Annotated in this window: 62 protein-coding genes (1 of these 62 only partly in view); 39 read left to right on the top strand and 23 right to left on the bottom strand. The window is 46.5% G+C overall.

Annotation, left to right across the window (positions count from 1 at the left end; translation table 11 throughout):
- A protein-coding gene (locus LSG34_RS14945) for a cytochrome c oxidase assembly protein (RefSeq protein ID WP_233009895.1) crosses the window boundary here: on the top strand, positions 1-388 show its 3' portion. It extends 176 nt beyond the left edge of the window; the window shows 388 of its 564 coding nt (coding positions 177-564); its start codon lies off the left edge, out of view; it ends in the stop codon at positions 386-388.
- The gene (locus tag LSG34_RS14940; RefSeq protein WP_233009894.1) at positions 381-1,262 is read left to right on the top strand and encodes a cytochrome c oxidase subunit 3; all 882 of its coding nucleotides are present in this window, start codon (positions 381-383) and stop codon (positions 1,260-1,262) included. Before LSG34_RS14945 ends, LSG34_RS14940 begins: the two co-directional genes overlap by 8 nt.
- Before the next feature lie 34 nt (positions 1,263-1,296).
- On the opposite strand, the gene LSG34_RS14935 is transcribed toward LSG34_RS14940, so the two are convergent.
- Positions 1,297-1,506 carry a DUF2909 domain-containing protein gene (locus LSG34_RS14935; RefSeq protein ID WP_233009893.1) on the bottom strand — a complete coding sequence of 70 codons (210 nt, stop codon included), beginning with the start codon at positions 1,504-1,506 and terminating at the stop codon, positions 1,297-1,299.
- A 152-nt stretch (positions 1,507-1,658) separates the two neighbouring features.
- Here LSG34_RS14935 and LSG34_RS14930 point away from each other — a divergent pair, with 152 nt between their 5' ends.
- The 6 genes from LSG34_RS14930 to LSG34_RS14905 all read left to right on the top strand — a co-directional run bounded on the left by LSG34_RS14930 (position 1,659) and on the right by LSG34_RS14905 (position 6,542).
- Entirely contained in the window at positions 1,659-2,369 is a 711-nt protein-coding gene (locus tag LSG34_RS14930; RefSeq protein ID WP_233009892.1) for an SURF1 family protein, read from the top strand.
- Positions 2,370-2,867, top strand: coding sequence for a hypothetical protein (locus tag LSG34_RS14925; RefSeq protein WP_233009890.1), 498 nt, complete (start codon positions 2,370-2,372; stop codon positions 2,865-2,867).
- Entirely contained in the window at positions 2,867-3,847 is a 981-nt protein-coding gene (locus tag LSG34_RS14920; RefSeq protein ID WP_233009889.1) for a COX15/CtaA family protein, read from the top strand. The genes LSG34_RS14925 and LSG34_RS14920 overlap by 1 nt, the downstream gene beginning before the upstream one ends.
- Positions 3,840-4,745, top strand: coding sequence for a heme o synthase (gene cyoE, locus LSG34_RS14915; RefSeq protein WP_233009888.1), 906 nt, complete (start codon positions 3,840-3,842; stop codon positions 4,743-4,745). Before LSG34_RS14920 ends, cyoE begins: the two co-directional genes overlap by 8 nt.
- Positions 4,746-4,760: 15 nt before the next feature.
- Positions 4,761-5,399, top strand: a complete 639-nt coding sequence (locus LSG34_RS14910) for an SCO family protein (protein WP_233009887.1) — start codon at positions 4,761-4,763, stop codon at positions 5,397-5,399.
- Between the two features lie 126 nt (positions 5,400-5,525).
- A complete protein-coding gene (locus LSG34_RS14905) occupies positions 5,526-6,542 on the top strand; it encodes a 5'-methylthioadenosine/S-adenosylhomocysteine nucleosidase family protein (RefSeq protein ID WP_233009886.1) in 1,017 nt (338 codons plus the stop codon).
- 29 nt (positions 6,543-6,571) lie between these two features.
- Here LSG34_RS14905 and LSG34_RS14900 read toward each other — a convergent pair whose 3' ends face one another.
- Complete coding sequence (locus LSG34_RS14900; protein WP_233009885.1) at positions 6,572-7,591, bottom strand: polysaccharide deacetylase family protein; 1,020 nt, start codon at positions 7,589-7,591, stop codon at positions 6,572-6,574.
- Positions 7,592-7,664: 73 nt separating this feature from the next.
- Positions 7,665-8,243 carry a Fe-S biogenesis protein NfuA gene (nfuA, locus tag LSG34_RS14895; RefSeq protein WP_233009884.1) on the bottom strand — a complete coding sequence of 193 codons (579 nt, stop codon included), beginning with the start codon at positions 8,241-8,243 and terminating at the stop codon, positions 7,665-7,667.
- Positions 8,244-8,368: 125 nt separating this feature from the next.
- Between nfuA and LSG34_RS14890 the strand changes: the two genes are divergently transcribed.
- The gene (locus tag LSG34_RS14890; RefSeq protein ID WP_233009883.1) at positions 8,369-10,924 is read left to right on the top strand and encodes a M14 family zinc carboxypeptidase; all 2,556 of its coding nucleotides are present in this window, start codon (positions 8,369-8,371) and stop codon (positions 10,922-10,924) included.
- Here LSG34_RS14890 and LSG34_RS14885 read toward each other — a convergent pair.
- Positions 10,921-11,622, bottom strand: coding sequence for a ComF family protein (locus LSG34_RS14885; RefSeq protein ID WP_233009882.1), 702 nt, complete (start codon positions 11,620-11,622; stop codon positions 10,921-10,923). The genes LSG34_RS14890 and LSG34_RS14885 overlap by 4 nt on opposite strands.
- Before the next feature lie 54 nt (positions 11,623-11,676).
- Between LSG34_RS14885 and bioH the strand changes: the two genes are divergently transcribed.
- From bioH to LSG34_RS14870, 3 genes are all read left to right on the top strand, one after another.
- The gene (bioH, locus tag LSG34_RS14880; RefSeq protein WP_233009880.1) at positions 11,677-12,432 is read left to right on the top strand and encodes a pimeloyl-ACP methyl ester esterase BioH; all 756 of its coding nucleotides are present in this window, start codon (positions 11,677-11,679) and stop codon (positions 12,430-12,432) included.
- 127 nt (positions 12,433-12,559) lie between these two features.
- Positions 12,560-12,829, top strand: coding sequence for an excinuclease ATPase subunit (locus LSG34_RS14875; protein WP_233009879.1), 270 nt, complete (start codon positions 12,560-12,562; stop codon positions 12,827-12,829).
- 9 nt (positions 12,830-12,838) lie between these two features.
- Entirely contained in the window at positions 12,839-13,723 is an 885-nt protein-coding gene (locus LSG34_RS14870; protein ID WP_233009878.1) for a putative metalloprotease CJM1_0395 family protein, read from the top strand.
- A 60-nt stretch (positions 13,724-13,783) separates the two neighbouring features.
- Here the strand turns inward: LSG34_RS14870 and LSG34_RS14865 are convergent, their stop codons facing one another.
- The 3 genes from LSG34_RS14865 to greB all read right to left on the bottom strand — a co-directional run bounded on the left by LSG34_RS14865 (position 13,784) and on the right by greB (position 18,112).
- Complete coding sequence (locus LSG34_RS14865; RefSeq protein WP_233009877.1) at positions 13,784-16,111, bottom strand: Tex family protein; 2,328 nt, start codon at positions 16,109-16,111, stop codon at positions 13,784-13,786.
- Positions 16,112-16,253: 142 nt separating this feature from the next.
- The gene (locus LSG34_RS14860; protein ID WP_233009876.1) at positions 16,254-17,618 is read right to left on the bottom strand and encodes an aldehyde dehydrogenase family protein; all 1,365 of its coding nucleotides are present in this window, start codon (positions 17,616-17,618) and stop codon (positions 16,254-16,256) included.
- An 8-nt stretch (positions 17,619-17,626) separates the two neighbouring features.
- Positions 17,627-18,112: a transcription elongation factor GreB gene (gene greB / locus LSG34_RS14855; protein WP_233009874.1), complete on the bottom strand. Its 486-nt coding sequence runs from the start codon at positions 18,110-18,112 to the stop codon at positions 17,627-17,629.
- A 302-nt stretch (positions 18,113-18,414) separates the two neighbouring features.
- On the opposite strand from greB, the gene LSG34_RS14850 reads away from it, so the two are divergent.
- The 3 genes from LSG34_RS14850 (at position 18,415) to envZ (ending at position 20,763) form a co-directional block, all read left to right on the top strand.
- Positions 18,415-18,618: a hypothetical protein gene (locus tag LSG34_RS14850; protein ID WP_233009872.1), complete on the top strand. Its 204-nt coding sequence runs from the start codon at positions 18,415-18,417 to the stop codon at positions 18,616-18,618.
- A 108-nt stretch (positions 18,619-18,726) separates the two neighbouring features.
- Positions 18,727-19,452 carry an osmolarity response regulator transcription factor OmpR gene (gene ompR, locus LSG34_RS14845; protein WP_053423316.1) on the top strand — a complete coding sequence of 242 codons (726 nt, stop codon included), beginning with the start codon at positions 18,727-18,729 and terminating at the stop codon, positions 19,450-19,452.
- Positions 19,453-20,763, top strand: coding sequence for a two-component system sensor histidine kinase EnvZ (gene envZ, locus LSG34_RS14840; RefSeq protein ID WP_233009871.1), 1,311 nt, complete (start codon positions 19,453-19,455; stop codon positions 20,761-20,763). It abuts the gene before it with no gap.
- A gap of 51 nt (positions 20,764-20,814) precedes the next feature.
- On the opposite strand, the gene LSG34_RS14835 is transcribed toward envZ, so the two are convergent.
- From LSG34_RS14835 to hslR, 3 genes are all read right to left on the bottom strand, one after another.
- Positions 20,815-22,356 (bottom strand): phosphoenolpyruvate carboxykinase, encoded by a 1,542-nt coding sequence (locus tag LSG34_RS14835; RefSeq protein ID WP_233009870.1) that lies wholly within the window; start codon positions 22,354-22,356, stop codon positions 20,815-20,817.
- 214 nt (positions 22,357-22,570) lie between these two features.
- On the bottom strand, positions 22,571-23,419 hold the full coding sequence (gene hslO, locus LSG34_RS14830) for an Hsp33 family molecular chaperone HslO (RefSeq protein ID WP_233009869.1): 849 nt from the start codon (positions 23,417-23,419) through the stop codon (positions 22,571-22,573).
- 9 nt (positions 23,420-23,428) lie between these two features.
- Entirely contained in the window at positions 23,429-23,839 is a 411-nt protein-coding gene (gene hslR, locus LSG34_RS14825) for a ribosome-associated heat shock protein Hsp15 (protein ID WP_233009868.1), read from the bottom strand.
- Between the two features lie 144 nt (positions 23,840-23,983).
- Here hslR and gspC point away from each other — a divergent pair, with 144 nt between their 5' ends.
- From gspC to LSG34_RS14765, 12 genes are all read left to right on the top strand, one after another.
- Positions 23,984-24,892 (top strand): type II secretion system protein GspC, encoded by a 909-nt coding sequence (gene gspC / locus LSG34_RS14820; RefSeq protein WP_233009867.1) that lies wholly within the window; start codon positions 23,984-23,986, stop codon positions 24,890-24,892.
- Between the two features lie 26 nt (positions 24,893-24,918).
- Positions 24,919-27,012 (top strand): type II secretion system secretin GspD, encoded by a 2,094-nt coding sequence (gspD, locus tag LSG34_RS14815; protein ID WP_233009866.1) that lies wholly within the window; start codon positions 24,919-24,921, stop codon positions 27,010-27,012.
- Positions 27,012-28,520, top strand: coding sequence for a type II secretion system ATPase GspE (gene gspE, locus LSG34_RS14810; protein ID WP_233009865.1), 1,509 nt, complete (start codon positions 27,012-27,014; stop codon positions 28,518-28,520). The genes gspD and gspE overlap by 1 nt, the downstream gene beginning before the upstream one ends.
- Entirely contained in the window at positions 28,520-29,740 is a 1,221-nt protein-coding gene (gspF, locus tag LSG34_RS14805) for a type II secretion system inner membrane protein GspF (RefSeq protein ID WP_233009864.1), read from the top strand. Before gspE ends, gspF begins: the two co-directional genes overlap by 1 nt.
- A 3-nt stretch (positions 29,741-29,743) precedes the next feature.
- Positions 29,744-30,181 carry a type II secretion system major pseudopilin GspG gene (gene gspG / locus LSG34_RS14800; RefSeq protein WP_233009863.1) on the top strand — a complete coding sequence of 146 codons (438 nt, stop codon included), beginning with the start codon at positions 29,744-29,746 and terminating at the stop codon, positions 30,179-30,181.
- A gap of 3 nt (positions 30,182-30,184) precedes the next feature.
- Positions 30,185-30,823 (top strand): type II secretion system minor pseudopilin GspH, encoded by a 639-nt coding sequence (gene gspH, locus LSG34_RS14795; protein WP_233009862.1) that lies wholly within the window; start codon positions 30,185-30,187, stop codon positions 30,821-30,823.
- The gene (gspI, locus tag LSG34_RS14790) at positions 30,820-31,191 is read left to right on the top strand and encodes a type II secretion system minor pseudopilin GspI (protein WP_233009861.1); all 372 of its coding nucleotides are present in this window, start codon (positions 30,820-30,822) and stop codon (positions 31,189-31,191) included. The genes gspH and gspI overlap by 4 nt, the downstream gene beginning before the upstream one ends.
- The gene (gene gspJ, locus LSG34_RS14785) at positions 31,178-31,789 is read left to right on the top strand and encodes a type II secretion system minor pseudopilin GspJ (protein WP_233009860.1); all 612 of its coding nucleotides are present in this window, start codon (positions 31,178-31,180) and stop codon (positions 31,787-31,789) included. The genes gspI and gspJ overlap by 14 nt, the downstream gene beginning before the upstream one ends.
- On the top strand, positions 31,789-32,769 hold the full coding sequence (gene gspK, locus LSG34_RS14780) for a type II secretion system minor pseudopilin GspK (protein ID WP_233009859.1): 981 nt from the start codon (positions 31,789-31,791) through the stop codon (positions 32,767-32,769). Before gspJ ends, gspK begins: the two co-directional genes overlap by 1 nt.
- Positions 32,766-33,956, top strand: a complete 1,191-nt coding sequence (gspL, locus tag LSG34_RS14775) for a type II secretion system protein GspL (protein WP_233009858.1) — start codon at positions 32,766-32,768, stop codon at positions 33,954-33,956. The genes gspK and gspL overlap by 4 nt, the downstream gene beginning before the upstream one ends.
- Positions 33,957-34,026: 70 nt before the next feature.
- Positions 34,027-34,491 (top strand): type II secretion system protein GspM, encoded by a 465-nt coding sequence (gene gspM / locus LSG34_RS14770; protein ID WP_233009857.1) that lies wholly within the window; start codon positions 34,027-34,029, stop codon positions 34,489-34,491.
- Positions 34,492-35,250: a type II secretion system protein N gene (locus tag LSG34_RS14765; RefSeq protein ID WP_233009856.1), complete on the top strand. Its 759-nt coding sequence runs from the start codon at positions 34,492-34,494 to the stop codon at positions 35,248-35,250. It begins immediately after the preceding gene.
- Here the strand turns inward: LSG34_RS14765 and yrfG are convergent.
- Positions 35,225-35,914, bottom strand: coding sequence for a GMP/IMP nucleotidase (gene yrfG, locus LSG34_RS14760; RefSeq protein WP_233009855.1), 690 nt, complete (start codon positions 35,912-35,914; stop codon positions 35,225-35,227). The two genes, LSG34_RS14765 and yrfG, sit on opposite strands and share 26 nt — an antisense overlap.
- A 61-nt stretch (positions 35,915-35,975) precedes the next feature.
- On the opposite strand from yrfG, the gene nudE reads away from it, so the two are divergent.
- Together nudE and cysQ are read left to right on the top strand one after the other, a co-directional pair.
- Entirely contained in the window at positions 35,976-36,554 is a 579-nt protein-coding gene (gene nudE, locus LSG34_RS14755; protein ID WP_233009854.1) for an ADP compounds hydrolase NudE, read from the top strand.
- On the top strand, positions 36,541-37,368 hold the full coding sequence (gene cysQ, locus LSG34_RS14750; RefSeq protein WP_233009853.1) for a 3'(2'),5'-bisphosphate nucleotidase CysQ: 828 nt from the start codon (positions 36,541-36,543) through the stop codon (positions 37,366-37,368). Before nudE ends, cysQ begins: the two co-directional genes overlap by 14 nt.
- A 2-nt stretch (positions 37,369-37,370) precedes the next feature.
- Here cysQ and LSG34_RS14745 read toward each other — a convergent pair whose 3' ends face one another.
- Positions 37,371-37,628 carry a YheU family protein gene (locus tag LSG34_RS14745; RefSeq protein ID WP_233009852.1) on the bottom strand — a complete coding sequence of 86 codons (258 nt, stop codon included), beginning with the start codon at positions 37,626-37,628 and terminating at the stop codon, positions 37,371-37,373.
- Positions 37,628-38,635 carry a hydrolase gene (locus tag LSG34_RS14740; protein WP_233009851.1) on the bottom strand — a complete coding sequence of 336 codons (1,008 nt, stop codon included), beginning with the start codon at positions 38,633-38,635 and terminating at the stop codon, positions 37,628-37,630. The genes LSG34_RS14745 and LSG34_RS14740 overlap by 1 nt, the downstream gene beginning before the upstream one ends.
- 58 nt (positions 38,636-38,693) lie before the next feature.
- Between LSG34_RS14740 and LSG34_RS14735 the strand changes: the two genes are divergently transcribed.
- The 4 genes from LSG34_RS14735 (at position 38,694) to LSG34_RS14720 (ending at position 41,551) form a co-directional block, all read left to right on the top strand.
- Positions 38,694-39,191 (top strand): hypothetical protein, encoded by a 498-nt coding sequence (locus LSG34_RS14735; protein WP_233009850.1) that lies wholly within the window; start codon positions 38,694-38,696, stop codon positions 39,189-39,191.
- The gene (locus tag LSG34_RS14730) at positions 39,188-40,765 is read left to right on the top strand and encodes a GMC family oxidoreductase (protein WP_233009849.1); all 1,578 of its coding nucleotides are present in this window, start codon (positions 39,188-39,190) and stop codon (positions 40,763-40,765) included. The genes LSG34_RS14735 and LSG34_RS14730 overlap by 4 nt, the downstream gene beginning before the upstream one ends.
- Before the next feature lie 247 nt (positions 40,766-41,012).
- Positions 41,013-41,228, top strand: coding sequence for a hypothetical protein (locus LSG34_RS14725; RefSeq protein WP_233009848.1), 216 nt, complete (start codon positions 41,013-41,015; stop codon positions 41,226-41,228).
- 29 nt (positions 41,229-41,257) lie between these two features.
- A complete protein-coding gene (locus LSG34_RS14720; RefSeq protein WP_233009847.1) occupies positions 41,258-41,551 on the top strand; it encodes a hypothetical protein in 294 nt (97 codons plus the stop codon).
- 21 nt (positions 41,552-41,572) lie between these two features.
- Here LSG34_RS14720 and LSG34_RS14715 read toward each other — a convergent pair whose 3' ends face one another.
- The 3 genes from LSG34_RS14715 to LSG34_RS14705 all read right to left on the bottom strand — a co-directional run bounded on the left by LSG34_RS14715 (position 41,573) and on the right by LSG34_RS14705 (position 44,178).
- A complete protein-coding gene (locus tag LSG34_RS14715) occupies positions 41,573-41,701 on the bottom strand; it encodes a DUF3149 domain-containing protein (RefSeq protein WP_127019393.1) in 129 nt (42 codons plus the stop codon).
- Between the two features lie 82 nt (positions 41,702-41,783).
- A complete protein-coding gene (locus tag LSG34_RS14710) occupies positions 41,784-42,293 on the bottom strand; it encodes a TIGR02444 family protein (RefSeq protein WP_233009846.1) in 510 nt (169 codons plus the stop codon).
- Entirely contained in the window at positions 42,265-44,178 is a 1,914-nt protein-coding gene (locus tag LSG34_RS14705) for an ABC transporter ATP-binding protein (protein ID WP_233009845.1), read from the bottom strand. Before LSG34_RS14705 ends, LSG34_RS14710 begins: the two co-directional genes overlap by 29 nt.
- Before the next feature lie 110 nt (positions 44,179-44,288).
- Here LSG34_RS14705 and LSG34_RS14700 point away from each other — a divergent pair, with 110 nt between their 5' ends.
- Positions 44,289-44,495, top strand: a complete 207-nt coding sequence (locus LSG34_RS14700) for a YheV family putative zinc ribbon protein (RefSeq protein WP_233009844.1) — start codon at positions 44,289-44,291, stop codon at positions 44,493-44,495.
- Between the two features lie 9 nt (positions 44,496-44,504).
- Here the strand turns inward: LSG34_RS14700 and LSG34_RS14695 are convergent, their stop codons facing one another.
- Positions 44,505-44,729 (bottom strand): SlyX family protein, encoded by a 225-nt coding sequence (locus LSG34_RS14695; protein WP_233009843.1) that lies wholly within the window; start codon positions 44,727-44,729, stop codon positions 44,505-44,507.
- Complete coding sequence (locus LSG34_RS14690; RefSeq protein ID WP_233009842.1) at positions 44,726-45,709, bottom strand: WD40 repeat domain-containing protein; 984 nt, start codon at positions 45,707-45,709, stop codon at positions 44,726-44,728. The genes LSG34_RS14695 and LSG34_RS14690 overlap by 4 nt, the downstream gene beginning before the upstream one ends.
- Before the next feature lie 96 nt (positions 45,710-45,805).
- On the opposite strand from LSG34_RS14690, the gene LSG34_RS14685 reads away from it, so the two are divergent.
- A complete protein-coding gene (locus LSG34_RS14685) occupies positions 45,806-46,564 on the top strand; it encodes an FKBP-type peptidyl-prolyl cis-trans isomerase (RefSeq protein WP_233009841.1) in 759 nt (252 codons plus the stop codon).
- A 74-nt stretch (positions 46,565-46,638) separates the two neighbouring features.
- Here LSG34_RS14685 and rsd read toward each other — a convergent pair whose 3' ends face one another.
- Positions 46,639-47,124 (bottom strand): sigma D regulator, encoded by a 486-nt coding sequence (gene rsd, locus LSG34_RS14680; protein WP_233009840.1) that lies wholly within the window; start codon positions 47,122-47,124, stop codon positions 46,639-46,641.
- A 149-nt stretch (positions 47,125-47,273) separates the two neighbouring features.
- Between rsd and nudC the strand changes: the two genes are divergently transcribed.
- Positions 47,274-48,074, top strand: coding sequence for an NAD(+) diphosphatase (gene nudC / locus LSG34_RS14675; protein WP_233009839.1), 801 nt, complete (start codon positions 47,274-47,276; stop codon positions 48,072-48,074).
- Between the two features lie 627 nt (positions 48,075-48,701).
- Positions 48,702-49,787: a uroporphyrinogen decarboxylase gene (hemE, locus tag LSG34_RS14670; protein ID WP_269822917.1), complete on the top strand. Its 1,086-nt coding sequence runs from the start codon at positions 48,702-48,704 to the stop codon at positions 49,785-49,787.
- Between the two features lie 64 nt (positions 49,788-49,851).
- Here the strand turns inward: hemE and sthA are convergent, their stop codons facing one another.
- Together sthA and LSG34_RS14660 are read right to left on the bottom strand one after the other, a co-directional pair.
- Positions 49,852-51,267, bottom strand: coding sequence for a Si-specific NAD(P)(+) transhydrogenase (sthA, locus tag LSG34_RS14665; protein ID WP_233009837.1), 1,416 nt, complete (start codon positions 51,265-51,267; stop codon positions 49,852-49,854).
- A gap of 107 nt (positions 51,268-51,374) precedes the next feature.
- Positions 51,375-52,493 carry an acyl-CoA desaturase gene (locus LSG34_RS14660; protein WP_233009836.1) on the bottom strand — a complete coding sequence of 373 codons (1,119 nt, stop codon included), beginning with the start codon at positions 52,491-52,493 and terminating at the stop codon, positions 51,375-51,377.
- Positions 52,494-52,589: 96 nt separating this feature from the next.
- On the opposite strand from LSG34_RS14660, the gene fabR reads away from it, so the two are divergent.
- A complete protein-coding gene (fabR, locus tag LSG34_RS14655; RefSeq protein ID WP_233009835.1) occupies positions 52,590-53,207 on the top strand; it encodes an HTH-type transcriptional repressor FabR in 618 nt (205 codons plus the stop codon).
- Here the strand turns inward: fabR and trmA are convergent.
- Positions 53,204-54,298: a tRNA (uridine(54)-C5)-methyltransferase TrmA gene (trmA, locus tag LSG34_RS14650; RefSeq protein WP_233009834.1), complete on the bottom strand. Its 1,095-nt coding sequence runs from the start codon at positions 54,296-54,298 to the stop codon at positions 53,204-53,206. The genes fabR and trmA overlap by 4 nt on opposite strands.
- 168 nt (positions 54,299-54,466) lie before the next feature.
- Here trmA and murI point away from each other — a divergent pair, with 168 nt between their 5' ends.
- On the top strand, positions 54,467-55,255 hold the full coding sequence (gene murI / locus LSG34_RS14645; RefSeq protein WP_233009833.1) for a glutamate racemase: 789 nt from the start codon (positions 54,467-54,469) through the stop codon (positions 55,253-55,255).
- A gap of 1 nt (position 55,256) precedes the next feature.
- On the opposite strand, the gene LSG34_RS14640 is transcribed toward murI, so the two are convergent.
- Positions 55,257-55,748, bottom strand: a complete 492-nt coding sequence (locus tag LSG34_RS14640) for an RNA recognition motif domain-containing protein (RefSeq protein ID WP_233009832.1) — start codon at positions 55,746-55,748, stop codon at positions 55,257-55,259.
- Between the last annotated feature and the right edge of the window lie 256 nt (positions 55,749-56,004).

The raw sequence follows: 56,004 nt of genomic DNA, 5'->3' as shown, positions 1-56,004 counted from the left end.
CGAAGTGCTGGTGGAGTTTATCGCCCGTCCGAATAACAACATGCCCTGGGTATTTGAGCCTGTGGTCCACAAACTTCGGGTGCATCCGGGCGAAATCCACCGTATTGATTATCTGGCGCACAATGTGACAGGCCGTGCCATGACAGCTCAGGCTGTGCCTTCGGTGTCGCCAGGTCAGGCCGCTTTATATTTTAATAAAATGGAATGTTTCTGTTTTACCCAACAACATCTGACGGCAGGTCAGCAGTTATTAATGCCGTTGCAATTTTATGTCGATCCCGCACTACCGGAACAGTTCAGCACTATCACTTTGTCCTACACCTTGTACGAAGTAGACGCTGCCACCCCGGTCACTGCACAGACAGCAACAGGGGATAACAATGAGTGAAAAATACGAACATTATTACGTGCCGGACCAAAGCCCGTGGCCGATAGTAGGCGCAGTCGCGCTTTTTATGATGGCTTTTGGTGCCGGTCATTTTGTCAATGACGTCACCAAAGATCAGTCGGGTTATGGCGGTTATTTATTGCTGGCTGGTGTCGCCACTTTAATTTTTATGCTGGTAGGCTGGTTCAGAAATGTGATTGATGAGTCTATGCATGGCTTGTATAGCAAGCAACTGGACAGGTCTTACCGTCAGGGCATGAGTTGGTTTATTTTCTCCGAAGTGATGTTTTTTGCTGCGTTTTTTGGGGCTTTGTTTTATGCCCGCATCATCGCTATTCCATGGCTGGATGGCGCTAGTAATAATGCCAGTACAGCTGCTGTATTGTGGCCAGCCTTTGAAGCGGCCTGGCCTTTACTGAAAACTCCTGGTGGCACTGAAACTCAGGCTATGCCATGGCAAGGATTACCCCTTTATAACACTCTGATTTTATTAGCATCCTCTGTCACTTTGCAGTTTGCTCACATAGGTTTGGAGCAAAACAAAAGAGGTCAGCTTAAGCTGATGTTAGGACTTACTATCCTGTTGGGCGCATGTTTTCTTTACCTGCAAGGTGTCGAGTATGTCCATGCCTATCAGGATCTGGGTTTAAAACTGGACTCTGGCATTTATGGCAATACCTTCTTTTTACTAACGGGTTTCCATGGCCTGCATGTGACTTTAGGGGCTGTATTTTTACTTATTGTTTTCCTGAGGATTGTACTGAAAAACCACTTTACCGCTCATAAGCATTTTGCTTTTCAGGCCGCTGCCTGGTATTGGCATTTTGTCGATGTGGTTTGGTTGTGTTTATTTATTTTTGTCTACGTGCTGTAACGAAGAGGCGGGCTTGTTGGGCCCGCTTATCGGCTTAATAGGGTCTGTCGTGTGGGGTTATTAAACCAAACTGCAGGGCAAGGATTACAAACAATAAAACAATGGCCGACCACCAGACACGTCGGCCTAAGAACTTCGACATGCTGGGCTGATTATCATCGTTTTTCAGCATCAGAAATAAGGCACGAAACAAATTAAAAACAATAAAGAGCAGTAGTGCAATGAGTAAAAGTTTAATCCACATAAAACCTCGCAAAGCTCAATTATATAGCCAAAGTAATTGGGGTCGCAGCGCGGCGGCAAGTGCGCGAGACCCCAAGAGCATAGACAAACTATGTGATTGGGGCGAGAAAACGCAGCCAACAAAGCTGCCACTTCAAGTAGGAAGGCTATAGTATGCAAGCTCAGCCTTTTGCCCATCTATCCCGACACTGGCTGTTGGCTGTATTCACTCTGGCCGCTTTTGCGCTTTTGATCAAGTTGAGTTACTGGCAATGGCAACGTGCCGAGCAAAAGCAAACTCAATTGGATCAGTTGCAAACTGCAGAGCAACAAGGGCCAGTGCAGTGGAGAGATTTAGCTTCAGTGCCGGTAGAGCAACAAGATGGCCTGATGTTGCAAGGCAAAGCAGTCTGGCTAAAACCTGCGGTTTGGTTGCTGGACAATCAGCTTATTCAGGGCAAAGCAGGCTACGACGTGGTGATCCCTGTACTGGTATCGAATCAAGGCCCTGCAGTGTTAGTCAATTTAGGTTGGGTGCAAGCGCCGCCCAGCCGTGATCAACTGCCAGAACTTAGTATTCCTGAATCATTTGAATTAATGGCTTTATTACGCACTGAACTCAAAGGTTTTCGTCTTGGCCAGAATTTAGAAGACACAGGCCTGTGGCCACAACGTATGCAGCAAGTCGAACCTGCAGAGCTTTCGCAAGTCCTGGGGCAGGAACTATACCCTGGGCTTTTATACCAACAACAATCCCCTTATCTGTACCACTATAAAGCTGTGGTGATGCCGCCGGAGAAACACCGGGCTTATGCGCTGCAATGGTTATTACTAGCTGTTGCTGTGGTCGTCATCGGCTGGTTTATGTCAAAGAAGGAGCTTTAAATGGCGAAGAAGAAGTTTTTGCTGCTGTTTTTGTTGTGTTCTTTATTACCTTTAGCCTTTGCTCAGGCATTTTTATCTTTGGGCTGGTTTGGCGGAGCGACGACCAATAAAGGCCAGTGGCTGACAGAAGAAATTGTGCTGTTACCCAAAGCTGCTGGTGATGTGCACTGGCGATTGGTCTATGTCAGCGACAAAACAGACTGTGACGCTCTTTGTCAAAATGCTCATTATGGTATGCAGCAAGTGTATACAGCCTTGGGCCGCAAACAACAGCATTTAGAGTTATGGCAATCCGGTGGTGCTCAAGATCAAAGGTTGTTGTGGCAGGCTAACCCTGTGGGTGCTGATGCGTTACAGCAAAAGCTGGTGCTGGTGGATTTAAATGGTTTGGCGCTGATGACCTATCCGGTCAGCGACGATAAAACTCATATGGTGCAAACCGGCAAAGCCATTTTGACTGATTTAAACAAATTATTGAAATACGACAGGGGGCTGTAATGATGACCCTGAAACGCTTGGTCGGCAGCTCTATTGTATTAGCTATGCTGGTGATTTTATTAGGCGCTTATACCCGTCTGACCGATGCCGGTTTAGGTTGCCCTGACTGGCCTGGCTGTTACGGCTTTTTAAAGGTGCCAGAGCAGGCGCATCATATTGAGCAAGCCGAAGCTTTGTATCCGGAGCGACCGGTCGAAAGCCATAAAGCCTGGAATGAGATGATCCATCGCTATTTCGCCGGCACTTTAGGTTTACTCATTCTTGCCATTTTCTTGTTTAGCCTGAAACAAAAACGCTTGTTGTTACCTTCCTTGTTATTGGGGTTGGTGATTTTTCAGGCCGCTTTAGGTATGTGGACTGTGACTTTAGCTTTGCATCCAGTGGTGGTGATGGGGCATTTGCTGGGAGGCTTTACTTTGCTGTCGTTATTGGCACTGTATTGGTGGCAATTACAACCAGCGCCTTTAATTGCAGTAAAACAAAGCCTGAAGTTGCTGTTTTGGCCAGTGTTGCTAGTGCTGGCAGCACAGATTGCTTTGGGTGGCTGGACTGCAGCCAACTATGCCGCTTTAGCCTGTATTCAGTTGCCAGTCTGCGAAGCAGGCTGGGCGAGTCAGCTTAATTTTGACGAGGCGTTTTCCTTGCATCTGGGCTACGACAATTACGAATACGGTGTGATGAGTCAAAGCGCCCGGGCCACAGTGCATGTGATGCATCGCGTTGGGGCTGTGATTACTTTGCTGGTTGTTGCTGCTTATGCTATCGCCTTATGGCGCAATAGTTCGGGTCTGATTAAAAACCTGGCTGTCGCTGTGCTGGCGCTGTTATTACTGCAATTTAGTTTGGGGCTTGCCAATGTGGTGCTGCATTTGCCTTTGGCCAATGCGGTGGCACATAACTTTGTGGCAGCCAATTTAGTGATGTGTCTGGTGGTTATTGGTTATCAGCTGCACAGAAACAAGGAGTCTGCTTATGCTTAAAGTTCTGGCGTTACCCCACCACTATAGTCAGCAATGGCGCGACTATTACCAACTGACCAAACCTAAAGTTGTGGCGCTGTTGGTGCTGACGGCCTGGGTCGGCATGATGCTGGCGCAACCTGGTTTACCTAAATTTGGCCTGATGATAGCCGCCACTTTAGGTATAGGCTTATTGTCCGCCGCTGCTGCTGCGATGAACCATATAGTGGATCAGCGTATTGATGCGCAAATGGCCCGCACGTACAACAGGCCAGTGGCGCGTGGTCGTTTAACTACACAGCAGGCCGTGAAGTTTTCATTGCTGCTGGCAGGTTCTGGTTTTCTGTTGTTGTTTATAGCCGTCAATCCACTGACAGCCTGGCTGACCTTAGCTAGTTTGTTTGGTTATGCCGTGGTCTACACCATGTTTTTAAAAAGAGCGACACCGCAGAATATTGTTATAGGGGGCTTAGCCGGCGCTATGCCACCTTTGCTCGGCTGGACAGCCATGACAGCCGAAGTGCATGCCCATGCCTTGTTGCTGGTGATGATTATTTTTACCTGGACACCACCGCATTTCTGGGCTTTGGCGATTCATCGCCGTGATGATTATGCCAAAGTGAATATGCCGATGTTGCCTGTCACTCATGGCATTGAATTTACTAAAAGCGCCATTTTCCTTTACACCCTTGTGCTGTTTTTGGTGTGCTTGCTGCCTTATCTGGTCGGTATGACAGGAGCTGTTTATTTGCTCGGCAGCACAATACTGAACTTAGGTTTTATCTGGTATGCCTGGCAATTAAAGTTTAATGCCAAGCCAGAAACCGCCATGGCAACTTTTAAGTTTTCGATTTGGCATCTGATGGTATTATTCTTGGTGTTGTTGCTGGACCATTATTGGTTTATATCAGCGCTTTAACAGGAATATACTTTTATGCAGAAGTGGTTATGGGTTGTAGTGGCTGTTGTGGCTTTGGCTGCAGGTGTATGGTTGTCCGCCAGTTTTAAATCTGCTCCCGCCGAGCCTGCGGCCGCTTTGGTCTACCCAAGCCCAAGAGCTTTGACTGAATTTAATTTGCTGGATGAACAAAAGCAGCCAGTGGGATTAAAAGACTTGCAGGGGCATTGGACGCTGATTTTTGTCGGTTATACCCATTGCCCTGATATATGCCCTATGACGATGGCGAAATTAGCTGGCATGTATCAGGACTTAGTCAAACTGACGCCGGATCCGCTGGAAATTTGGTTTGTCTCGGTAGACCCAAAACGCGATACTCCAGAACAATTAGCCCAGTACATCACCTACTTTAAACAAGCCCCTATCAAAGCCAGAACAGCCGATCATAAAGACTTATTCCCTTTTATCCGTCAACTGGGCCTGATGTATGCGATTAATGATGGTGCAGAGGAACGTTACACTGTCGATCACAGCGCCAGCATAGCGCTGTTAAACCCTCAGGGCGCAGTAGTGGCTATGTTTAAACCTGAAATGAAACCAGGTGCTGTGCCGTTGATTAATAACCAGCAGTTCTTGGCGGATTATCCTTTGGTGATAGCGGCAGCAACTCCGTAGGGCAATCCACAGAATATTTACTCTATACAAGCTTAGGCTTTACAACTTCTTGCCAAAGGCCCTATGGTGGAGATGTATGCATAACAAGAAGTTATGAGACACACTCCACCATAGAAGCAGAGCCTTATGAAAAAATTTCTATCAAGAGCCTTAGTCCCACTACTAATTTTAACTGCGGCATTTAGCTTTAATTTGTGCGCCGAAGATTTTAGTCAGTATGGTCCAAAAACATTTACCACCCCCAATAAATGGACAGCGATAGTAGCTGCTTATGAGCCGGAAATTAAGGCGATTGACGAGGCTTTTGCAGAGCTTAAAGACGCAAAAATAGAAAAAACACTGACGATCCGCGGCGTAAAGTATCAATTAGGCCACTATAAAGGTGAACCCATAGTCATTTTCACCACTGGTGTCAGCGTGCCAAACGCCGCCATGACGATGCAAATGGCGCTGGATTATTTCCCTATTGAACGGGTCGTGATGATGGGTATTGCTGGTGCTGTGAATCCACAATTCCAGCCGGGCGATATCGCTATCCCTGAACGTTGGTACTTTCATGACGAATCCGTCTATGTGAACCCGGATCCGGCCAAAGCCGGCAAATTTATTCTGCCGGATTATTATGAGCAGGCGCTGGCAAGCTACCAGCAGCGTAGAAAGCAGGATCCGCATTCACCAGCTTATGAAAACTTTGGTTATATCTTTCCTGAAGAAATGGCCGTGATTAAACAAGGCTGGGACAGTCCGCAGCAAATGCCTTATTTCACCGCAACGGCACAACTCATTGAGCTGACTAAAAAAGCTGTCGCCACTATAGATCCAATCAAAATGCCATCCGGCCACCCAATCCAAATTAAAGTGGGTGGGAATGGTGTTACAGGCTCGGTATTTTTAGACAATGCCCAGTACCGCCAATGGCTGCAAAAAGTATTTCAGGCAGAAGTCACTGAAATGGAATCGGCCGCTGTGGCTCAGGTTTGTTTTGTTAACGAAGTCGACTGGATAGTGATCCGCTCCGTCAGTGATTTAGCCGGCGGACAACAAGGCAAAAATGCCGAAAATGTATTTGATGCTATAGCCTCAGGCACAGGTACTAAATTGTTGTTGGGGTTATTGGATCAAATTGTGTTGATGAAGCCGTAGGAATTGCCCTACGGCATTGCAAGGCAGCACTACTCCATCACCCAAGGCTGGGAATACCAGTAGAAATAGCCTTTTTTAGTTAACGAAGGCGCTGTGCAGTTATAGCGTTTATGGCTGGTTTTTAGCTTCTGACCTGCTTTAGCGCTAAAGGTGTTGGGTTTTAGCCAGGTCACTCTGATGGGTTCACCATTGCTAAAGCAATTTAGCTGGCTGGTTTTAAAATCAGTGCTGTCAATTTGCAAGGTTAAGGTCGGTGGGTTTGGTCCTTTGACTGGATCGGCAGCCAGATACTTTGTCACCGGCAAAGCCAGAGTTTTCAGTTTAGGTGTGAAATGTTTTAACGCCGCATACTGGCTGGATGAAGGGTAACGCGGCAAGCGGGTTATCAGGCTGTTCAGGCCTACAGCTCCGGATTGTTGGCCTATGCCAATAAAACCCAGCTCTTTGACCATCTGTTCCAATTCAACGCTAAATTCACCATAAGGGTAAGCCAACCATTTGTGTTTAATGCCTAATTGCTGTTCGAGCTGAGTTTGTGCCAGCAAAATATCGGTTTTCACACGTTTCAGCCACTGCGCTTTGCTTTCGCCTTTATTCGGAGCTGCCAGATGATTATGATAGGAGCTGTGGTTGGCAATAATGACACCGTCTTTTTGCAGCTGTTTAATTTGCTGCCAGCTCATCACAGGGCCTTCTTTACGGTCTATTAAAGCCGGGCTTAAAAACACAGTGTAAGGAAAACCAAACTCTTGCAAGATCGGGTGGGCCTGCAGATAGATATTGTCAAAACCATCGTCAAAAGTGATGACCACTGCATTATCGGCTGGTTCTTTGCCTTGTTGCAGTTGCTCAAGTAAGGTATCTAAACCAATCACCTGATACTTATGATCTTTTAAATACTGCAAATGAACACGAAATTCTTCCGGCGTGACACTGGTGGAGCGAGGCGTTTGAGTGCTGACATGATGGTACTGCAAAATAATAGCGGCATGGCTTTGAAAGCTGATTTGAAAGCTCAGCAAAGCAAATAAACATATCAGCAGTTTCATCCCGGAATTCCTTTTGACATTAATATAATAAAGGCCACATAAAGTGGCCTCCGTATCTCATACATACCCTAAATCAATAGTAAGAATGCTCACCACGCTGGTGATCCGTCACATCACGTACTGCGGTTAATTCACCGGCAAAACGTTGCAACAGTTCTTTTTCGATACCTTCTTTTAAGGTTAAATCGACTTGTGAACAACCGTTACAGCCACCACCAAACTGCAATACCGCAATCCCGTCGTCTGTCAGTTCTACTACTGAAACACGGCCACCATGGTTAGCTAATTGCGGGTTAATTTCCGCATCTATAACGTATTGTACTTTTTCCTTCAGCGAAGCGTCGTCGTTCACCTTACGCACTTTGGCGTTTGGCGCTTTTAACGTCAGCTGAGAACCCATCTGATCGGTAACAAAATCGATTTCGGCATCGACTAAAAATGGCTTGCTTTCAGCATCCACTATCGCCATAAAGCCTTCAAATGGCAGTTCTAAATCTGTGCTTTCTACCGCGTCGGCAGGGCAGTAGGACACGCCACATTCCGCAGAAACAGTGCCCGGGTTGACCACGAAGACACGGATATGAGTGCCGGCGGCCTGTTTTTCCAGCAGCTTACGAAAATGGCTCTGCGCCTGTTCTGAAATGGTGATCATCGGTAGTACCTGACTAAATTACTAGGTTAATGGCTATGATACTCTGACTTCTTGTGCCTTGCCAGCCCCGCTTGTCGGGCCGGACTTTTTATTGCTAAGGTAGCGGCCAGAAAGGGAGAATAACAATGTACAAAATAACAACTATCATCAGTGCCTTAGTATTGGGGTTCAGTAGCCAGTTCTCAATGGCGACACCACAAAGCCCGGAACAATTTTTTGGTTACCCTGTGGGCGAATGGCATTTACGCCATGATCAAATTCAAATGTATTTCCAGCAACTGGCTGCTGGCTCAGATCAAGCTCAGCTGGAGATTATTGGCCATAGCCATGAACAAAAACCTTTATTGCAGCTGATCATCTCATCCCCGGAAAACTTAAAAAAGCTGGAACAAATTCGCTTACAGCATCTGACTCAGCTGTCGACAGGCACTGAACTGGCGGATGATTTACCGCTGATCGTCTGGTTAGGTTATGGCGTGCATGGTAATGAATCCAGTGGCCCTAATGCGTCGGTGCAGGTTGCGCATCATTTACTGACCAGCACGGATGCTGAAGTACAAAACTGGCTAAAAAATACCATTATCCTGATCCAGCCGAGTTTAAACCCTGATGGTTTAGAGCGTTTTGCCACCTGGGCCAATATGCACAAAGGCAAATCACCAGTGGCCGACCCACAAAGCCGCGAACATATTGAACCCTGGCCTAATGGGCGCCCTAACCATTATTGGTTTGACTTAAACCGTGATTGGCTGCCGTTAGAGCATCCGGAAAGCCGTGCCCGTATCGCGCAGTTTTATAAATGGCGTCCTGCTGTAGTGGGCGATTTTCATGAAATGGGCCCAAACAGTACCTTCTTTTTTCAGCCTGGTATTCCCACCCGTACTTATCCTTTAACGCCAACCGCTAATCAGCAGCTTACGGCTAAAATTGCCGATTACCATGCTGCGGCTTTGGATAAAAAAGGCCGTTTGTATTACACCGAAGAAAGTTTTGACGATTTTTATATAGGTAAAGGCTCTACTTACCCGGACGTCAACGCCAGTGTGGGGATTTTGTTTGAGCAGGCCAGCAGCCGTGGTCATCTGCAGGACAGCATTAACGGGCCTTTGCCTTTTAGCAAAACTGTCGAAAATCAATATATTGCTTCGTTATCGACCCTTAGGGGTTCAGTGGCGCAGAAAAATGCGCTGCAAAGTTATCAGAAAGCTTTTGTACTGGAGTCAGAGCGACTGGCCGCTGATGATGCGACTCAGGGTTATGTGATTGCTGAAGCTGCAGATAAAACCCGTTTGGAAGCTCTGCTGGCATTATTAAAACAACATCAGATCAAAGCTTACCCCATCAATGAAAGATGGCAGCATAAAGGCCAGACTTACCAAAAAGGTCAGGCTTATTATATTCCGCTGCAACAGCCACAGTATCTGCTGTTAAAAGCCGCATTCAGCACTCAGACCAACTTTCAGGACAATACCTTTTACGACGTATCGGCCTGGACTTTACCTTATGCCTTTAATATTGAATTCAGTACTGTAGGCCGCAAACCTTCTGGAGTTGCAGAAGAGCAATGGTCACCGCAGCCTGAGTCCGTGCTGATGCCATCAGCAGGTGCTTATGCTTATGCGTTTGATTGGGCTGATCAAAAGGCGCCTTTGCTGACTCAGGCGCTGTTGGACCAAGGTGTGGTATTACGAGCTGCCAGCAAGCCCTTTTTTGCCAAGACTGCTAACGGTGAACAAGCTTTTAGTGCCGGAGCTATCGTCATTGCCGCTGGTTTGCAGCAGCACAACAACTGGTTTGAACGTTTGGGCAAAGCGCAGCAGCAAGCTGGTTTAGCCATCACAGCTTTAACATCGGGTTTAACCGCCAAGGGCCAGGATTTAGGTAGCAATGGTTTTGTGCCTGTGACCAAGCCGAATGTACTGCTGGTGGCCGGCCCTGATGTGAATTCCACTGAGGCAGGCGAAGTTTGGTTTAATCTGGAAAAACTGGCTGGTGTATCACCAAGTTTGATCGAACCTCAGCGTTTAGGCCGGGTGGATTTAAGTCGCTACACTCACATTATTTTGCCGGATGGCAGTTACAACAGCTTGCAGCAAAAAGAGCAGCAATTGCTGAATGACTGGGCGAAAAAAGGCGGTGTGTTGTGGGGCCATAAAGGCGGTGCCGCATTTCTGGTGCGCTCAGGTTTGCTGAAAACCAAAGCCTGGAACTCAGCTGATATGAGTATGTTGATTGTTGATCAAGGTTTAAGTTATGCCGATAAAGAAAGTCTGGCCGGTCAACGCCGTATTGCCGGTGCTATTTATCAGACTCAACTGGATTTAAGTCATCCTTTAACTTTTGGCCTGTCGAATAAAAACCTGCCTGTGTTTAAAAACGGTACCTTCTTATTAGCCCCCGGTGAAGAGCCTTTTATCAACGTGGCTCTGTATACAGATAAACCTCAACTGGCGGGTTATACAGCACCTGAATACGTCAGCCGTATCGCTGAAGGCGCGGCAGTCGTTGCGCATAATCATGGCGAAGGTCGTGTGATTGGCATGACAGATAATCCGGTGTTCCGCGGCTATTTTGTCGGCTCCAGCCGCTTACTGATCAATGCGTTGTACTTTGGCAAAATGTTCAGCGCTGAATCCTCTGATGGTGAAGGTGAAGAAGAAAGCGAAGACGAAGCGCATTAAAAAGCTCGGGTGATGGCCAGAGTCCAGACACTGACGGTCTGGACTCCTTTGGCTTTGAGCAAAGAGCTCAGATAATCCAGAGTAGCTCCTGTGGTGATCACATCGTCCACCAAAGTCACATGAGCAGGTAGGGGGCGCTGTTTCAACTGAATTTTTCCTTTCAAATTCGCCAGCCGCTCTTTGCGGTTAAGCCCAATCTGATGGGGTACTAGATCCGGGCTTTGAAATAAACTGACACAAGGTAGTTGCCAGGCTTCGGCAAGCTGCAGTGCCAGTAGTTTTGCCTGATTAAAACCTCTTTCCTGCAACCTTTTGTTGGATACAGGTGTATAGCTGATGCAGTCCGGCAATGGCCCGCCTTGTTGCTGATAAAGCACAGCGCGTTGATACAGCAGCTGGCATAACAATTCACCTGCAGCATGCTGGTGCTGAAATTTCCACTGACTGATCCAATGCCTATAAGGTTGTCTGTACCAACTTAAGCTGTAAAGGCTGTCAAATCGGGGATGGGTTAAGCCTTGAGCTACTTGCGGCAGCAGCAATGCATTGTGTTCAACCCAGCTTAAATCCAGGCTGGGTAAATGAGCATGGCAAAAATCACACAGCTGGGCCTGTGGCTGCTGAACCTGCATCTGACACCAGAGACAGCAGTTCGGCGCCAGCTTATGCACCAGTTGCTGCAACAAAGTCGCTTGCATCTGCATCCCTGCTTTGATAAAAGGCCAAACATAACAACAAGTATGGTCGAGCGGATGAGCGAACAAATAAAATTTAGCCAAAACCCAGTGGTGTTCTTGCATGGCTGGGGTTTAAACCATCAGGTCTGGTCGCAGCTGGTGTTGGCCTTGTCATCCGGGTTAGATATTCATACGCCGGATTTGCCTGGCTTTGGTTTATCTCCTTGTCCGGTTTCTTATGATATCGATAGCGTCTTGGCCCAACTGGCTGAACAAATTCCCGAGCAAAGCATAGTGCTCGGCTGGTCTTTAGGGGGATTATTGGCCATAGCTTTAGCCAGCCGTCATCCAGATAAAGTGAAAAAACTGGGTTTAATTGCCAGTTCACCTTGTTTTATGGCCAAAGAGAACTGGCCTGGTATGGAAAGCCGGGTAATGCAGCAATTCGCGGGTCAATTGCAGCAGGATTTGGCTTTAACAGTGGAGCGTTTTCTGGCGATTCAGGCCATGGGTAGCAGCACTGCGCGGCAGGATATTAAACTATTAAAACAAGCAGTGTTGAGTTTAGCTTTGCCTTCAGCCACTGCTTTACAAGGTGGACTGGAGTTATTGGCGGCATTGGATTTGCGGCAAGAATTTGCCGCTCTAACGCAGCCGGTTTTTAGCATTTTAGGGCGTTTGGATTCCTTAGTTCCTGTTGCTATAGCGCCCTTATTACAAAACTTACGTCCAGATCTGCATGTCGGGATACTGCAAAAATCCTCGCATGCGCCCTTTATATCGCATCAAAACGAGTTTATTTCCCTGTTACTGCCACACTTATCCGCTTAAATCTTAACTAAATTAGAAAAAACTGCATTTTGACGGCAAATAATTGCCGCCAGGCTTTCGTTTTGCCGAAAAATGGCTAATAATTATTCAGTTAAATTACTCTGTTCAATTAGTCAACGAGGTCATGATGGAAATCAGTTCAGCCTTTACGAGCGGTTTTCAGGGCTTTCAGCGCGCATCTGACGCTGTGACTGAAGCGACCGTAAATATAAATCAGCAAACTGCTCAAAGCAGTAATCAGCGTGCACTGGAAACTCCGGCTGAGCCAAGTACTGGTCCTTCTATAGAGCAAAGTCTGGTGACATTAGCGAATGAACAAATTAACGCTGAAGCCAATATGAAGTCGGTAAAGACTGCCGACGAAATGTTGGGTTCTATTATTGATTTAAGGGTGTAAACAGCTTTTATGTTACTGACTTCGAATTACCCAAATGTGCCATTGCACACTGGTAATCCGGCCATGGATATGGCCCGGCGCGATAACTTGCGCCGTGAAGTTATTGAGCCTGTTGCCGCCATGGAACGTTCCGCTGCTGAAAAAGGCCTGATGGCAGACGAAAAAAGTCGTAACGGCAACAGTTCTACTCCTACTACTTATGAAGATGTGAAAACTAAAGGTCTGGAATACCGTCAGGCTGTAGTTGAAAAAGACCCACAATCTGGTTCAGAGCAAGAAAAACAAAGTTCTTCTGGCGAGGAAAAAGACGACCCGCAGCAACAAAAAGAAGAGCAGGCAGAACAGCAACGTATTGCCGAATTAAAAGCGCGTGATCAGGAAGTTAAAGTTCATGAGCAGGCTCATGCTGCCATAGGTGGCCAGTATACTGGTGCTCCGAGTTACGAATACGAAACAGGCCCTGATGGTCAGCAATATGCTGTAGGGGGGGAAGTTCGTATTGATGTGTCGGAAGTTCCGAATGACCCACGAGCTACTATCCAAAAAATGCAGCAAGTCAAAGCTGCGGCTTTGGCGCCTGCTGAACCTTCAAATGCAGATCGCTCTGTAGCAGCACAGGCTAGCCGTACTTTGATGGAAGCTCAGGCTGAATTAGCTGCAGAAATTGGACAAATGGCAAGAGCCGGTGCAGAACAGCCAGCCAAAGGTTCTGCAAATGGAACTGAATGGGAGCCTTTCGAAGCGCCTGTGAATAATGAAGCCAATGATTTTATACCAGCGGATTTTAAATCTTTGCAACGTGACGCTTTAATGTCGCTGCGATCTGAGGTTATATCTGGTTTTTACGCCAAAGCAACTCAACCTGCAGAACGGCCTTTATTGCAAATGGCATAATCTAAAACATAAAAAATAAAGGCCGGGAATTCCCGGCCTTTATTTTTTCCAAAATGCGAATTACTTCTTCATTTTGGCAAAGGCCTGAGCAAAGGCGTCGCCCATAGCTGCATTAGGACTTTCAGGAGTTTTTGCGGGTTTAGCTGCCCGGTTCTGGTTGGCAGTTGAACCTGAAGAACGTGGCGCATCTTTTCCTGCACCAGCAGCACCTTTCACTGCAGGTTGCTCATCCATGCGCATCGTCAGGGCAATACGTTTACGGTCCAGTTCTACTTCCAGTACTTTCACTTTAACTATATCGCCTGCTTTGACCACCTGATGTGGGTCGGACACAAACTTGTCGGTCAAAGATGAAATATGCACTAAGCCATCCTGATGCACACCAATATCAACAAAAGCACCAAAGTTGGTGACGTTGGTGACTACACCTTCCAGTAACATACCTGGCTTTAAGTCGGCCATAGTTTCTACGCCGTCTTTAAACACAGCTGTTTTAAACTCTGGGCGAGGATCACGACCTGGTTTATCCAGCTCTTTAATCACATCTTCTACTGTAGGCAAACCAAAATGTTCATCAACAAAATCAGCAGGATTCAGACTTTTTAAGAAAGCGCTGTTGCCGAGTAATTGCTCTATCGGCTGACCGAATTTCGCCAGAATTTTTTCCACTAAAGGATAAGCTTCAGGGTGAACTGAAGAGGAGTCCAGTGGATCTGAACCTTTATTGATACGCAGGAAACCAGCAGCCTGTTCATAGGCTTTAGGGCCTAAACGCGCTACTTTGAGCAAGTCTTTGCGCTGCTGGAACCGGCCATGAGTATCACGGTAGACCACAATGTTTTGCGCCAGAGTTTTGTTTAAACCAGCAACACGAGCCAATAAAGGCACTGACGCCATATTTAAATCCACACCTACGGCGTTTACACAGTCTTCGACTACGGCGTCCAGGGACTTCGCTAACAAGCTTTGGTTAACGTCATGTTGATACTGGCCCACACCTATAGCTTTAGGCTCAACTTTCACCAGTTCGGCCAACGGGTCTTGTAAACGACGGCCGATAGAGACAGCGCCCCGTAAGGACACATCCAGATCCGGGAATTCCTGTGAAGCCAGCTCAGACGCTGAATACACCGAAGCACCTGCTTCTGACACCATAATTTTGCTGATGTTTTGCTCTGGCAGCAGCTTAATTACATCGGCCGCTAACTTGTCGGTTTCGCGCGAAGCTGTACCGTTACCAATAGCGATTAATTCAATTTTATGTTGTTTAGCTAAAGCCGCTAAAGTGCGGACTGATTTGTCCCAGTGATTTTGTGGCGCATGCGGGAATATAGTGGTTTGATCCACCAGCTTGCCGGTTTCATCAATAGCCGTGACTTTCACACCAGTACGTAAACCCGGGTCCAGCGCCAGGGTTGCACGCATACCAGCAGGAGCCGCCATCAATAAATCTTTTAAGTTACGGGCAAATACCTTAATGGCTTCTTCTTCGGCTTGCTCACGTAATTCGCCTAACAAATCGTTTTCTAAATGCAGGTGTAACTTCACTTTCCAGGTCCACTGCACAGCGGTACGCAGGAAATCATCGGCAGCGCGGCCTTGCTGGCGTACATCAAAATGATTGGCAATCATTTGCTCGCAGACAGCATGAGCTGAAGCATCATCGGCATCAGGTTGCAATTGCAGGTTTAAAATACCTTCGTTACGGCCACGGAACATAGCTAAAGCACGGTGTGACGGCACAGTTTTAAAGGCTTCTTTATGTTCAAAATAATCGCGGAATTTAGCGCCTTCCTGCTCTTTGCCTGCCACCATAGTACTTTTCAGTACAGCATTCTGGCTTAAATGACGACGTAATTTCGCCAGCAAAGCTGCATCTTCAGCAAAACGTTCCATCAAAATGTATTTCACACCATCCAGCACAGCTTTGCTGTCAGCAAAACCCGCTTCGACATTGAAGTAGCTCGCCGCTTGTTGCTCCGGTACTAAGGTCGGATCATTAAATAAAGCGTCTGCTAAAGGCTCCAAACCTGCTTCAATAGCAATCTGGCCTTTGGTGCGGCGTTTGGCTTTGTAAGGTAAATACAAATCTTCTAAACGGGTCTTATTGTCAGCGGCCAATAATTCCTGCTTCAGTTCCGGCGTCAGTTTGCCTTGTTCATCTATGGTTTTGATAATGACCTGACGTCTGTCTTCCAGCTCACGTAAATAAGTTAAACGTACATCCAGGTTACGCAACTGGGTATCATCCAGGCCACCTGTCACTTCTTTACGATAACGGGCGATAAAAGGCACAGTGGCGCCTTCATCCATCAGCTGAATAGCTGCAGCAACCTGCTCTGGGCGTGCTGAAATTTCCAGAGCAATTTGTTTAATGATCATAGACATAACTTAAAGCTTCCTTAGCATCTGGCGACCTTACATCAAGTAAAAGCCAGACTGGTTCTTATCAACTGCGGCAATTGTCCACTGTTAGGGCTAAAAAATCCAATAGCAAAACGCTGAAGCGTCCGTACTCTGCACCGAATGGCTAGCTTAACCAGCCCAGCACTTTACGTTTCCATTCCGCATAAGGTGCAAAACGTACAGGTGGCTCAGGCCAGAGTGGGCGTTTTAATACAGATTTCAAATGACTAAACTGTTCAAAACCGGCTTTGCCTGAATACTGGCCCATGCCACTCGGACCCACGCCACCAAAAGGAAGTTCAGACACAGCCATAAACATCAGTACATCGTTAATACACTGACTGCCACTGCTGATTTGTTCTACCCACTGCTGCTGTTGCGAGCTGTTATTACTAAACAAATAGGCCGACAGTGGTTTATCGCGCTTCTGCACAAACTGTATCGCAGCGTCAAAACCACTGATAGAAAGCAGAGGTAACACAGGGCCAAAAATTTCTTCTGTCATCAGGCGGCTATCAAGCGGCGGGTCCAACACCAACGTAGGGCTGAAATACAGCTGCTCTGCATCCACAGCGCCACCACAATAAACATCAATGCCATCAAGGTAACTTTGCACCCGTTGTAAATGACGCTGGTTGATCATGCGGCCATAATCCGGGCTGAGCTTAGGATCGCTGCCATACATCTGTAGTAACTGCGCCTTAATTTCTTCAGCCAGAGCCTGGGCTATATCTTTATGCGCCAGAATATAATCCGGTGCTATACAGGTTTGTCCGGCATTCAGCCACTTGCCCCAGGCAATACGCTGGGCTGTCAGTTTTAAATCGGCACTGCTATCGACATAAACAGGGCTTTTGCCACCCAGTTCTAAAGTGACAGGCGTTAAATGTTCAGCAGCGGCGCGTAATACAATTTTGCCGACCTGGCCATTGCCTGTGTACATAATATGATCAAAAGGCAGCTTCAACAGCTCTGTGGTTTCAGGCACACCACCTTCTATGACAACCACAGCCTCTTTATCTAAATACAAAGGCAGCAGGCGAGCCATAATGGCTGAGGTAGCAGGCGCCAATTCAGAGGGTTTCACCACAGCGCAGTTACCAGCAGATAACACAGCCACTAAAGGCGCTAAGGCCAGTTGCAGCGGGTAATTCCAGGCGCTGATAATAAGCACTGACCCATAAGGTTCTGGCTGAATAAAAGCCATAGAAGGAAAAGTGCGAAGCCCGGTGCCAACTCTGCGAGGTCTGGCCCAGCTGTTTAGCTTTTTCAGGCAATGTTTAATGTCGGTATGCAGGTAATTGATTTCACTCAACAGTGCTTCAAAGGCCGGTTTTCCCAGATCCTGGTGTAAAGCCGCTAGCAACTCAGTTTCGTGTTTGGTCAGCAGGAGTTGCAGTTGTTTTAATTGCTGCTTACGCCAGCTTAGATTTTTGGTCACGCCGCTGGAAAAATACTGCTGTTGTTGACTCAATACTTGCTGATACATAACACACCTTAACTTTTTTGCTGGGGATACCAGATTTTGTTAATCCACCATTCTTTGATGCCGGTGGGAGTGGGCACTTGCACTTCATCATCTGCTTGTTTTTTGATTAAAGCCCGGGCCATAGGAGAATCGATAGATATATAGTCGTTACGACCATAAATCTCATCTGGTCCTACAATGCGAAAGGTCAGTTGTTCACCTTCGTCATTCTCAATCTCAACCCAGGCACCAAAAAACACCCGGCCATTTTGCTCCGGTGAATAATCAACTACTTTAATTACTTCTAAGCGTTTCCGTAAGTATCGAACTCTTCTATCTATTTCCCGTAAAAGTTTCTTGTTGTATTGATAGTCCGCATTCTCTGATCTATCGCCGAGGCTGGCCGCCCAGGCCACTTTAGCTGTGGTATCAGGGCGTTTTTCCCGCCATAAATGGTTTAATTCCTGTTGCAAGGCTTCATAACCTTCGCGGGTGACTAACTCTGTTTTACTCATGCTGTCCGGTGATTGATTTGAAAAGGAAAGAACACTGTTCTGGTCTGACTTTATAACCATTTCACAGCGAAGTGGAAAGAGAAGGTCATGAATTTCAGCAGATAACTCAGAGGCTTAAAAAATTCCATTTTCTTTTGTGACGAAATAAAAAAATAAAATATTTTTAAAATCAATTGTTTATGTATTATTTGAAAAATAATTCAAAATATTTATTCACTGTCATTTAGATGTAACAAAAATATGTTAGGCGAATTTGGTTGGGCCAACTATAGTGAAAATGTGCTTAACAAAGGAGGCCAACAATGAAAGCAAAATTAACAGGTCTGATAGTCCTTGCTACGGCTCTTGTGATGACAGGGTGCAGCTCAGCGCCGGATTACGCTTATGTGATTGATAAGAAGACCTTAGAGAAACAGGAAAACTCCACACGACTGAGTGCTCATACCGGACATGTGGTTTGGATGAATCCGCCGCTGCGTAAAGTAGAGAAGGTGCAACCTGAATAAGTTGACTGAACAGATACAGACAAACTTTGTAACAACTGAACCCGGCGCATGCCCTCCATGCTCCGGGTTTTTCGTTTATAGTGCTATTCACTTTGCGGAGGGATTTGTATGCTCGGACAAGAAACAACAAAAATTTTAGTCGTAGACGATGACATGAGATTACGTTCTTTATTAGAACGTTATCTGGTGGAACAAGGTTATATTGTCCGTACCTCCGCCAACTTTGAGCAGATGCAGCGTTTAATGGAGCGCGAAAATTTCCATCTGGTGGTGCTGGATCTGATGCTGCCTGGCGAAGATGGTTTATCCATTTGCCGTAAACTGCGCCAACAGGAAAATGAAATTCCTATCATTATGCTGACCGCCAAAGGCGACGAAGTGGACCGTATTATTGGTCTGGAAATGGGCGCTGACGATTACCTGCCTAAACCTTTTAACCCTCGTGAATTGTTAGCCCGTATTCGCGCTGTATTACGTCGTAAATCAAAAGAATTACCTGGTGCGCCTGCAGTGGAAGAAAGCCAGGTGAAATTTGGTCCTTTTGTCTTTAATCTGGCGACCCGCGAAATGCGCAAAGGCGAAGAGCTGATGCCTTTAACCAGCGGTGAATTTGCAGTGTTGAAAGTGCTGGTGACTCATGCCCGTGAACCTTTGTCGCGTGACAAGTTAATGAATATGGCGAGAGGCCGTGATTATTCAGCGATGGAGCGCAGCATAGATGTTCAGGTGTCCCGTTTGCGCCGTATGCTGGAAGACGACCCGACTAACCCGCGTTATATTCAAACTGTCTGGGGTTTGGGTTATGTCTTTGTGCCTGATGGTGCAGTCAGCTAAATGCGTTTGTTTCCGCGCAGCGCTTTTGGTCAGACCGTCTTTCTGATTGGTATTTTATTGCTAATCAATCAGCTGGTGTCTTATTTATCCGTGGTCTATTACGTGATTAAGCCCAGCTATCAACAAATTAACCATCTGATCGCTAAGCAAATCAAAGTGGTCTTTATCGACGTGGAGCACAGTGATGTGCTGCTGTCAGAAGAGTTGACCAAAAGATTCCAGCAAGCTACTGGCATTGAGGTGTATACCGATGCCACAGCGCCTTTAAATGGCTTAAACGATGCCAGTTATTACCCCTATTTCTCTGAGGAAATGTCGCAGGAGCTGGGCGGACCTGCCGAAGTCCGTATTGCGCAAAATAATAGCTACGCCTTCTGGATCAAACCACCACAAGCGCCGCAGTATTGGGTAAAAGTGCCATTAACCGGCCTGGATGAAACCGACTTTTCGCCGCTGAAGATTTATGTCTTTGTTATAGGTTTTTTAAGTGTGGCCGGTGGTTGGTTATTTGCCCGGCAACTCAACAGGCCTTTGCAAGGTTTACAGCAGGCCGCACTGAAAGTAGGACGTGGCGAAATGCCAGAGCCTTTACCTGAACATGGTTCCACAGAAATAGTGGCAGTGACTCAGGCTTTTAACCGTATGGCTAAAGGTATCAGTCAACTGGAGAAAGACCGGGCTTTGTTAATGGCAGGTGTGTCGCATGATTTGCGTACCCCTTTAACCCGTATCCGGCTAGCCAGTGAAATGGTCAGTGAGCAGGACAGTTGGATTAAAGATGGTATTGTCAGTGACATCGAAGATATGAATGCGATCATCGACCAGTTTATTGATTACATTCGTCATCACAAAGAAGAAGCGCTGGATGAAGAAGATTTAAACCTGCTGGTACAGGAGCAAATCAGCGCAGATCGGCTGCAAAAACGTGAAATTAATGCCAGCCTTTGCGAGCCGTTACCACTGGTGCCGCTGCGTCGTATTGCGATAAAACGGGTGCTGAATAATTTGATTGAAAATGCACTGAAGTATTCTGATGGCAGCATTGAAGTCAGCACTGGCGTGGAGCGCGCCAGCCGTAAGGTCTATGTACAGGTGCGGGATCATGGCCCTGGTATTCCTGAACATGAAATGCAACGTATGTTTGAGCCTTTTGCTCAGGGCGATACAGCCCGTGGCAGTGGGGGTTCAGGTTTAGGTTTAGCTATTATTAAAAAGATTGTTGATATGCACCATGGTCAAATCAGTATGCATAACCATGCTTATGGCGGATTAGTGGTGACAGTGTATTTGCCTTTGATCAAAACGGCATAAAAAAGGCTCCCAATGGGAGCCTTTTTTCATTAAATCAGTGTCAAAAAAACATTAAGCTACTTTTGGACCTGCATTGCGGATTGCATCAGATACATCGTATTTCTTAAAGTTATTGGCAAATTCAGCAGCCAGTTTGCTGGCGTACTGATCGTAAGCAGCTTTGTCTGCCCAGGTATCTCTCGGGTTCAGCAAGTTGCTGTCCACACCAGTGACCTTTAACGGCACATTCAGATTTAGTTCTGCTAAATGTACAGTTTCAGCAGTCGCCAATTCACCAGAGACTATAGCGTCGATAATGCCGCGGGTGGTTGGGATGTCAAAACGCTTACCAACGCCATGTGGACCGCCAGTCCAGCCTGTGTTGACTAAATACACTTTGCTGCCAAATTCACGTACACGTTTGATCAAAAGCTCAGCGTATACGCCAGCAGGGCGTGGGAAAAACGGCGCACCAAAACAAGTTGAGAAGGTTGATTCAATAGCAGAAGTTGAACCAATTTCAGTCGAACCTACTTTGGCAGTGTAACCACTTAAGAAGTGATAAGCGGCGGCTTCTTCTGACAGGATAGAAACTGGTGGTAATACACCACTGACATCACAAGTCAGGAAGACGACAGCTTTAGGCTCACCTGCACGGTTTTCCAGTACACGTTTTTCCACATGAGCTAAAGGATAAGCGGCGCGGCTGTTTTGGGTCAGGCTGGCGTCTTTGTAATCCGGAGTACGGTTAGCGTCTAACACCACGTTTTCCAGAATAGTACCGAAGCGGATCGCATCCCAAATTACGGGCTCGTTTTTCTTCGACAAGTCGATACATTTAGCGTAGCAACCGCCTTCAATGTTAAACACTGAGTTAGGCGCCCAGCCGTGTTCGTCATCACCAATCAGGAAACGTTTAGGGTCGGCAGACAAAGTTGTTTTACCTGTGCCTGATAAACCGAAGAATAAGGTGGTATCGCCCGCTTCACCTACGTTGGCCGAACAGTGCATAGGTAATACACCTTTGGCTGGCAACAGGAAGTTTTGTACTGAGAACATGGCTTTTTTCATTTCGCCGGCATAACGCATGCCTGCTAATAACACTTTGCGCTCGGCAAAGTTAATCATCACAGTACCGTCACTGTTAGTGCCGTCACGCTCTGGGTCACATTCAAACGAAGGCACGTTCAGAATTTGCCAGGTCTCTTTGCCGGCTTTGTTCCAGTGTGCTGAAGTGATAAACAGGTTTTTGGCAAAAATATGTTGCCATGCGGTTTCTGTGGTCACCGTCATCGGAATGTAGTGTTCCGGGTCCGCACCTACTTCAAGGTGAGAGACAAAATGTTCTTTGGTCGCAATAAAGTCGCTGACACGAGCCCAAAGCGCAGAAAATTTCACCGGATCAAAAGGACGGTTGACGTTGCCCCATTGAATATCCTGCTCTGTGCTGGCTTCTTTAACAATAAAGCGATCCGTAGGTGAGCGACCAGTTCTATGACCGGTTTTAACCACCAAAGCGCCGTTGTCCGCTAATACACCTTCATTACGACGAATAGCGTGTTCAACTAAATCTGCCACTGTTAAATCGACATGGCGAGTGATTGTAGAGGTCATTGTAGGGTGACTCCTTGAGGTACGTAAGTCGGTAAATTTATGGTTTTTAATAGGGTTCGGGCCGATTGTACTTCATTTGGCATAGCCAAAACACCCTGCAATAGTGGGTTTTGTCGGAAATTTGATGAAAAAATGAAAACTTACAGGGTGGGTTACATCATTGTTTGGCCGCTTGAGAGAGCAATATCAGCTTGCTCTCTCAAGGGGGTTGTGCTTAAAACTTATTCAATAATAAGGACAATTCAGCACTGTCGAATTGATAAGTGCTATTGCAGTAGTCACAACTGATCTCCAGTTTACCTTCGGCTATATGCTCTTCAATGATAGCTTTACCTAAACTGATAATGGCTGATTCACATTTTTCCCGCGAGCAACCACAAACAAAACGTATAGGCTGTGGTGCAAACAACTCCACTTCTTCGTCGTGATACAAACGATGCAGCATTTGTTCTGTTGGCAAATTCAGTAATTCGTCAGAGGTAATAGTGTCTGTCACTATGACTAAATCACTGAAATCCTGTTTGGCCTTTTCAGGGTCAACCGGCAACACCTGTAACAACAAACCTGCTGCCCGGCTTTTACCTTCGGTCAGATCGGTAAATAAATACAAACGGGTTGGCAGTTGCTCCGACTGAGCAAAATAAGCTTCTAAAGTGTCAGTCAGACTATCGCCTGTTAGTGGAATAATGCCCTGATAACGTTCTCCTTGTTTAGGTGTAATAGTCACCAGCATATAACCTTCACCAATCAGATCACGAAAACCTGTGGCGCCAATTTCGGCTTGCAGACGGGCTACACCACGAAACTCTTGTTCTGCTGTGCCGTTCACTGCAGCAAAACGCACCGGACCATCGCCCTGCAACTGCACAGCAATATCGCCATCCAATTTTAAGGTGGCCGTCAGCAAACTGGTGGCTATCACCAATTCGGCCAGTAATTGTTTCACCGGATAAGGGTAATCATGGTTTTGCAGCATTTGCTGCAAACTGTCGGAGGCGTAAGCGATTTCGCCACGGACATCACGTTCATTAAATAAAAAACGTACTAACACATCTTGATTCATAACAGTACCTTAGGATTGCTGCGCTTTGATCAGCAGCAACTGACGACGCATTTTTTTGTCAGGTTTGGTTTCCGGGTGAGGCGCAAACAGCAAATTCATTTTGCGCAATTCAGCTCTTTCCAGTTTTAGCTTCATGCTCTCTTCTGTTTCCTGATACAGAGCCTGAGCCAATGGTGCAGCCAGTCTTTTTTCAGACAAGGCCTGAACTATCACAGTTCGTTCGTCCGTGCCTTGGGTCAGTTTTATCGTCGCTCCGACTTCAACCGTTCTGCTGGCTTTGCAACGCTGACCATTATAATGAACTTTTCCACCTTCGATCATGTCTTTTGCCAGCGCTCTGGTTTTATAAAAGCGACAAGCCCACAGCCATTTATCTAAACGTAATATAACTGTGGTAGGCTGGTTTACCGATTTATCCATGCCTGTTCTCCGCTGCAAGTGTACATAAAGTATAGTCCCGGGCTCTGTCTAAAGTCATAGGTTTCGGAATTGTGATATGTAGGCTTGTTGAGGACAAAACAACTGGGTAAGATGCAATGAGTTTTGTAACAGAATTATTAAAGAATGAATTGGCTCGCTTCCACCAGACCCGCCATTGAATGGCTGACCCGTTTGCCGCAACAACGCCTGAATTTCTGGCTGACCGGAATTTTTGTGCTGCTGTTTTGTTGGTTACTGGCGAAATTAAGTTGGCAACTGTTACCAACACCAGAAGCCGAACCCATTAGTGCTGCGGTGACAGCCTCTGGTCCTGGTGCGCCGGATCTGAAATCTTTGTTGGCTGCCAGTTTATTTGGCAAAGCCTCAGAAACTGCAGAAGTTGCTCCTGTTGCTGTGCCTTCTTCAGCACCCAAAACCACTCTGAATGTCAAACTGACAGGTGTGGTATCTATTGCTGGCAAACCTGAACAAGGCTCGGCGGTGATAGAAAGTCAGGGCACTGAACAAACTTATGGTGTAGAGGATAAAATTGAAGGTACCAGCGCCAGTTTAAGTCAGGTATTTGAAGACCGTGTGCTGCTGAAAGTGTCCTCCCGTTTTGAAACCCTGATGCTCGATGGTATCGAATATCAGCAAATGGCTGCTGAAAATGGTGGTTTACAGGAAGTGGATTATCAGCCCCAGTCTGAACCAATGATGGACGGTCCTCAGCCACCGCTTGAAGAACTTGCTGATGTGCGTAAAGAAATGATGTCGGAACCTATGAAGTTTTTCGACTATATTCGTGCTTCGCCGCAATACCGTAACGGTCAGTTGTATGGTTACCGTGTGACACCGGGTAAAGATCCTGAATTATTTGAACGCATGGGTTTAAAAGCTAACGATGTAGCCGTTGAAATTAACGGTACTGCGTTAAATGATATGCAGCAGGCCATGATGGTCATGAATGAATTACGTGAAGCAACACAAGCTTCTATTAAGGTTGAACGTGATGGCCAGACCAGAGACATTGTCTTTAGTCTGTCACAATAATAATTAATTAAGATGGTTAAACTCTAATGAAGTCAGTGACATCTTCTCGTGTGCAAATTTCCCGTTGGTTTGGTTTGGGCGCTATTGCGCTGCTGAGTTTTTTTGCAACTGCAACTGAATATCAGCCGAACTTTAAAGGCACAGATATCAACGAATTTATTAATATTGTTGGTAAAAATCTGAATAAAACCATCATTGTGGATCCGCAGGTGCGTGGCCGTATTAATGTGCGTAGCTACGAAATGCTGAACGAAAAACAGTATTACCAGTTTTTCTTAAACGTGTTGGAAGTCTATGACTTTTCAGTCGTTGAAATGAAAAGTGGTGTGCTGAAAGTGGTGCGGCAAAAAGATGCGAAAACCTCCAACATTCCTGTAGTCAGTGACAATGCCGGTGCTTTGGGCGACGAAATGGTTACCCGTGTTGTACAGGTGAAAAACGTTTCAGTCCGTGAATTAGCTCCGTTATTGCGCCAGTTTGTCGATCAAAGTGGTGGCGGCAGTGTGGTGAACTATGATCCGTCCAACGTCATTATGATGACAGGCCAGGCCGAGACAGTGAACCGTTTGGTCGACATTATTTCCCGTGTCGATAAAGCTGGTGATCAGGATCTGGAAGTTATCAAGTTAAGTTACGCTTCGTCTGCCGAAGTGGTACGTATTCTGGAAAATATCTATAAAAATCAGGGTAAATCTGAACAGCCTGAATTTTTAATTCCAAAAATTGTAGCTGATGAGCGTACTAACAGTGTGATTGTCAGTGGTGAGCGTCAGGCGCGTGAACGTGTTGTGGCTTTAGTGCAGCGTCTGGATGCTGAATTGGAAAGTCAGGGCAATACTCGCGTGTATTACCTGAAATACGCGAAAGCCGAAGATTTAGTCAAAGTCTTACAAGGTGTCAGCGCTACTATAGCTGCAGAATCTCAGGGCGCAGCCACTCAGGCACAAGGTGCCCGTACTGCAGGCAAAGGCCGGGATGTCAGTATTGAAGCTCATGCTGAAAGCAATTCTTTAGTCATTACCGCTCAGCCAGACGTATTACGTTCACTGGAAGATGTGATTCGCCAGGTGGATATCCGTCGTGCTCAGGTGCTGGTCGAAGCCATTATCGTTGAAGTAGCGGATAACTCAGGTGCCAACTTAGGGGTGCAATGGATCAGTGCTCAGGGTGGTTTAACTCAGTTTAATAACGGCGTCGTGCCTATCAGCCAGATTGCGGCCGGTGCTGCTGCGGCCAGGACTGTCAAAGGAACTACCGTAGTAAATGAAGAGACTGGTGTCACTACAGTAAATCCGGACCAAAATGGTGACTACACTGCCTTGGGTGAAGCCTTAGGTGGCGTCACCGGCATGATGCTGGGCGTAGTAAAAAATGATTGGGGCGCTATTTTACAGGCTGTGACCAGTGACAGTAATTCGAATATTCTTGCCACACCTTCTCTGACTACGCTGGATAATCAGGAATCTTCTTTTATTGTTGGTGAAGAAGTGCCTATTAAAACCACCACCAGCCCAGGCTCAGGTGGCACTAATCCTTTTACCACTTTAGACCGGATTGAAGTAGGTATTAAGCTGAAAGTAACACCTCAGATTAACGAAGGTAATGCGGTTAAACTCACCATAGAGCAGGAAGTGTCAGGCCGTAATGGTGATATTGAAGGCAACCCTATCATCGCCAAAAGGGAAATTAAAACCACTGTGCTGGCTGACAATGGCGCTACCGTCGTGTTGGGGGGGTTAATTGATGAAGATGTGCAACAAAGTGAATCTAAAGTGCCGCTATTAGGTGATATACCGGTATTAGGGGCTTTATTCCGTTCTACCTCTTCAACTAAACGTAAACGTAATCTGATGATTTTTATCAAACCGACCATTATGCGTGACGATGGTTTGCTCAGTGAAGTCAGTCAGCGTAAATACAATTATGTAAGAGCTGAGCAACTGGCTCAGGGTGAAAAAGGTATTCATCTGATGCCTGGCGCTGAAACACCAGCTATGCCTGAATTTGATGAAACCTTAATTATTCCACCTACTTTTGATGAATATTTGCAGAAAAAAGAAGCTCAGGACAAAGGGGCTACGACACCGGCAGCACAACCTGCAGAGCAGGGGAACAACTAATGTCTGCTGTTGATCTGAATGACATGCAGCCAGTAGTAGCCAAAGTGCGTTTGCCTTTTGGCTTTGCCAAACGTTTTGGTGTTTTGTTGCAGGCCCATGCCGACGGCTGGTTGCTATATGTTAATCCTCAGACACCGCCTACTGCATTGCTGGAAGTGCGGCGTTTATTATCCGCGCCTTTTAAAGTGCAGAAACTGCAACAAACTGAATTTGATGCGTTGTTGGAAGCCTCTTATCAGCGTGATTCATCCGAAGCTCAGCAGATTATGCAGGACATTGGCAACGAAGTGGATTTAGCCTCTTTGGCTGACGAAATTCCTGAGACTGAAGATTTATTAGAAAACGAAGACGATGCGCCGATCATTAAACTGATCAATGCCATGCTTGGCGAAGCCATTAAGTTGGGCGCTTCGGATATTCATGTCGAAACCTTTGAAAAAAATCTGGTGGTACGTTTTCGGGTTGATGGTGTTTTAAGAGAAGTATTAAAACCTAACCGTAAGTTATCCAGTTTACTGGTGTCCCGTATCAAAGTAATGGCCAAGCTGGACATAGCTGAAAAACGTGTGCCACAAGATGGTCGTATTAGTTTGCGTATTGCGGGTCGGGCTGTGGATGTGCGGGTATCAACCATGCCATCCAGTCATGGCGAGCGGGTTGTTATGCGTTTGCTCGACAAAAATAACTCGCATCTGGATTTAAATAAGCTGGGTATGACACCGGCTATACAACAAAGCTTTTCGCAGCAGATTTTAAAACCTCACGGCATTATTCTGGTCACAGGCCCTACAGGTTCGGGTAAAAGTACCACCTTGTATGCAGGTCTGACCGAGATCAACACCAAAGACCGTAATATTCTGACGGTCGAAGATCCTATTGAATACGAACTCGAAGGTATAGGCCAGACTCAGGTCAATACCAAGGTGAATATGACTTTCGCCCGTGGCTTGCGCGCCATTTTACGTCAGGATCCTGATGTGGTGATGGTGGGTGAAATCCGTGATTTAGAAACCGCGCAAATTGCAGTACAGGCCAGTTTAACCGGCCACTTAGTCTTAAGTACTCTGCACACTAATACCGCCTCTGGTGCCATTACCCGTCTGGAAGATATGGGGGTTGAACCCTTTTTATTATCCTCCAGTTTATTGGGTGTATTAGCGCAGCGTCTGGTACGAACTTTATGTGTGCACTGTAAACAAGCCCACGAGCCGGATAAAGAAGAGCGGGCTTTACTGGGCGTTACAAAAAAAGACGGAACAGTGATTTATCGTGCTGTAGGCTGCGAGCACTGTAATCAGACGGGTTACCGTGGCCGGACCGGTATTCATGAATTGCTGGTCGTTGACGAGCATACCCGCGAACTGATCCATAACGGCAAAGGCGAGCAGTCGATTGAGAAATACATTCGGACTCAAGGCCCAAGTATCCGCCAGGACGGCTTCAGCAAAGTATTAACGGGTGAAACCACGCTGGAAGAAGTATTGCGTGTGACCCGAGAGGATCTGTAGTGCCAGCTTTTGAATACCAGGCCATGGACGCCAAAGGGCGTCGTAGTAAAGGTGTACTGGAAGCCGATAATGCCCGTCAGGCCCGTCAGCTATTGCGTGAGCAAAAGTTAACGCCTCTGAGTTTAGAGCTGGCTTCGCGTCAGGAAAAACTGCTGGCGTCCGGTAAAAAATGGTTCCAATCTGGTATCAGCGCCAGTGAATTAGCGCTGATCACCCGTCAGATGTCGACTCTGATCGAAGCGGGCTTGCCGATAGAAAGTGCTTTGCTTGCTGTATCAGAACAATGTGATAAAGCCCGTTTGCAAAGCATGATGATGTCAGTGCGCTCTAAAGTGGTAGAAGGGTATAGCCTGGCTGAAGGTCTGGCTGAGTTTCCTTATGTCTTTGATCACTTGTTTACTTCTATGGTGGCGGCAGGGGAGAAATCAGGCCATTTGGACGCCGTATTAAACCGGTTAGCGGATTACACTGAACAACGTCAGCATATGCGCAGTCAGATTATGCAGGCGCTGCTTTATCCTGCCATTCTGACCTTTTTTGCTATAGCTGTGATCAGTATTTTGCTGGCTGCTGTGGTGCCACAAATTGTGGGTCAGTTTGAACATATGGGGCAAAGCTTGCCCGGCTCTACTTTATTTTTAATAGCCGCCAGTGACTTTTTACGCTCCTATGGCCTACTTGTGGTGCTGGCTATTTTTCTGGCTATTGCTGCATTTAAACGGGCGCTGAAGAAGCCTGCTTTTAAACTGAAAATAGACACCCGACAATTAAAGCTGGGGTTGATTGGTAAAGTCAGCCGTGGTTTAAACACGGCCCGTTTTGCCCGTACTTTAAGTATTCTGAACGCCAGCGCCGTGCCTTTGCTGGAAGCTATGCGTATCAGTGCTGATGTGCTGGATAACAGTTATATGCGTCAGTCTATTGCTGAAGCTACCTTGAAAGTCCGCGAAGGTTCTTCACTGAAAAACGCGCTGGAGCAAACTAAATTATTCCCGCCTATGATGCTGCATATGATCGCCTCAGGCGAAAAAAGTGGTCAGTTGGATGGCATGTTAGAGCGTGCCGCCAATACGCAGGACAGGGAATTTGAAACCCTGGTCACTGTCTCACTGAAAGTATTTGAACCTGTTTTAGTTGCCGTGATGGCTGGCATAGTTTTATTTATTGTAATGGCGATTCTGCAGCCTATTTTGGCATTAAACAATTTAGTCGGAGGTTAAAAAATGCAACAACAAAAAGGTTTTACCTTGTTAGAAGTGATGGTTGTTATTGTTATTTTGGGTGTTATCGCCAGTATGGTTGTGCCTAACTTAATGGGCAATCAGGAAAAAGCGGCCAAACAAAAAGTGGTGGTGGATATTCAGCAGCTGGAAAATGCACTGGACTTATACAAGCTGGACAACGGCTTTTATCCAACCACAGAACAAGGCTTACAAGCTTTAGTGACCCAGCCAACGTCAGAGCCTATGCCACGTTCTTTCCCTGAAGGCGGTTTTATCAAACGCCTGCAAAAAGACCCATGGGACAACGATTATTTGTTAGTCAGTCCGGGAGAGATGGGTCGTATTGACGTGTATTCAATGGGGCCAGACCGTGTTGCCGGCACAGATGATGATATAGGCAACTGGAATCTGGATGCGCCGGAAGCGCAGCAAAACTAAAGCATGAAACACCACCGCGGTTTTACATTGCTGGAAATCATGTTAGTGATGCTATTGCTTGGCTTGATGGCATCCTACGTGGTGGTGAATTTTGTCAGTGAATCCAGAACTGCGCGTATTCAGAAAGAAACCGACCGGTTACAGCAACTGGTGCAGGTGATCTCTGAAACTGCCATTTTAAAGCAGCAGGATTTTGGCTTAGTCCTGAACGACAAAGGCTATCAGTTTTTGGTGCACGATGGACAGAAATGGCTGGAAGTAGGTGAACCTAAGTTTATGCAGTTTCATCCCTGGCCTGAAACAGTGAAGGCTGAGCTAGAGCTGGAAGGCTTAAGCTGGGCAGAGGATAGTATTTTAGGTCAGGAAGAGTTCCGCAAACTGCAGGAAGAATTGCTCGAACAGCAAGAAGAAGCGGCCGAAGAAGAAGAGAAAAAAGCAGGTAAAGACGGGAAAACCAAAGGTCCGGCAAAAAGCCGCGAGAAACCTTTGTTGCCCAATATCTATATTTTATCGTCCGGCGACATTAGTCCTTTTCAGTTGGTGTTGGCGGATGAAACTGAGCGTCCTTTTTGGTATCAGGTGCTCAAAGGCGAATACAGTATTCCGCTGACTAAATCTGAAGTGGAAAACGACAGACCATGAAAAGCAAAGGTTTTACCCTGATTGAGTTGCTGATTGCTATGGCTGTATTTGCCACTGCTGGTGCTGCTGTGATGAAAACGGCTTCTGAGCATATGAACTCTATTTCTCATCTGGAAAACCTGACCTTTGCATCTTATGTCGCAGAAAATCAGTTGAATGCTGTTTTTCTGGAAAAAACCTGGCCATTAAAAAGCGAACAAAAAACTGTGGAATTTGCTAACCGCAACTGGTTATGGCAACAGGAAATCCAAAAAACTGCAGATGCGAATTTCAGTGCTGTGGTAGTGAAAGTCAGTCTGGCTGATAACCCGGAAAAAGTGGTGTATCAGTTACAAACTTTTGTAGGTAAGCCAGATGCCGAACGTTAAGGCGGGTCGTGGTTTTACTTTTATTGAAATGTTGCTGGCGATGGCCATTTTCGCCTTAGTCGGTTTGGCATCGGCCAGCGTATTGTCCAGTGTGACAGAGTCTGACGCTGCTTCCCAAAAGGCTGCAGAGCGTTTGGCGCAAATACAAAGATTTTTCCTGATTTTAGAACGTGATCTGGCACAAATCAGTGCACGTCAAATTCGGGTAGAAGGTGAAGATCCGCTCAAATCCCCTTTGCTTGGCGACAAGCTGATGCTGGAGAGTGAAGAGGGTGGTTTTGCTTTTGTGCACAGCGGTTGGCGTAACCCGGGTATGGTATTGCCGCGTAGCGAAATTCAGGCTGTGGGTTATCGTTTTCGTGAAGGTAAAATTGAGCGACTCTTTAGTTTATTTCCGGATGCTGTGACAGGCAGCGAACCTAAAGTGCAGCCTTTGCTGGATAAGGTCACAGGTTTTAAAGTGGAATTTTTAAAAGACGAAGAGTGGCTGGAAACCTGGAATGACGAGAAGTTGCCCAAAGCTATCCGGTTAACTATCACACATGAACAGCTAGGTGAAATGCAGCGTTTTTACACCTTAATGAACGGATTAACCTGATGCGCCGACAAGCAGGTGTGGCATTAGTGGTCGTCATGATGATTGTCGCTTTGGTGGTTGTTATCGCTGTGGGGATGAGTGGCCGTTTGCAGTTACAATTGCAACGACAGCTGAATTTACAGCAACAACAACAAGCCTACTGGTATGGCATAGCAGCTGAACAGGCCAGTATTCAGCTACTGAAAAGCACTGTGGCTGGCAAAGAAACGGTAAATTTGTCACAGGACTGGGCGCAGTTAGGCGCTACTTTTCCGGTCGACAGCGGTACTATTACCGGCAAGCTGATTGATTTACAAAGCTGCTTTAACTTAAATAATTTACAGCGACCTGCCGATCAACAGCAGGTTGGAGCTGGTCAAACGGCCAGCCAAAAAGCTTTCCAGCGTTTGCTGGAGCTAAAGGCGACAGATTTGTCGATGCCAGCTGAGTATTTAACAGCCCGTGTCAGCGACTGGCTGGATGCTGATAGTTTGTTGCAAACTGCCGGTGGCGCCGAGCAAGACGACTATGCTGGTTTGCAGATGCCGTTTTATACGGCCAATAGTTTGATGGGTTCAACCTCCGAATTACGGGTGATGCTGGATTTAACTCCTGCAGATTACGAGTTGGTCAGACCCTGGGTTTGTGTGATCCCTAAAGTCAGTACCAGTAAACTGAATATCAATACGATCACAGCGGAAAATGCAGCCTTATTGTCGGCTTATATTCCTGAATTAGATGAAGGCGCAGCCTCAGATTTAATAGGCAGCAGACCAGAAGAAGGTTTTGCCACTCTGGATGAAGTCTGGGCCAGCCCACAATTGGCAAGTATCAGCGTCACGGACGAGGTCAAAGCCATGATGGCAATAAATTCGAATTATTTTTTGCTCGAAACCACAGTCACTTATATGGACACCGTTTTTAATCTGGCGTCTGTACTGGTGATTGACGAGCAACAAAAAGTAAAAGTGATAGCGCGGCGGTTTGGAGGCCAGTGGTGAACGAACAATTAATAATAAGACTGGGCAGTCAGCCACAGCAGCCAATCAGTTGGTTGGTTTGGTCCGCCGTCAATCAAGAGATTATCGCTTCAGGTCAACTGGCATCTGCCGATGAGTTGTCTGCGTTGTCCGAGCGTTTAGGTCGCCGTCCTGTTGTGGCTTTAGTGCCAGCGGCTGATGTGGTGCTAAGTGAAGTATTATTGCCGTCTAAACCAAACCGGCAAATTATTCAGGCCTTGCCTTATATGCTTGAAGAAGAGCATGCCGAAGATATAGAGCAGCTGTATCTGGCTTTAGGCCAATGCCAGCAGCGTGGTAAAGAATATTGGCAGCAAGTGGCTTTGTGTAAAAAGGTCCAGTTGGAGCAGTGGGTTGGGTCATTAGTAGTTGCAGGTTTCCAGCCAACACAGCTGTTGCCTGATGCTTTGTTATTGCCTTTACATCAGGATGGCGCTTCGGCCATAGAACTGGCTGGGCAATGGTTATTACGTCAGGGCCAATGGCAGGCGTCCAGTATTGAACCTGGTTGGTGGGCGGACTTTTTAAGCCTGGCGAATATCGAATTGATCCATAGCTACAGTCCCTGGCCCACAGAAATACTGCAAAACGTGCAGGCGGCAGAGCCTGAACTACCTCTGGCGTTGTTGGCGCAGCAACTGCCGGAACAACGTTTTAGTTTATTACAGGGCCAGTACGCCCCTAAAAAAGCTCAGAACAAAATCTGGTCTGTATGGCAAAGCTCGATCGCCTTGGGTACGGCTTGCCTGGCTTTATATCTGATCACTTTAGCCTTTGGGGTATGGCAACAAGGACAACAGCTGCAGCAACAAAGGGCGGAACTGGTGACTTTGTATAAAAGCCGGTTCCCGGCAGAATCTACCCGTGATATTTCCCGTCAGTTGGCGCGTAAATTACAAGGCGCAGGCACAGCTCAGGATGCCAGTTTGTTTAGCTTGCTGAATGATTTACAGCAGGAGCTGGCTGCAACAACTAATGTGCGTTTAGATAACTTAAAGTATGACCAGAAAACCAGCGAGCTGCGGTTTCAGGCTGAAGCCGACAGTTTCCAGCGCTTTGACAACTTAAAAACCAGGCTGGAGCAAAAAGGCTTCGAAGTGAAACAAGGCGCTTTAAGTAACGAAGGTGGCAAAGTACAAGGTACTGTAGCCATGAAGGTGAAAGCATGAACCATTGGCAGGACAGACAATTTTCACAGCTGAAGGCTGCCAGTCAGGATGCGGTACATGGAGGTAGCTTATGAGCCAAATGAAACAACTACAAAGCTGGTGGCAGTCGCTGCAAAAACGTGAACAACAGCTGGTGTTGGGCGCTGGTGTTACTTTAGCCATAGCGGCTTTTTATTGGCTGTTATGGGCTCCGTTGCATTTGAGTTATCAGACTCAGCAGCAGCAACTGCAGCAGGTGAGTCAACAACTGGTGCAAGTGCGCAGTTATCCAGTGGTCTCCACTCAGACCAAAGTACAAGGCAGCCTGACAGATCTGATTAGCTCCAGCGCCCGCACCCATAAAATTCAGGTCAGCCGGATGCAACCACAAAATGATCAGATGCAGGTGATGCTGAACGATATTAGTTTTGATCAATTACTGGCCTGGCTGCATGAATTACAGTATCAGCATAATGTCAGCATAGTGCAGCTGGATTTAGCTGTTGCCGATGCGCCAGGTATGGTGCGTGTCCGTCGTTTATTGGTTGAGTCGTAAATGAATTATAAAAAAATAATCCCGGCCGCTATTGGTCTGTATCTGCTGTTTTTACTTGTGTTGGCACCAGCGGCCTGGTGGTTAAAGCTGGTGACTTTACCACCACAGGTTCAGTTAGGGCCTGTCAGCGGCACTTTATGGCAAGGTCAGGTGCAGGCAGTATCACTCAATGGTTATGTATTGCAGCAGGTGAATTGGCAATTCAAGCCATGGGCTTTATTCACCGGAAAATTGGCATTATCGCTGGATATTGGCCAAATTCGCCAAACCACTTTGCCTTACGCCAAAGCTCAACTGGCTTATGGTTTCTCCGGATTAGAGCTGGAGACCAGCCAGCTACGTTTGCCAGTAGAACCTATAATACCTTTACTGAAACTCCGTTTGCCGTTTCAGGTGGCAGCCAGTGGCACTATGCTGCTGAATATTCAGAATTTCACTATGGGACAACCCTGGTGTGAGCAATTGGCAGGTAAAGCCAGCTGGCTGGACGCCAAGTTTCAGGCGCCTTCAGGCTGGATTGATTTAAAAGCCATAGATGCGAACTTAAGTTGTGAACAGGGTCAGCTGCAACTGGTGACAGAACCTGGCAATCCGTTGGCGCTGAATGTGACGGCGCTGATCGGTGAACAAGGTAAGTATCAGCTCAATGGCACTATGAAACCAGACGCCAGCTTGCCAAAAGAAGTGCATCAGGCGATGCAGTTTGTTGGCCAGCCGGACGCAGAGGGGCGTTTTACTCTGAAATTACAGAGCCGCTAGCTGAACCGTGAATATCCGCCAGTAACACCGAATAATCTTCTATAGCCGGAAACTCAGTGATAGCTCTGCTGGGTTTCTGGCTGTCAGGATTGGCCACTGCCAATAAATGACCTATGCCAAAACGTTGAGCGGACTGCAAAATCGGCAGGCTGTCGTCGACAAACAAAGTGCGCTTCGGGTCAAAGCCAAAACGTTGTTGCAACTGCTGCCATAACTCCTGTTGTTCTTTAGTTACGCCAAATTCATGAGTCGACACCAGGGTATCAATATAACTGGCAAGAGTAGTGCGTTCGATTTTTAACGATAACGAATCCGGGTGAGCATTGGTCACCAAAATCACTTTACGGCCAGAGTTTTTTAATGCTGTTAAAAAGGCTGGGGTATCAGCGCGCATCTGAATTTTATCCATCACTTCACGTTTCAGCTCTGTGATAGGCAAAGACAGTCGTTTGGTCCAGTAGTCCAGGCAATACCACTCAATTTTGCCATTGAGTTCATGGTATTCAGCTTCGAGCTGTTGTTTTGCTTCGCTCACACTGATGCCACTAAGCTCTGCCCAGCGTTTTGGTAAATGCTCCAGCCAGAAGTAGTTATCAAAGTGTAAATCCAGCAGAGTACCGTCCATATCCAGCAAAACGGTATCAATTTGTCTCCAGTCCAGCATAGGTTTTTCCAGCTAATCCATTTATAGTAAGGCGATGGCCCATTGTAGCAGAGGCAGTTTTATGGCGCAGCGCGACGGCGACAAAGAAAAACCGCAAATTTTAGATCAAAAACTGGTTGCTGAAAGTCGGCTGTTTAAAATTGAACAGCTGGATCTGCAATTCAGCAACGGTGAAAAACGCACCTACGAGCGGATGAAAGGCGGTAGCCGTGGTGCAGTGATGGTAGTGGCTTGTCCTGAACCTGGCAGTTTTTACTTAATACGGGAATACTGTGCTGGTACTCATGATTATCAGCTGGGTTTCCCTAAAGGTCTGATCGATCCCGGTGAAACTGTAGCTGAAGCCGCTAACCGCGAACTTCAGGAAGAAATAGGTTTTAAAGCCGGACGTTTAATTCCTTTAAAAACCGTGGCCTTAGCTCCGGGATACTTTAGTGCTACAATGCATATTGTATTAGCTTTGGATTTAACAGCCTCCAGTTTGCCAGGTGACGAACCCGAACCTTTGGAACTGGTGCCATGGCAGTGGCAACAGCAGCTTGAGTTGTTAGATCAGAGCGATTTCACTGAGGCTCGCAGTGTAGCGGCCTTGTTCTTAGCCCGAGATTATCTGGACAAGCATCAGGATGTTTTTAAGTAGGTTATTAGAACCTGTCAAAGACGCAGCTCGTGCCGCTGGTGATACCTTATGGTCTATTTACCAGAGTGGCGACTATGAAGCCAAACATAAAGCGGATGAAAGCCCTGTCACCAGTGCTGATTTGGCTGCCAATGCTCTGATCCTGCATGCCTTAACCGAACTAACTCCTGATATTCCTGTGGTTTCTGAAGAAATGCATTTATTGCCGCTACGCCAGCGTCAGGATTGGCCCCGCTACTGGCTGATCGATCCTATGGACGGCACTCAGGAGTTTATTGCCCGCAGCGGCGATTTTGCCGTCAGCATAGCGCTGGTTGAACATGGCTGGCCTGTATTGGGGGTGATTTATTGGCCCAAAGAACAAATCTGGTATTACGCTACCCGCGGCAATGGTGCTTTTAAACAGCAACAGCATTTGATCAATCGCATTCGGGTTAATCAGCATCAATCCGGTGATGTTCTCAAAATTGCGGTCAGTCGTCGCCAGCCGATAGAGCATATCCATCAGCTGTTAAATACGCCTGCCTGCTCAGAATTTATAGCGCTTGGCAGTTGCTCTTTAAAAAGCTGTTTAGTGGCTGAAGGTGGCGCAGATTGTTACCTGCGTTTAGGCCCGACGGGCGAATGGGATACAGCTGCTGTGCATGTAATAGTTGAAGAAGCCGGTGGTAAAATTCTCGATAGTCAGTTTGCACCTTTAAGTTATAACCAGCGTGAAACTCTGTCGAACCCCGACTTTATGGTGATAGGCCGCTCTGAAGTGCCATGGACTGAACTGATCCGGGCCCATAGCGCGACCAGAACTTTAGGCTGATTTCAGAAGGAATCGCTCTCAATCTCGCCTTGTTTAACCAGTTGTCGCCACTGCTGTTTGGTGATGATGTCCACACTCTCGTGCAACTCTGAATACAAAATCACCAGCTGATCCGCTTGCAACTGGCTTTTCACCTGGGCCACTTTATCGCTCAGGCTAATGTCCTGCTCACCATATTCAGTACCTTCACGTAATACAAAAGCTTCGATCAGGCCTTCCAGCGTGTCTGTGGATAATTCTTGGTATGGGATCAATAACATCAGTATTTTCCTAAAAATTGTGCAAGGTAAGGGGGCAGCTGTTGCTCCAGATAATACTCCGCTTTAAAAGGCATGTTGCCTGTAACAAAACCAACATGACCGCCATGGCGGGATAATAATAGCTGCACATAAGGGGGGACCTCATCAGCTTTAGGTAAGACTGCTGGTGATAAAAATGGATCATCTTTAGCATGCACCAATAACAGCGGCACACGCACTTGCTTTAAATAAGCTTTGCCGCTGGATTTTTGGTAATAGTCATCGGCATTCTGAAAGCCATGCAGCGGCGCTGTCAGTAAGTCGTCGAAGTCGCGGATGGTTTTTAATGCCAGAATTTGAGCTTTGCTAACAGGCAGAGGAAAATCTCTGTGTCGGTCCAGTTTACGCATCATCGTAGCTTTGAGCCGTCCCAACAGGTACTGCTGATACACTTTGCTGCCGCCCTGATTAATACGCTGTGCGCTTGGCGCTAAAGCCAGAGGCGCTGATACAGCCACAGCAGCTTTTAACACACATTGTGCCCCTTGTTCACCGCAATACTTCACCAACACATTGCCGCCCAGTGAAAAGCCAACAGCAGCCAGCTCACGGCCTGGATAACGTAGCTGAATCTGAGCTATCAAATAGGCCAGATCGGCGGTATCACCGGAATGGTAAGCGCGGGGCAGCCTGTTGGCGACACCGTTGCAGCCGCGAAAATGCATCAGCACTGCAATAAAACCCTGTCGCTGCAGGGCATGCAACATACCAGCTGCATAGTGACTATGGATATTGCCCTCCAGACCATGCAACACCACCACAATAGGTTTAGCTACGGCCTGCTCCGGGTTTTCTGTCCAGTTGAGCTGGATATGATCGCCATCGGGTAATGCCAGCATTTCTGTGTCTGTCGCCAAAGCGCGACGTGGAGCCAGATACTTAGCCACTATGGTTTGCAGATGGCAGTTACGCAGCCACCATGCTGGTTTAAAAACCGGGGGAAGTTTTACAATTTCAGGGGCTTGCAAAATCAACAATCCTACTTAACAATCAAAGTCACTTTCTTCTGGCCGGACCACAATAACAATGAACAGACGCCAGTTTATTTTCCGCTCGCTTGCTCTTACCCTGGCTGCCAGCACAGGCTACGCAGTATATCAGTATCAAAGTCTGCAAGGCAGTGACAATGCGGCTGTTCTGGTGCTGGATGCGTTATTGCCAGCGGTGTTGATGGGGGCTTTGCCAGCAGAGGCCACAGCACAACAGTTATCACTGCAACAAAGCCGTGACGCTGTGCTGGAGTTTCTGGCCTATTTGCCTCAAAGCCAGCAGCAACAGTTAAACCAATTGTTTCAGTTACTGCAGCAGGATTTAGCCCGACTGGCATTAACAGGTCAGTGGTTGCAGCTGGCCGATTTGCCGCTATCACAGCGTCTGGATTTGTTATTAAGCTGGCGCGACAGTTACTTTTCTTTATTGCAACAAGCCTTTAGCGGGTTGCGTGAACTGATGTACGGTGCTTTTTATGGCCAGCCGCAGCATTGGCACGCATTGGGTTACAGCGCGCCGGAGTTTAACCCATGAAAAACCTGATTGCCGATGGCGTATCTTCAGGCTGGTCTTATCTGGACGCTTCCACTTTAACTGCTGACAGACAATTTGAAGCCGATGTGGTGATAGTGGGTTCTGGCGCCGGTGGTGCTATGGCCGCTGAACAGCTGAGTCTTGCTGGATTCAAAGTGATTTTGCTGGAAATGGGCGCTTTGTATGAAGGCAAAGACTTTCAGCAGCAGGAGCGCTGGGCTTACCCTGCTTTGTATCAGGACGGTGCTGGCCGTAAAACTTTGGATCAAAGTATAGGTATATTGCAGGGTCGTGCTGTAGGGGGCTCTACTACGGTCAACTGGACGACTTCCATTCGCACACCTGAAAAAACACTGGATTACTGGCGCGCTGAATTTGGCACAGGCTTTACCTCAGACAATTTAGCTCCTTATTTTCAGCAAGCCGAGCAAAGGTTGAGTATTCACCCCTGGCCTGTACCACCCAATGCCAATAACGACAAGCTCCGTCAGGGCTGTGAGGCTTTGGGCTGGCAATACACAGTGATCAACCGCAATGTCAGCGGCTGCGCTAACCTGGGCTACTGCGGTATGGGTTGCCCTATCAATGCCAAGCAGTCGATGTTGGTTAGTAGCATTCCATCTGCGATGCAAGCCGGTGCTATGCTGATTAGCCGGGTATCGGCGCGTGAGCTGGTATGGCAAGGCGGGCAAGTGCAATCCTTGGTGGCTGTGCCTGTGGACCCGTATTTTCAGCCTGATTTCAACATAAAACTTAGCTTTAAAGCCAAACATTACATAGTGGCTGCAGGAGCTATAGGCTCACCTGCTTTGCTGCTGCGCTCCAAAGTACCTAATCCCTCTGGCCGTTTAGGTAAGCATACTTACCTGCATCCCAGCGCGATTTCCGGTGCTTTGTTTGAAGACACTATAGCGGGTCACAGTGGGGCCCCACAGTCGATTTATTCTGACCACTTTGTCTGGCCTTCAAACGGACAGATAGGCTTTAAATTAGAGGTTCCGCCATTACACCCTGTGTTAATGGCTACTAAACTGACGGGTGTTGCTCAGTCTCATGCTGCCTTAATGCAGCAGTTTAATCAGTTGCAGGTGGTGATTGCATTACTGCGGGATGGTTTTCATCCGGATAGTCAGGGCGGTACTGTGCTGCTATCAGATAACGGTGAGCCTGTGCTGGATTACCCCATTTCTGATTATCTATGGCAAGGCGTACAAAAGGCTTATCTGGCGATGGCCGAACTGCAGTTTGCCGCTGGAGCTAAGTCGGTACTCCCTATTCATCAGGATGCTCAGCTTTATTCCAGCTGGGGACAAGCCCGCGAAGCTATTAAAGTTTTACCACTACAAAAATACAGAGCTACTCTGGCATCAGCCCATGTGATGGGAGGTTGTAATATGAGTGCTGACCCTGCGAAAGGGGTGGTGAACCAGCAAGGCCGCCATCATCAATTGGAAAACCTGTCTGTGTTTGATGGTTCTGTGTTGCCTTCTAGCCTGGGAGCCAATCCTCAGTTGACGATTTATGCTTTAAGCTTACGAAATGTAAAGGTTTTAATAAAAGAGCTTGGGGAATAAACCGGTAGGTGTGGTCTTGGTCAATCAGACGTTATCTTTGGCAACAAAAGTCTACAAATCTTCGTTTTGTTCCTATTTGTTTTCTGCCAAGCACTGGAAGAATTTTTGGTTTTGTTTATATTTTGTTAATTAAGTGCGCACCAATTCCATGCTAGTCATTTAGAAGATGTCCAGCATCGAAACGGGATGTTGTTTTGTCGTTTCCCTCCCTATGTTTAATGAAATCGTGATCTCAAGGAGAACTGTCATGAAAGAATTAACTGTGAGTGAAATACAAGAGGTTAACGGTGGCGGCGCAGGAGAATCTGCGGCAGCTTTTGGCTTGGGAATGGGTATTGGAGCCGCTGTTTATGGCACTAAATTTGCCAGCCTCGGTGTTGCTGCCGCCTTTGCTTTATCGCCTGTAGGGGGTATTGCGATGTTAGGACTATCTTTTTATGCAGGATATATCTTATTGAGATAGGACCGCATCTTGTGAAACTCGGAGGTGCTATGGATAAAGAGCACTGTGATATGTTTGTGCTATTTTGCTTACTTCTTTATATCTATTGGAATACACAAGTGTGTGAAGAAGTAGATAGTAAGCATTTAGCTATGAGACGTTCCCGAAAGGAGTCTGAGCCGGATATAATTGCTGAGGAAGACAAAATTCTTCGGGAAAAGGCATTACGGCGTAAGTACAAGACGATTGCTGAATACAGAGCTAAATACCATGTTAGTGCCAGCTGTGCTCAGGATATAATCGACGATATTTTAAACGATGATAACAAAGCGCAGTCTCAGTGACTGCGCTTTGTTGATCAAAAATCACTCCGCATGCGAAGTTTTATATAAGAAATAGCCAGCGTAAAAAAGGCATAAGCCAATCACTAAAGCCAGGCCGGTGAATGAGAAAAAGATCACCGGATCTTTCAGAAACTCTTGCCATATATTCATGATCATATCCTCGCTATTTGCTGATGCTTGTAGTGTAGAAGCGTCAGCGGAAGCAAAGCCTGATATAGATCAAAGTTGGATTTTAGAAGCCTTCCAACTGCTGGCTTTGTTGATACAGATCAAGAATTTCAGCATCCAACTGTTCAACTGGTGCGTTAATCAGTAATAAATAATGGTCAAGCAACTGGCTGTAGGGCAAGACATCGTCACTCACGCCCAATTGGTTAAACTGCTGTACCAGCAATTGCTGCTCCAGTTTTTCTGCTGCCAATTCCGTGCTCAGCAATTGCTGACGTAAAGGCTGTTGCATATCCGACTGTAGCCATGGAGAGGGCAAGGTGCGGCGCAAAGCACGAATAGACTGAGTGACCTCAGTGCTGAAATGCTTGAGCAAGTCTTCCAGTTGCTGCAGCTGAGCTTCACTTAAACTTTGCTGCTGTTTGTCCAGATACAGCAAAAACAACAACAGGTTAATGTTCACGCCAAAGTTGTCCTGCCATTGCAGACTCAAGTCTTTAATGGCCGGATACAAACTCAGGCTGTACAACCAGAATTGTTCAGAATTAAGAGTTTTTTTGCCAGAATTCTGCACTTTGTTGCTCCCATGCTTCCTGAGCTTCGAACCATTGTTCTTCCACTTCAGATAATTCCTTTTGGACTTTTTGTTGCTCAGCCAATGTTTTAGTCAGCTCCGCTTTGCGAATCGCATCGTATATACCGGCATCAGCCAGGGCAGTTTCAATCTGCTGTTGTTGCTGGTGCAGTTTTTCTTGTTGCTGCTCCAGCTTTTCAATTTTTTGCTTTAACGGTCGTTGCAACGTACGCAGTTCTGCTTCCAGTCGTTTTTGGTCTTTACGATTTTGTGCACTGTTTGCAGTGACTGTTTCTTCAGAAGTCGATGCTGCATTGCTGGCACGCTGATCTTGCTGCAACCACTGATAATAATCTGATAAATCACCGGCAAAAGGCGCTACTTTGCCATGGGCTACCAGATAAAACTCATCTGTAGTGCTACTGAGTAAATGGCGGTCATGCGACACCACCACAATAGCGCCTTCGAAACTTTGTAAAGCCATCACTATGGCTTCACGCATGTCCAGGTCTAAGTGGTTGGTTGGCTCATCCAATAACAGCAGGTTAGGGCGCTGATACACAAGCAGAGCCAATACCAGACGGGCTTTTTCACCTCCGGAAAAAGGCGCACAGGCAGCTAATGCTTTATCGCCATGAAAACCAAATCCACCAATATAATCCCGCAGTTGTTGTTCTGTCGCATCTGGCGCCAAACGCACTAAATGCTGTAACGGCGAATCCTGCGGTCTTAAGGTTTCCAGCTGGTGCTGAGCGAAATAACCAATACTAACGCCATTGGCGTACCAAATCTCACCGGCTTGGGGTGTTAAAGAGCCGGATAACATTTTGATCAGCGTCGATTTACCAGCGCCGTTACGGCCTAATAAACCTATACGGCTGCCTGGCAGCAACTGAAAGTTAATCTGCTGCAAAATAGGGGTATCGCCATAACCTGCTTTGACGTTTTCCATTTTCAAAAGCGGGTTGGGTAAAGAACGTGGGTCTAAAAATTCGAACTGAAAAGGCGAATCGGCATGAGCAGGTGCCAGCAACGTCATACGTTCCAGCGCTTTGATCCGGCTTTGTGCCTGTTTAGCTTTAGTGGCCTGAGCGCGGAAACGGTCAATATACTTTTGCAGGTGCGCGACCTGACGTTGTTGTTTTTCAAACATCGACTGATGTTGCGACAAATGTTCAGCGCGCTGACGTTCAAACTGGCTGTAGTTGCCTTTGTATAATGTCAAAGTCTGATTGTCGATATGTACCGTATTATCAATCACAGCATCCAGAAAATCGCGGTCGTGGCTGATCAGTAACAAAGTGCCGGTAAAGGATGCCAGGTATTTTTCCAGCCAAAGCACAGCGTCTAAATCTAAGTGGTTGGTGGGTTCATCCAATAACAACAATTCGGCCGGTTGCATCAGAGCTTTCGCCAGATTTAAACGCATACGCCAGCCACCGGAAAACGATTTCACGCTTTGTTGTTGTGCGGCACCACTAAAGCCCAGGCCATCTAATAAAATACCGGCTTTGGCTTCGGCTCTGTAGCCGTCTAAAGCATCAATCTGATGATGCACAGCTGCTAAATCGACACTGCCATCGGTAATTTTTAACTGCTGTAACAATGGATAGAGTTTTTCGTCGCCCTGCAGCACATAATCCATGGCTGACATATCCAGCGCCGGTGTTTCCTGAGCCACAGTGGAGATAGTCCAACTGGATGGAATAGCGACAGAACCTGCGTCAGGTTGCAGCTTTTGTTGCAGCAAAGCAAAAAGACTGGATTTGCCGCAACCGTTAGCGCCAATTATTCCGACCTTTTGCCCCGGAAATACGGTAAGATCGGCCTGTTGCAGTAAGCAATTGATACCGCGTCGCAGTTCGACGTTTTGCAGTTGGATCATGGTGTTTTAGCCCGGACGAAAATTGGTTGCTACTCTAATCGCAAAGTGGCGACAAACCAAGAGTGAATGCGGTATTGATGCGATAAAAGCCCGGTTTGGAGAGTAAAAATATGACAGACAGAAAGAAAAAACGCTTTATTGCAGGTGCAACCTGTCCGCAGTGCAAAGCCATGGACACCTTGATGTTGTTTGTTGAGAACAATGTTGAAAAAGTAGAATGTGTGGAGTGTGGCCATCATATGGCTCAACCTGAACAGCAGGTAGCAAAAGCTTCGCGTGCTACTGAGCAGGTCATAGGTGTTTTCAAACCTGAATAATCAGGGAAATTAATAATGCGGCGGTGGTGGCTCTTCGTCTACACGTAATATGCCACTGTCGTTGCCCTTGCTGATCTTCTCCGCCAACAGCATCACCTGACGTTGCAGTTTTTCGATACTTTTCTGGTGTTCGTGCAACTCGTCATTCAGGGTTTGCACCACATCTTCCTGAAAAGCAAGTTTGCTCTCCAGATCTATAAGCTGTTGCTGTAGTTCTATTACTTTTTCCGTCATTGTTTAATCTCCCATACTTCGGCTACGCCACTGGAACTTTCACTGATAATCTGGCTGTCATTCAAAAATGCCACCGCATGGATCACAGCACTGGCTGGCCTGCTATTGAGAATAGCTCTGACTTGCCACTGCTGTAATTTTTTCCCTGTCGCCACATCCCATAAAATTAAGGCTCTGGATGGAGAACCTGTTACCAGCCACTTACCGTTTGGGCTAAAGCGGGCGGCAGTAATAATTTGAGCTCTGGATAATTCCAACTGGCTGATTTGTTTACCTGTTTTTAGATCCCAGATAAAACCCTGCAGTTCACTGCCAGCACTAAAGGCATAGCGACCTTGTTGATCAAGCGCCACCTTAGTGACACGGTTTGGGTGCGGAAAACTATAAATAATCTGCGCCGTTTCCGTATCCCAAAGATAGGCATAATGATCATTGGAGCCTGTTAACGCAAAACGGCCATTGGCGGACATGTCGACTGAGTTGACGTTTTCGGTGTGGCCTAAAAATTCAATACGACGACCTGAACTTAAGGTGATATGTTGCACTTTGCCGTCGCTTTGGCCTACCAGCATATGACGGCCAAAATCAGACACGGCTAAATCTCGGATCGTAGCGTCTTTCACTGACCAAAAACCAATGTTCCGGCCATCATTCATTTGCCACAACGCAAAGTCTTTGCTGTCACCTGTTAATAAGTGACTGCCATCAGGGCTTAATGACAAAGATAAAATCTGATTATCACTTTTTTCCTGATGACCGAGTGAGTACAAAGCTGTATCTTTTTGCAGGTCCCAGACGGTAACGCCTTCATCCAAAGCAGACACTGCAACCAGGGTTGAGTTGTCATTAATAGCCGCACCATAAGAGGGCGTTTCACTGTGCTGCATTTGCCGCACAGATTTTGGTTGAACTTCTGAGCAGGCAAAGAGACAAAATGCCAGAAAAATCGTCAGATATTTACCGCTATGGGTTAACGTCATTAGCACAAACCGTTAGTATAGGGACGTTGCATAAAACCTTTAAACTTATTAAAACACAATTTTGCAGCCAAACCTGCTTATTTATTGGAGAAATACATGCGTTTATTAACTAAGGTGTCGCTGATTGCGGCTACCGTTTTAACTTTGTCTGCTTGTAACAAAGAAGCTGAGCAGCCAAAACCTTTGGTTTTAGATACAGATACTGCAAAACAATCTTATAGCTTAGGTGTATCTGCTGGTCGTTTTATCGACACTACCATTAAAGAGCATGAGAAGTTAGGTTTACCTTTGGCTTCAGAAACTATAGTACGTGGTATTCAGGATCAGTTGGCTGGTAAAGCTCAGCTGAATGAAGAAGAAGTACAGAAAGTGATGATGGCGCTGGAGCAAACAGCTCGTGAAAAACAAGTTGAAGTAGCTAAAGCTCAGGCTGAACAAAACGTTGCTGCTGGTAAAGCCTATTTAGAAACTAACGCGAAGAAAGAAGGCGTGAAAGTGACTGAATCAGGTTTACAGTACGAAGTAGTACAAGCTGCTGAGGGTCCAAAGCCAGCTGCCACTGACGTAGTTCGTGTGCACTACACTGGTACCCTGGTTGACGGTACTGAATTTGACAGTTCAAAAGAACGTGGTCCTGCTCAGTTCCCGTTAAACCAAGTGATCAAAGGCTGGACTGAAGGCGTTCAGTTGATGAGCGTTGGTTCTAAATTCAAATTCACTATCCCTAGCGATTTAGCTTACGGCGAACGTGATATGGGTACTATCCCTGCGAATAGCGTTTTAGTATTTGACGTTGAACTGTTAGGCATTGGCGAAGAAGCTCCTGCTGCAGAAGCTCCGGCTGAGAAGAAGTAATTCTTCACCCGATAAAAAAAGCGACCTTAAGGTCGCTTTTTTGCTTTTGTGATGACTATGGTAAATAAACTAACTCAGGCAGTGACGGCCTTGGAATATTTGTTATGTAACGTCTGGATCAATTCATCTTCAAAATCAAAACGTTCAACTAAAGCCTGGCCTAAAGTGGACAGATCGCGATCGAAGTTTTTCGATAAGGTTTTACCGTCAGCTTCAGCGTATTTGTCGTTAAACTCCAACGCCATATCAGTGGAGTGTGCTATTTTCGGATACAAAGAATCTGCCAACTGGCGGCTATCCTGACCATTGACGGCACATTGCGATACGATTTGTTCATAAACTTCAAAATGACCTGCGGATAAATAATCCATCAGCAGTTGGCAAAAGTGCTGAATATCAGCCAAATCCGGCAATGAATTCCCACTCTTCTTGTCAAAAGGAGGCAAGGCGGCCAGCTCACAATAGCGAACAATCAGGCGCTGCCTTTCATCCAGCCAGTTATCTATAGCTGTCAGGCTGCCACCCCATTTCTGCTGTGCCGACTCTAAACGGGTGTACATATACTTCCCCTTACTCAAATGACTTACTGCTCAGAACCTCTAATTAAAAGAATTCTCGGATAAAGATCAACTACTTTTTTATTGGTCAGCTCAGTCTTTGGCTCTATCATACGCTTGTTTTCACGAATAAGTGGTGGAGTAAAACAAAAATGATTAAGCACAATGTGCCCGCAGCAGCCGATTTGTATGGTCATTGGTTTATTGTCAGTCAGGGCAAAATCTGGCTGCATTCGGTTGATGCTGCTCCACCTCTGTGTCGTTACGACCAGTTACCTGAGTTCTTAGATGGTTCAGAACCCCTGTGTCTGGTCGGTGCCATTGATGGTGTGGATTGTTATCTGTTGAATTACACCGACAGACCTGAAGCAGAAGAGCAGTGGCACTCGGCCCGTGTTTTGTTGCAACAGCCTGCTGCCATTTTTGAACATGCAGCCAGAGCCTGTCAGGTCGCTTTGTTTTTGCAAACACACCGATACTGTGGTCAGTGTGGCAGTTCTATGCATCTGGTTAACTGGGAGCTAGCGGCCCTTTGCCACAAATGTGGTCACCGTTGTTACCCACGCATTAATCCTTGTGTGCTGATTGCTGTGGTCAATGACAAAAACCAACTGCTGTTAGCCCGCTCTGCGCGGCATAAAACGGGTTTCTTTTCTATTTTGGCCGGTTTTGTTGAGTCCGCAGAAACGCTGGAACAAGCTGCAGTGCGGGAAGTAAAAGAAGAGGTGGGCATTGATATCACCAATTTACGTTATATGGGCAGCCAACCCTGGCCTTTTCCGCATTCACTGATGACAGCTTTTATCGCCGACTATAAGTCAGGCGAGCTGGTATGCCAGCCGGACGAAATTGAGGAAGCTCATTGGTATGATCTGGATCAGTTACCGGAGGTACCAATGGTGGCAACCTTATCAGGCCAGGTGATTCAGTATATTGCGAAAGGCGGTCGATAATTGGCTGTTGCTTCATGGCTAGCTGCAAATAAAAAATCTTCTGGAAAGATTTTTAACAATGCGAAGCATTGGCCCGTAAGGGTGAACCCCATGGATGAGGAAATAAAAAATTATCGGGAGTAATTTTTAACAGCTTTAGCTGGCCCGATAGAGTTTGCGCCATGGATGGCAGTAAATAAAAAATCTTCTGGAAAGATTTTTAACAATGCGAAGCATTGGCCCGGCAGGGTGGACCCGATGGATGAGGAAATAAAAAATTATCGGGAGTAATTTTTAACAGCTTTAGCTGGCCCGATAGGGTTTGCGCCATGGATGGCAGCAAATAAAAAATCTTCTGGAAAGATTTTTAACAATGCGAAGCATTGGCCCGTAAGGGTGGCCCCCATGGATGGGGGAAATAAAAAAGCCACTAACGTGGCTTAAGGGAGGTGTAACTTACGTTACCAGGACTCGTTAAAACGAGTTTCTTTATTCTTGTTCTTTACTAGCGCAGGTAGTTTATAACAGATGTATTTTTGCAGGGCAACAGCTTTTTTCGGCTCTGGAAAAATAGCTTTTGGTAAAAAATAGTGACTGATCGGACATCAGTGATAAACTAGTGATAATTCAAAAGATGGCAGATGATAGATGCAACTAAAAAATGATCGTTATTTAAGGGCCTTGATGAAACAACCAGTTGACCGCACTCCGATATGGATGATGCGTCAGGCGGGTCGTTATCTTCCTGAATACAGAGCGACGCGAGCTATTGCCGGCGATTTCATGTCATTGTGCAAAAACCCTGAGCTGGCTTGTGAAGTCACTCTGCAGCCGTTAAAACGTTATCCTTTAGATGCTGCCATCTTATTTAGTGACATTTTAACAATCCCTGATGCTATGGGCATGGGATTGTACTTTGGCGAAGGTGAAGGCCCACGTTTTACCAAACAACTGACAGATTTTATGGATGTGATGCAGCTGCCTGTACCAGATCCGGAAGTTGAATTACGTTATGTGATGGACGCTGTGCGCACTATCCGTCGCGAACTAAACGGTGAAGTGCCGTTAATTGGCTTCTCCGGTAGTCCATGGACTCTTGCCACTTACATGTTTGAAGGCGGCAGCAGCAAAACCTTTTCGAAAATCAAAAAGCTGATGTACACAGAGCCAGAAGTGGTGCATATCCTGCTGGATAAATTGACGCAAAGTGTCATTTTGTATCTGAATGCGCAAATTGCGGCCGGTGCTCAGTCTGTGATGATTTTTGATACCTGGGGTGGTGTGTTAACTCCACACGATTACCGTGAGTTTTCATTAAGCTACATGCAGCAAATTGTATCTGGTTTAACCCGTTTTGCAGATGGTCGTCCAGTTCCTGTTACACTGTTTACCAAAAACGGTGGTTTATGGTTGGAAGAAATCGCAGCAACTGGATGTGATGGCGTAGGTTTAGACTGGACCATCGACATTCGTCATGCCCGTACTCGTATTGGCGATAAAGTGGCTTTACAGGGCAATATGGATCCTTCCATCCTGTTAGGTACCCCAGAGCGTATTCGTCAGGAAGTGCAGGCTATTCTGGACGGTTATGGTATGGGATCAGGCCACGTATTTAACCTCGGCCACGGTATTACTCCAGATGTCGATCCGGAAAAAGCCGGTGTATTTATTGATGCAGTGCATTCATTCAGCCGCACTTATCATATGAATACCGAGATTGCTGACGACGAGTAAATTCTCGCTGTGTTCAAAAACAAAAACGCCAGCTTCAATGCTGGCGTTTTTGTTTCAACATGGTTTAAAACAAACGGTTTAAACCATTCATAGCCGCGACCCGATAAGCTTCAGCCATAGTTGGGTAGTTAAAGGTGGTGTGCACGAAATACTCTATGGTATTACCACCATTTTTTTGCATCATAATAGCCTGGCCTATATGGACTATTTCTGCGGCCCTTTCACCAAAGCAGTGAATGCCCAAAATCTCTTTAGTGTCACGGTGAAACAACAGTTTCAGACTGCCTACACTGGTATTGGCAATCTGAGCCCGAGCCAGATGTTTAAACTGAGCCCGACCTACTTCATAAGGAACGCGGGCAGCCGTTAATTCTTGCTCGTTTTTACCCACAGAACTCATCTCAGGTATGGTGTAAATACCAACCGGAATATCATCAATCAGATAAGTGCTGCAGTTGCCATGAATAATGGAATTGGCGGCAATACGGCCCTGATCATAAGCGGCGCTGGCAAGGCTTGGGTAACCAATCACATCCCCCACGGCGTAAACGCTTGGGATTTCAGTCTGGTAGTTGTCATTGACCTTTAACTGGCCGCGACTATCTGCCTTTAAGCCAATGGCATTAAGGTTTAACTTGTCGGTGTTGCCGGTGCGGCCATTAGCAAACAAGATACAGTCGGCTTTCATTTTTTTGCCGGATTGCAGGTGCAAAATCACGCCATCATCACAGCCTTCAATCCGATCAAACTCCTCGCCATGACGAATAGTCACACCAGAGTTCCAGAAGTGGTAACTCAAGGCATCAGAAATTTCGGCATCCATAAAAGACAGCAACCTGTCTCTGGTATTGACCAAATCTACCCGCACGCCTAAACCACGGAAAATAGAAGCGTATTCACAACCAATCACGCCTGCACCAAAAATAATGATATGTCGCACATCATCTGTTAACGACAATATAGTGTCGCTGTCAAAAATACGGCTATGAGTAAAGTCGACATTTTGCGGGCGATAAGGGCGTGAACCTGTGGCCAGAATAATATGTTCGGCAGAGATAATCTGGTCCGGCGAGCCGTCCTGTTCTATGCGGATTTGGTGTGCGTCAACAAAAGAGGCATTACCCTGAAATACTTTGACTCTGTTGCGCTCATAAAAACTGCTGCGTAGCTGCACCTGCTTACGAATCACTCCAGCAGCGTGCTTTAAAATATGTGGGAAGGTGAGGTTAGAGGATTGATCATCCATCTGAAACAGCGGGTTTTCTTTGTATTCAATATAACGGCTGACCGAATGACGTAGTGCTTTGGAAGGAATTGTGCCCCAGTGCGTGCAACCGCCGCCGACTTGCTGGTGGCGTTCAATCACAGCCACAGTTTTGCCACTTTTCGCCAGATTCATGGCTGCACCTTCGCCGCCTGGACCTGTGCCTATAATAATTGCATCAAAATCATATGTTTTGCTTTGAGTTGCTTTGACCACGGGTTTTTCCTTCGCTGACTGCACTCTTTATATTTAATCAGAAATCCTGAATGAAAGGCGATAAAAAAGGCGGCAAATGCCACCTTTCGTCAGTTTTTATCAAATGCTTAAGCAAATTGAGCGGTTAGCTGCTGCCAGCGTTTTTGCTGCAGTTGCAGATTACGCCGTACTTCCAGCATTTGCTGTTTTAAATCAAATTCATTGTACTGTTGCATCAATTGTTGTTTTTTCTGTTGCAGCAGTACTTTCTTCACATCGTAATACGCATGCATTTTTTCTATCAGTAGCTCGTATTCATGCTCAAGACGTTGCATCACCAGTTCAGCGTCTGGCAAGTGCGACACTTTGGCCTGTGCACGTTTGAGTTGCATCTGCACTTTGGCTTTTTCGATACGATCCGGCGGACAGACCCGTAAATTGCGGGTTAAACCTAACCAGGAACAGCTTTTAATCAGCCATTTAGTTGGGTCAAATTGCCACCATTTAATGCCGTTGCGGTAATCGTATTCAAAAATATGGTGGAAGTTATGGTAACCCTCACCATAAGTTAAGAAAGCCAGTATGCCGTTATCCCGTGCGCTGTTCTGATCGGTGTAAGGCTGATTGCCCCAGATATGAGCTAAAGAGTTAATAAAAAACGTAAAATGGTGGCTCAGCACTAAACGTAAAACACCAACGCTTAATAACATGCCGATATAGCTATCGGTTAACCAGCCTAAAAACAGCGGGATACCAAAGTTGGTCGCGACAGTCAGTACCAGATAGTTTTTGTGTTGCCACATGACGATTTTATTGTTCTGTAAGTCGCGGGCATTGCTGTAATCAGCATAGGTATTGCTCTGGTATTCACGTAACATCCAACCAATATGGCTGAACCAAAACCCACGCTGTGCTGAGTAGGGGTCTTTATCGTTTTGGTCAACAAATTTATGGTGGACACGGTGATCGGAAGACCAGTGCAGAGCGCTGTTTTGCAGAGCAAAAGCACCACCTATGGCATAAAACCATTGTAAAGCAGGATGCGCATCATAAGTTTTGTGCGCCCAGAGTCTGTGGTAACCGGCGGTGATCGACATACCGCAATAACCCAAACATACAATAGTGGCAATAATCTCTGTCCAGGTAAAACCAACAGCTATGGCATACCAAGGCACCAGAATGGCGGCAACAAGAAAAGTGGACGCAAACAGAATTACGTTGGTCCAGATAATTGGGGGTTTATTCATTTTGGGAACTTTAGGCTTACAACTGTAAGCTAATTTAGCCGTGCAAAGTGGCAGGGTCAAGCGTTAAAATGAGCCAGAAGCAAAAAGGAGTGAGCCGTGACACGCGCCCAACAAAAAGAAAAAACCAGACGCGCTATTATAGATGCAGCTTTTCAGCAGCTTAGCGCTGATAAGGGCTACTCAAGTTTAAGTTTGCGTGAAGTAGCGCGCGAAGCAGGTATTGCACCAACTTCGTTTTACCGCCATTTTACCGATATGGATGAGCTTGGGCTCACTCTGGTTGATGAAGCCGGTCTGATGCTTCGACAGTTATTGCGCCAGGCCCGGCATCGCATTGAAGCTAATGGCAGCGTGATCCGCACCTCTATTGAAACCTTTATGGAATTTGTCACTGGCCACAGCAACGTATTTCGTTTGTTGCTGCGGGAGCGCTCAGGTACATCGGCAGCTTTTCGCAGTGCTGTAGCGCGGGAGATTTATCATTTTGGTGCTGAACTGGCGGATTATCTGCGCAAAGAAACGGATTGTCCGGCCGAACGTGCTCAAATGCAGGCGGAAGCTATGGTGATCTTAGTTTTTCATGCCGGGGCAGATGCGCTGGATGCAACGGCAGAGCAACGTAAACAAATTACCCAGCGCACTATTATGCAGTTGCGCTGGATGGCTCATGGTGCAGCTAGTTATGGCCGTAAAAGTCAGTTGTCACAAAGCTAGGGTGTCAGCTTGCGCAACCAGACACCAGATTCAATATGGTGGGTGTAAGGGAACTGGTCAAACAAAGCAAAAGCTTTGATTTCGTGGGTTTTACTCAGCTGCTGTAAGTTCTGCTCCAAAGTGACAGGATTACAGGAGATATAAATAATATCGTTAAACTGGCTGACAAAAGCTTCAGTTGCCGGATCCAAACCCGCCCGTGGCGGATCAACCAGAATAGTATCCAGCTGCAACTCTGATAAATCCAAGGTCTTTAACTGCTTGCCTGTGGCCATGGCCGCACTGACATCCTCAGCCGACATCTGCAACACCTGCAAATTCGTTACCTGGTTCATTTCGATATTCAGCTGTGCCGATTTAATTGAGCTGCGGGCAATCTCGGTAGCAACGACCTGACGGAAATAAGGCGTCAGGGCCAGCGAGAAGTTGCCGTTACCACAGTAGAGTTCCAGCAAGTCGCCTTTGAGCTGACTTGATATATCACAAGCCCACTCCAGCATCTGCTGATTCACTTTGGCATTTGGCTGGGTAAAGCTGTTTTCAATTTGCTGGTAACTTAAAGTGCGATCTTTCACCTTTAGCTTTTCAATAATATGGTCGCGATGCACTAATACTTTTTGTTTACGCGAGCGGCCAATAAAGTCCAGTGGCCATTGCTCTGCTAAATCAGCTTTTAATAAAGCGGCTTGTTCGGCCCAGTCGTCACTTAATGGTTTTTTATAAATAAGAGAAACCAACAGCTCGCCACTTAAACCACTCAGGTAGTCAATCTGATATAACTTGTTCCGCAGCGCCGGACGCTTTTTCAATTCTTCCAGCAGTACAGGCATAAAGTCAGCTATTTGTTTGCAGGCAACAGGGAAGTAATCAATGCGCTGTTTTTGTTTGGTTTCAGAATCAAACATAATGTGGAACAAATCGTCCCCTTCATGCCAGACCCGAAATTCAGCACGTTGACGATAATGGCTGGGTTCGGAGCGGAATAACTCTAACTCTGGCAAAGCATAGGATGCAAACAGCTGCTGTATGCCAGCTTGTTTTTCTGCCAGTTGAGTTTCATATAAATCCGGAAATACTTGCCCTAAAGCCATTGCCTGTCACCTGTTGTCGAAAAAGCGGCCTATTCTAAGGGCTTTTGCCTGAATGTCTATCAGCAAAAGCAAGCTGCAGATAAAAGTAGCAGAGCAACTGCCTTAGCGGGCGAATGTCTGGCAAAATAGCGCCAGAGCTTTTAAGACGGTTTTTTCAGAAGATATGGCATGCGCATAGGTTTTATCGACAGTGGAGTGGGTGGTCTTTCTATATTAGAAGCGGTGCGTGCTTTAGTGCCTGCGGATTACTTCTATATGATGGATAACAGATACCTGCCTTATGGCACTAAGTCTGAGCTATTTATCCGCCGGCGCTTAAAGCAACTGACCGAACATCTGCTGACTTATCAGGTGGATCTGATTGTTATCGCCTGCAACACTGCTACTACTCAGGCCGTTGATTGGTTACGCCAGCAGTTTGATTTGCCTTTTGTTGGTGTAGTACCCGCCATTAAACCTGCTGCTTTATATTGTGCTGGCGAAAAAATGGCATTGCTGGCCACTCCGGCCACAGTCAAAGGCCACTATATACAGAAGCTGGTCTCTGATTATGCTGGTCAGAGTCAGGTGCAATTGGTCGGCAGCAGTGAACTAGTGATGCTGGCGGAGCAAAAAGTCTGGACAGGTGCTGATGTAAAAGCAGAAGTGGCTCTGGTCATCAAAGACAGTGGCTTAAATGAGTTTGCGCCTAAAGCTATTATACTGGGCTGCACCCATTTTCCCTTTTTAGCTCAAGAGATCCGTTTGGCTTTTACGGACGCACCAAAGCTGTTTGATACCGCCGATGCGATAGCCAGACGAGTGCAACATTTAGCAGCAGCTTTCACTCCTCTATATAAAGAGAAGAGTCAGGATTGTTTTATTGCAACACAAGAACTGACAGAGCAGCAAAAAGGAAGAGTCAAACAGATGGGATTTGGCCAGCAGAGCTGCTGGCCAGATTTATATCAGGACTAACTTATTCGTCGTTATCATCACCGTCCTGACGTTCTTTGGCTTCACGCACTTTTAACGTACGCTCCTGGAACGCAAAGTCGTTTAACTTCTGGATCATCTTGTTGGCATCTTTTGCTGCCACTTCAACAAAACCAAAACCACGGCGACGACCCGTCTGGCGATCTTTCATCAAACGTACGTTGACGACTACACCAAACTTTTGGAACAACTCACGTACAGCATCTTCATTAGCACGGTAAGGTAAGTTACCTACATATAAAGTGGCAGTTTCACCGTCGTAGTTTGTTTTAGCTGCTGCAGGAGAACCTGTGCTTGCAATAGAGGCACCTTTGACTTCAACCAGAATAGGTACCAATACACCACCCAGCACTACACCTATGGTTACTAATACAGAAGCGCTTAAAGCAAGATCAGGGATTAACAGTAGAACCAGATAAACGATGATGGCTAAAGCCAGAGTAAAAGGTAAGGATCGTTGTAAATTAGCTAACATAAAGATTTCCTAAGTAATAAAGATGAAAGAGTCAGAGTAAATACATATAAATACTTAAAGCTCTTTCATATTAGCGACTAGTTCTTAAGCAGCCAACTACTAAATGCATGGTTACTGATATTGTTTTTGGAGCTATTTTGCCCATATTGACGGTTTAACCAGCAAACGATCGCCAAAGCCTCAAAAAACTAAGATTTGGTATTGCGCGCTGGCAAAAACTCCCTATAATGCGCGCCATGCCAACGGGGTTCTGGAT

Source organism: Rheinheimera faecalis (assembly GCF_021290965.1).
Taxonomy (GTDB): Bacteria; Pseudomonadota; Gammaproteobacteria; order Enterobacterales; family Alteromonadaceae; genus Pararheinheimera; species Pararheinheimera faecalis.
Note: the sequence above shows the minus strand (reverse complement) of the source record. Positions and strands in the feature narration are given on the sequence as shown.

Coding starts and splice junctions, on each gene's coding strand:
- LSG34_RS14730 (WP_233009849.1), top strand. CDS start 39,188: ATGAAAAACCTGATTGCCGATGGCGTATCTTCAGGCTGGTCTTATCTG.
- LSG34_RS14765 (WP_233009856.1), top strand. CDS start 34,492: ATGAATTATAAAAAAATAATCCCGGCCGCTATTGGTCTGTATCTGCTG.
- LSG34_RS14715 (WP_127019393.1), bottom strand. CDS start 41,701: ATGAATATATGGCAAGAGTTTCTGAAAGATCCGGTGATCTTTTTCTCA.
- LSG34_RS14905 (WP_233009886.1), top strand. CDS start 5,526: ATGAAAAAATTTCTATCAAGAGCCTTAGTCCCACTACTAATTTTAACT.
- LSG34_RS14720 (WP_233009847.1), top strand. CDS start 41,258: ATGGATAAAGAGCACTGTGATATGTTTGTGCTATTTTGCTTACTTCTT.
- LSG34_RS14860 (WP_233009876.1), bottom strand. CDS start 17,618: ATGTATCAGCAAGTATTGAGTCAACAACAGCAGTATTTTTCCAGCGGC.
- nfuA (WP_233009884.1), bottom strand. CDS start 8,243: ATGATCACCATTTCAGAACAGGCGCAGAGCCATTTTCGTAAGCTGCTG.
- LSG34_RS14850 (WP_233009872.1), top strand. CDS start 18,415: ATGAAAGCAAAATTAACAGGTCTGATAGTCCTTGCTACGGCTCTTGTG.
- hemE (WP_269822917.1), top strand. CDS start 48,702: ATGCAACTAAAAAATGATCGTTATTTAAGGGCCTTGATGAAACAACCA.
- cysQ (WP_233009853.1), top strand. CDS start 36,541: ATGTTTTTAAGTAGGTTATTAGAACCTGTCAAAGACGCAGCTCGTGCC.
- hslR (WP_233009868.1), bottom strand. CDS start 23,839: ATGGATAAATCGGTAAACCAGCCTACCACAGTTATATTACGTTTAGAT.
- gspD (WP_233009866.1), top strand. CDS start 24,919: ATGAAGTCAGTGACATCTTCTCGTGTGCAAATTTCCCGTTGGTTTGGT.
- LSG34_RS14910 (WP_233009887.1), top strand. CDS start 4,761: ATGCAGAAGTGGTTATGGGTTGTAGTGGCTGTTGTGGCTTTGGCTGCA.
- hslO (WP_233009869.1), bottom strand. CDS start 23,419: ATGAATCAAGATGTGTTAGTACGTTTTTTATTTAATGAACGTGATGTC.
- gspC (WP_233009867.1), top strand. CDS start 23,984: ATGAATTGGCTCGCTTCCACCAGACCCGCCATTGAATGGCTGACCCGT.
- LSG34_RS14900 (WP_233009885.1), bottom strand. CDS start 7,591: ATGAAACTGCTGATATGTTTATTTGCTTTGCTGAGCTTTCAAATCAGC.
- LSG34_RS14935 (WP_233009893.1), bottom strand. CDS start 1,506: ATGTGGATTAAACTTTTACTCATTGCACTACTGCTCTTTATTGTTTTT.
- gspM (WP_233009857.1), top strand. CDS start 34,027: ATGAGCCAAATGAAACAACTACAAAGCTGGTGGCAGTCGCTGCAAAAA.
- LSG34_RS14885 (WP_233009882.1), bottom strand. CDS start 11,622: ATGCAAGCGACTTTGTTGCAGCAACTGGTGCATAAGCTGGCGCCGAAC.
- LSG34_RS14870 (WP_233009878.1), top strand. CDS start 12,839: ATGTTACTGACTTCGAATTACCCAAATGTGCCATTGCACACTGGTAAT.
- gspG (WP_233009863.1), top strand. CDS start 29,744: ATGCAACAACAAAAAGGTTTTACCTTGTTAGAAGTGATGGTTGTTATT.
- murI (WP_233009833.1), top strand. CDS start 54,467: ATGCGCATAGGTTTTATCGACAGTGGAGTGGGTGGTCTTTCTATATTA.
- LSG34_RS14705 (WP_233009845.1), bottom strand. CDS start 44,178: ATGATCCAACTGCAAAACGTCGAACTGCGACGCGGTATCAATTGCTTA.
- gspK (WP_233009859.1), top strand. CDS start 31,789: ATGCGCCGACAAGCAGGTGTGGCATTAGTGGTCGTCATGATGATTGTC.
- LSG34_RS14890 (WP_233009883.1), top strand. CDS start 8,369: ATGTACAAAATAACAACTATCATCAGTGCCTTAGTATTGGGGTTCAGT.
- LSG34_RS14660 (WP_233009836.1), bottom strand. CDS start 52,493: ATGAATAAACCCCCAATTATCTGGACCAACGTAATTCTGTTTGCGTCC.
- LSG34_RS14725 (WP_233009848.1), top strand. CDS start 41,013: ATGAAAGAATTAACTGTGAGTGAAATACAAGAGGTTAACGGTGGCGGC.
- greB (WP_233009874.1), bottom strand. CDS start 18,112: ATGAGTAAAACAGAGTTAGTCACCCGCGAAGGTTATGAAGCCTTGCAA.
- LSG34_RS14690 (WP_233009842.1), bottom strand. CDS start 45,709: ATGACGTTAACCCATAGCGGTAAATATCTGACGATTTTTCTGGCATTT.
- trmA (WP_233009834.1), bottom strand. CDS start 54,298: ATGGCTTTAGGGCAAGTATTTCCGGATTTATATGAAACTCAACTGGCA.
- LSG34_RS14695 (WP_233009843.1), bottom strand. CDS start 44,729: ATGACGGAAAAAGTAATAGAACTACAGCAACAGCTTATAGATCTGGAG.
- nudC (WP_233009839.1), top strand. CDS start 47,274: ATGATTAAGCACAATGTGCCCGCAGCAGCCGATTTGTATGGTCATTGG.
- ompR (WP_053423316.1), top strand. CDS start 18,727: ATGCTCGGACAAGAAACAACAAAAATTTTAGTCGTAGACGATGACATG.
- LSG34_RS14920 (WP_233009889.1), top strand. CDS start 2,867: ATGATGACCCTGAAACGCTTGGTCGGCAGCTCTATTGTATTAGCTATG.
- LSG34_RS14875 (WP_233009879.1), top strand. CDS start 12,560: ATGGAAATCAGTTCAGCCTTTACGAGCGGTTTTCAGGGCTTTCAGCGC.
- LSG34_RS14925 (WP_233009890.1), top strand. CDS start 2,370: ATGGCGAAGAAGAAGTTTTTGCTGCTGTTTTTGTTGTGTTCTTTATTA.
- gspJ (WP_233009860.1), top strand. CDS start 31,178: ATGCCGAACGTTAAGGCGGGTCGTGGTTTTACTTTTATTGAAATGTTG.
- LSG34_RS14930 (WP_233009892.1), top strand. CDS start 1,659: ATGCAAGCTCAGCCTTTTGCCCATCTATCCCGACACTGGCTGTTGGCT.
- LSG34_RS14745 (WP_233009852.1), bottom strand. CDS start 37,628: ATGTTATTGATCCCATACCAAGAATTATCCACAGACACGCTGGAAGGC.
- cyoE (WP_233009888.1), top strand. CDS start 3,840: ATGCTTAAAGTTCTGGCGTTACCCCACCACTATAGTCAGCAATGGCGC.
- gspH (WP_233009862.1), top strand. CDS start 30,185: ATGAAACACCACCGCGGTTTTACATTGCTGGAAATCATGTTAGTGATG.
- LSG34_RS14865 (WP_233009877.1), bottom strand. CDS start 16,111: ATGTCTATGATCATTAAACAAATTGCTCTGGAAATTTCAGCACGCCCA.
- LSG34_RS14640 (WP_233009832.1), bottom strand. CDS start 55,748: ATGTTAGCTAATTTACAACGATCCTTACCTTTTACTCTGGCTTTAGCC.
- LSG34_RS14940 (WP_233009894.1), top strand. CDS start 381: ATGAGTGAAAAATACGAACATTATTACGTGCCGGACCAAAGCCCGTGG.
- LSG34_RS14685 (WP_233009841.1), top strand. CDS start 45,806: ATGCGTTTATTAACTAAGGTGTCGCTGATTGCGGCTACCGTTTTAACT.
- LSG34_RS14700 (WP_233009844.1), top strand. CDS start 44,289: ATGACAGACAGAAAGAAAAAACGCTTTATTGCAGGTGCAACCTGTCCG.
- bioH (WP_233009880.1), top strand. CDS start 11,677: ATGAGCGAACAAATAAAATTTAGCCAAAACCCAGTGGTGTTCTTGCAT.
- envZ (WP_233009871.1), top strand. CDS start 19,453: ATGCGTTTGTTTCCGCGCAGCGCTTTTGGTCAGACCGTCTTTCTGATT.
- LSG34_RS14835 (WP_233009870.1), bottom strand. CDS start 22,356: ATGACCTCTACAATCACTCGCCATGTCGATTTAACAGTGGCAGATTTA.
- yrfG (WP_233009855.1), bottom strand. CDS start 35,914: ATGCTGGACTGGAGACAAATTGATACCGTTTTGCTGGATATGGACGGT.
- gspI (WP_233009861.1), top strand. CDS start 30,820: ATGAAAAGCAAAGGTTTTACCCTGATTGAGTTGCTGATTGCTATGGCT.
- rsd (WP_233009840.1), bottom strand. CDS start 47,124: ATGTACACCCGTTTAGAGTCGGCACAGCAGAAATGGGGTGGCAGCCTG.
- gspE (WP_233009865.1), top strand. CDS start 27,012: ATGTCTGCTGTTGATCTGAATGACATGCAGCCAGTAGTAGCCAAAGTG.
- LSG34_RS14735 (WP_233009850.1), top strand. CDS start 38,694: ATGAACAGACGCCAGTTTATTTTCCGCTCGCTTGCTCTTACCCTGGCT.
- nudE (WP_233009854.1), top strand. CDS start 35,976: ATGGCGCAGCGCGACGGCGACAAAGAAAAACCGCAAATTTTAGATCAA.